General features: G+C 68.9%; 44 protein-coding genes and 2 pseudogenes (1 of these 46 running past the window's edge). 26 read left to right on the top strand and 20 right to left on the bottom strand.

Translation table 11 applies throughout. The features are described from left to right. Positions 1-2,825, bottom strand: the 5' portion of a protein-coding gene (locus ACFP2T_RS36585; RefSeq protein WP_377430167.1) for a phosphatidylinositol-specific phospholipase C domain-containing protein. Its footprint begins 676 nt before the window's first position; the window shows 2,825 of its 3,501 coding nt (coding positions 1-2,825); it begins with the start codon at positions 2,823-2,825; its stop codon lies beyond the left edge, outside the window. An 842-nt stretch (positions 2,826-3,667) separates the two neighbouring features. Here ACFP2T_RS36585 and ACFP2T_RS36580 point away from each other — a divergent pair. From ACFP2T_RS36580 to ACFP2T_RS36550, 7 genes are all read left to right on the top strand, one after another. Continuing rightward, a complete protein-coding gene (locus ACFP2T_RS36580; RefSeq protein WP_377430164.1) occupies positions 3,668-4,141 on the top strand; it encodes a formate dehydrogenase subunit gamma in 474 nt (157 codons plus the stop codon). Continuing rightward, positions 4,141-5,706, top strand: coding sequence for a formate dehydrogenase beta subunit (locus tag ACFP2T_RS36575; protein WP_377430162.1), 1,566 nt, complete (start codon positions 4,141-4,143; stop codon positions 5,704-5,706). The genes ACFP2T_RS36580 and ACFP2T_RS36575 overlap by 1 nt, the downstream gene beginning before the upstream one ends. A 14-nt stretch (positions 5,707-5,720) precedes the next feature. Continuing rightward, positions 5,721-8,534: a formate dehydrogenase subunit alpha gene (fdhF, locus tag ACFP2T_RS36570; RefSeq protein WP_377430159.1), complete on the top strand. Its 2,814-nt coding sequence runs from the start codon at positions 5,721-5,723 to the stop codon at positions 8,532-8,534. A gap of 3 nt (positions 8,535-8,537) precedes the next feature. Continuing rightward, positions 8,538-8,741 carry a formate dehydrogenase subunit delta gene (locus ACFP2T_RS36565; protein WP_377430156.1) on the top strand — a complete coding sequence of 68 codons (204 nt, stop codon included), beginning with the start codon at positions 8,538-8,540 and terminating at the stop codon, positions 8,739-8,741. Between the two features lie 164 nt (positions 8,742-8,905). Continuing rightward, the gene (locus tag ACFP2T_RS36560) at positions 8,906-9,757 is read left to right on the top strand and encodes a hydroxypyruvate isomerase family protein (RefSeq protein ID WP_377430154.1); all 852 of its coding nucleotides are present in this window, start codon (positions 8,906-8,908) and stop codon (positions 9,755-9,757) included. Between the two features lies 1 nt (position 9,758). Further along, positions 9,759-10,643 carry a 2-hydroxy-3-oxopropionate reductase gene (locus ACFP2T_RS36555; protein WP_377430152.1) on the top strand — a complete coding sequence of 295 codons (885 nt, stop codon included), beginning with the start codon at positions 9,759-9,761 and terminating at the stop codon, positions 10,641-10,643. A 32-nt stretch (positions 10,644-10,675) separates the two neighbouring features. Next, on the top strand, positions 10,676-11,860 hold the full coding sequence (locus tag ACFP2T_RS36550) for a glycerate kinase (protein WP_377430149.1): 1,185 nt from the start codon (positions 10,676-10,678) through the stop codon (positions 11,858-11,860). Positions 11,861-12,097: 237 nt separating this feature from the next. Here the strand turns inward: ACFP2T_RS36550 and ACFP2T_RS36545 are convergent. After that, positions 12,098-12,997, bottom strand: a pseudogene (locus tag ACFP2T_RS36545) (molybdopterin molybdotransferase MoeA); the annotation flags it as partial. Continuing rightward, on the bottom strand, positions 12,994-13,239 hold the full coding sequence (locus tag ACFP2T_RS36540) for a DUF6457 domain-containing protein (protein WP_377430147.1): 246 nt from the start codon (positions 13,237-13,239) through the stop codon (positions 12,994-12,996). The gene ACFP2T_RS36540 and the pseudogene ACFP2T_RS36545, both read right to left, overlap by 4 nt. 100 nt (positions 13,240-13,339) lie before the next feature. Here ACFP2T_RS36540 and ACFP2T_RS36535 point away from each other — a divergent pair, with 100 nt between their 5' ends. Beyond that, complete coding sequence (locus ACFP2T_RS36535) at positions 13,340-14,713, top strand: OFA family MFS transporter (protein WP_377430144.1); 1,374 nt, start codon at positions 13,340-13,342, stop codon at positions 14,711-14,713. Between the two features lie 35 nt (positions 14,714-14,748). Beyond that, the gene (gene fdhD, locus ACFP2T_RS36530) at positions 14,749-15,597 is read left to right on the top strand and encodes a formate dehydrogenase accessory sulfurtransferase FdhD (protein ID WP_377430142.1); all 849 of its coding nucleotides are present in this window, start codon (positions 14,749-14,751) and stop codon (positions 15,595-15,597) included. Between the two features lie 211 nt (positions 15,598-15,808). Here the strand turns inward: fdhD and sucD are convergent, their stop codons facing one another. Next, positions 15,809-16,684 (bottom strand): succinate--CoA ligase subunit alpha, encoded by an 876-nt coding sequence (gene sucD, locus ACFP2T_RS36525; protein WP_377430178.1) that lies wholly within the window; start codon positions 16,682-16,684, stop codon positions 15,809-15,811. A 5-nt stretch (positions 16,685-16,689) separates the two neighbouring features. Continuing rightward, the gene (sucC, locus tag ACFP2T_RS36520) at positions 16,690-17,868 is read right to left on the bottom strand and encodes an ADP-forming succinate--CoA ligase subunit beta (RefSeq protein ID WP_377430140.1); all 1,179 of its coding nucleotides are present in this window, start codon (positions 17,866-17,868) and stop codon (positions 16,690-16,692) included. 398 nt (positions 17,869-18,266) lie between these two features. Between sucC and frc the strand changes: the two genes are divergently transcribed. The 5 genes from frc to ACFP2T_RS36495 all read left to right on the top strand — a co-directional run bounded on the left by frc (position 18,267) and on the right by ACFP2T_RS36495 (position 25,098). Next, entirely contained in the window at positions 18,267-19,496 is a 1,230-nt protein-coding gene (gene frc / locus ACFP2T_RS36515) for a formyl-CoA transferase (RefSeq protein ID WP_377430138.1), read from the top strand. Between the two features lie 86 nt (positions 19,497-19,582). Then, the gene (locus tag ACFP2T_RS36510; protein WP_377430136.1) at positions 19,583-21,748 is read left to right on the top strand and encodes an acetate--CoA ligase family protein; all 2,166 of its coding nucleotides are present in this window, start codon (positions 19,583-19,585) and stop codon (positions 21,746-21,748) included. A 298-nt stretch (positions 21,749-22,046) separates the two neighbouring features. Continuing rightward, a complete protein-coding gene (locus ACFP2T_RS36505) occupies positions 22,047-23,453 on the top strand; it encodes an Nramp family divalent metal transporter (RefSeq protein ID WP_377430134.1) in 1,407 nt (468 codons plus the stop codon). Positions 23,454-23,497: 44 nt separating this feature from the next. Next, the gene (locus ACFP2T_RS36500; RefSeq protein WP_377430132.1) at positions 23,498-24,076 is read left to right on the top strand and encodes a hypothetical protein; all 579 of its coding nucleotides are present in this window, start codon (positions 23,498-23,500) and stop codon (positions 24,074-24,076) included. Beyond that, positions 24,073-25,098, top strand: coding sequence for a TerC family protein (locus ACFP2T_RS36495; protein WP_377430130.1), 1,026 nt, complete (start codon positions 24,073-24,075; stop codon positions 25,096-25,098). Before ACFP2T_RS36500 ends, ACFP2T_RS36495 begins: the two co-directional genes overlap by 4 nt. A gap of 7 nt (positions 25,099-25,105) precedes the next feature. On the opposite strand, the gene ACFP2T_RS36490 is transcribed toward ACFP2T_RS36495, so the two are convergent. Next, positions 25,106-25,315 (bottom strand): hypothetical protein, encoded by a 210-nt coding sequence (locus ACFP2T_RS36490; protein ID WP_377430127.1) that lies wholly within the window; start codon positions 25,313-25,315, stop codon positions 25,106-25,108. A gap of 704 nt (positions 25,316-26,019) precedes the next feature. On the opposite strand from ACFP2T_RS36490, the gene oxc reads away from it, so the two are divergent. Both oxc and ACFP2T_RS36480 read left to right on the top strand, forming a co-directional pair. Beyond that, positions 26,020-27,753: an oxalyl-CoA decarboxylase gene (oxc, locus tag ACFP2T_RS36485; RefSeq protein WP_377430125.1), complete on the top strand. Its 1,734-nt coding sequence runs from the start codon at positions 26,020-26,022 to the stop codon at positions 27,751-27,753. Positions 27,754-28,044: 291 nt separating this feature from the next. Then, positions 28,045-29,406 (top strand): NAD-dependent succinate-semialdehyde dehydrogenase, encoded by a 1,362-nt coding sequence (locus tag ACFP2T_RS36480; RefSeq protein ID WP_377430123.1) that lies wholly within the window; start codon positions 28,045-28,047, stop codon positions 29,404-29,406. A 420-nt stretch (positions 29,407-29,826) separates the two neighbouring features. Here ACFP2T_RS36480 and ACFP2T_RS36475 read toward each other — a convergent pair whose 3' ends face one another. From ACFP2T_RS36475 to ACFP2T_RS36450, 6 genes and pseudogenes are all read right to left on the bottom strand, one after another. Beyond that, the gene (locus ACFP2T_RS36475) at positions 29,827-30,588 is read right to left on the bottom strand and encodes a GntR family transcriptional regulator (protein WP_377430121.1); all 762 of its coding nucleotides are present in this window, start codon (positions 30,586-30,588) and stop codon (positions 29,827-29,829) included. 263 nt (positions 30,589-30,851) lie between these two features. Beyond that, positions 30,852-32,576: a glyoxylate carboligase gene (gene gcl / locus ACFP2T_RS36470; protein ID WP_377430116.1), complete on the bottom strand. Its 1,725-nt coding sequence runs from the start codon at positions 32,574-32,576 to the stop codon at positions 30,852-30,854. A 4-nt stretch (positions 32,577-32,580) separates the two neighbouring features. Beyond that, positions 32,581-32,811, bottom strand: a pseudogene (locus ACFP2T_RS36465) (aldehyde dehydrogenase family protein); the annotation flags it as partial. 326 nt (positions 32,812-33,137) lie between these two features. Beyond that, a complete protein-coding gene (locus tag ACFP2T_RS36460) occupies positions 33,138-34,142 on the bottom strand; it encodes a 2-dehydropantoate 2-reductase (RefSeq protein WP_377430114.1) in 1,005 nt (334 codons plus the stop codon). A gap of 318 nt (positions 34,143-34,460) precedes the next feature. After that, positions 34,461-35,429 carry a LysR family transcriptional regulator gene (locus tag ACFP2T_RS36455; protein ID WP_377430112.1) on the bottom strand — a complete coding sequence of 323 codons (969 nt, stop codon included), beginning with the start codon at positions 35,427-35,429 and terminating at the stop codon, positions 34,461-34,463. 684 nt (positions 35,430-36,113) lie between these two features. Further along, entirely contained in the window at positions 36,114-36,938 is an 825-nt protein-coding gene (locus ACFP2T_RS36450) for an SAM-dependent methyltransferase (RefSeq protein WP_377430109.1), read from the bottom strand. A 38-nt stretch (positions 36,939-36,976) separates the two neighbouring features. Between ACFP2T_RS36450 and ACFP2T_RS36445 the strand changes: the two genes are divergently transcribed. Continuing rightward, positions 36,977-37,480 carry a DUF1697 domain-containing protein gene (locus ACFP2T_RS36445; RefSeq protein WP_377430107.1) on the top strand — a complete coding sequence of 168 codons (504 nt, stop codon included), beginning with the start codon at positions 36,977-36,979 and terminating at the stop codon, positions 37,478-37,480. Between the two features lie 181 nt (positions 37,481-37,661). On the opposite strand, the gene ACFP2T_RS36440 is transcribed toward ACFP2T_RS36445, so the two are convergent. Further along, positions 37,662-39,833 (bottom strand): HelD family protein, encoded by a 2,172-nt coding sequence (locus ACFP2T_RS36440; protein WP_377430104.1) that lies wholly within the window; start codon positions 39,831-39,833, stop codon positions 37,662-37,664. 574 nt (positions 39,834-40,407) lie between these two features. Next, positions 40,408-41,454 carry a zinc-dependent alcohol dehydrogenase family protein gene (locus ACFP2T_RS36435; RefSeq protein ID WP_377430102.1) on the bottom strand — a complete coding sequence of 349 codons (1,047 nt, stop codon included), beginning with the start codon at positions 41,452-41,454 and terminating at the stop codon, positions 40,408-40,410. A gap of 143 nt (positions 41,455-41,597) precedes the next feature. On the opposite strand from ACFP2T_RS36435, the gene ACFP2T_RS36430 reads away from it, so the two are divergent. From ACFP2T_RS36430 to ACFP2T_RS36415, 4 genes are all read left to right on the top strand, one after another. Next, positions 41,598-42,518: a helix-turn-helix transcriptional regulator gene (locus ACFP2T_RS36430; RefSeq protein WP_377430099.1), complete on the top strand. Its 921-nt coding sequence runs from the start codon at positions 41,598-41,600 to the stop codon at positions 42,516-42,518. A 513-nt stretch (positions 42,519-43,031) separates the two neighbouring features. Further along, complete coding sequence (locus tag ACFP2T_RS36425; RefSeq protein ID WP_377430097.1) at positions 43,032-43,178, top strand: hypothetical protein; 147 nt, start codon at positions 43,032-43,034, stop codon at positions 43,176-43,178. A 126-nt stretch (positions 43,179-43,304) separates the two neighbouring features. Beyond that, positions 43,305-44,111 (top strand): SAM-dependent methyltransferase, encoded by an 807-nt coding sequence (locus ACFP2T_RS36420; protein ID WP_377430094.1) that lies wholly within the window; start codon positions 43,305-43,307, stop codon positions 44,109-44,111. Continuing rightward, positions 44,108-45,910 carry a putative bifunctional diguanylate cyclase/phosphodiesterase gene (locus ACFP2T_RS36415; RefSeq protein WP_377430092.1) on the top strand — a complete coding sequence of 601 codons (1,803 nt, stop codon included), beginning with the start codon at positions 44,108-44,110 and terminating at the stop codon, positions 45,908-45,910. Before ACFP2T_RS36420 ends, ACFP2T_RS36415 begins: the two co-directional genes overlap by 4 nt. An 82-nt stretch (positions 45,911-45,992) precedes the next feature. Here the strand turns inward: ACFP2T_RS36415 and ACFP2T_RS36410 are convergent, their stop codons facing one another. Together ACFP2T_RS36410 and ACFP2T_RS36405 are read right to left on the bottom strand one after the other, a co-directional pair. Beyond that, positions 45,993-46,619 (bottom strand): hypothetical protein, encoded by a 627-nt coding sequence (locus ACFP2T_RS36410; RefSeq protein WP_377430090.1) that lies wholly within the window; start codon positions 46,617-46,619, stop codon positions 45,993-45,995. Positions 46,620-46,896: 277 nt separating this feature from the next. After that, on the bottom strand, positions 46,897-47,373 hold the full coding sequence (locus ACFP2T_RS36405) for a hypothetical protein (RefSeq protein ID WP_377430089.1): 477 nt from the start codon (positions 47,371-47,373) through the stop codon (positions 46,897-46,899). Positions 47,374-47,468: 95 nt separating this feature from the next. Between ACFP2T_RS36405 and ACFP2T_RS36400 the strand changes: the two genes are divergently transcribed. From ACFP2T_RS36400 to ACFP2T_RS36385, 4 genes are all read left to right on the top strand, one after another. Continuing rightward, positions 47,469-47,669 carry a hypothetical protein gene (locus ACFP2T_RS36400; RefSeq protein WP_377430087.1) on the top strand — a complete coding sequence of 67 codons (201 nt, stop codon included), beginning with the start codon at positions 47,469-47,471 and terminating at the stop codon, positions 47,667-47,669. Positions 47,670-47,747: 78 nt separating this feature from the next. Continuing rightward, positions 47,748-48,194, top strand: a complete 447-nt coding sequence (locus ACFP2T_RS36395; RefSeq protein ID WP_377430084.1) for a hypothetical protein — start codon at positions 47,748-47,750, stop codon at positions 48,192-48,194. Between the two features lie 542 nt (positions 48,195-48,736). After that, on the top strand, positions 48,737-49,471 hold the full coding sequence (locus ACFP2T_RS36390) for an SDR family NAD(P)-dependent oxidoreductase (RefSeq protein WP_377430082.1): 735 nt from the start codon (positions 48,737-48,739) through the stop codon (positions 49,469-49,471). 626 nt (positions 49,472-50,097) lie between these two features. Beyond that, positions 50,098-50,598, top strand: coding sequence for a hypothetical protein (locus ACFP2T_RS36385; protein WP_377430079.1), 501 nt, complete (start codon positions 50,098-50,100; stop codon positions 50,596-50,598). Positions 50,599-50,789: 191 nt separating this feature from the next. Here ACFP2T_RS36385 and ACFP2T_RS36380 read toward each other — a convergent pair whose 3' ends face one another. Then, positions 50,790-51,347 (bottom strand): tyrosine-type recombinase/integrase, encoded by a 558-nt coding sequence (locus tag ACFP2T_RS36380; protein ID WP_377430076.1) that lies wholly within the window; start codon positions 51,345-51,347, stop codon positions 50,790-50,792. 158 nt (positions 51,348-51,505) lie between these two features. On the opposite strand from ACFP2T_RS36380, the gene ACFP2T_RS36375 reads away from it, so the two are divergent. Then, on the top strand, positions 51,506-52,594 hold the full coding sequence (locus ACFP2T_RS36375) for an integrase core domain-containing protein (protein WP_377430073.1): 1,089 nt from the start codon (positions 51,506-51,508) through the stop codon (positions 52,592-52,594). Positions 52,595-53,032: 438 nt separating this feature from the next. Here the strand turns inward: ACFP2T_RS36375 and ACFP2T_RS36370 are convergent, their stop codons facing one another. The 3 genes from ACFP2T_RS36370 to ACFP2T_RS36360 form a co-directional block, all read right to left on the bottom strand. Next, complete coding sequence (locus tag ACFP2T_RS36370; RefSeq protein WP_377430175.1) at positions 53,033-53,719, bottom strand: response regulator; 687 nt, start codon at positions 53,717-53,719, stop codon at positions 53,033-53,035. Positions 53,720-53,754: 35 nt separating this feature from the next. Further along, positions 53,755-54,939, bottom strand: coding sequence for a sensor histidine kinase (locus ACFP2T_RS36365; protein ID WP_377430071.1), 1,185 nt, complete (start codon positions 54,937-54,939; stop codon positions 53,755-53,757). A gap of 73 nt (positions 54,940-55,012) precedes the next feature. Further along, positions 55,013-57,253 carry an MMPL family transporter gene (locus ACFP2T_RS36360; protein WP_377430069.1) on the bottom strand — a complete coding sequence of 747 codons (2,241 nt, stop codon included), beginning with the start codon at positions 57,251-57,253 and terminating at the stop codon, positions 55,013-55,015. Positions 57,254-57,671 lie beyond the last annotated feature (418 nt).

Genomic DNA, 57,671 nt, shown 5'->3' with positions numbered 1-57,671 from the left:
TCGCCGTACGCCCCGGCGCCCTGGAGCCGTTCGTGCAGCCGGCGGGTCAGGGTGTGGCCCATCACGCAAGGATTCGCGCCGGTCGGCTCGGCCGGACACTCGTAGTCGCCGGAGAGCTCCCACATCATCACGCCACCCGCACCCTTGCGGTTGACGTAGTCCACGATCTGGTCCAGGCTCCCGGTGTCCTGGATGGAGAGATAGGTCTTCTTCTCCGGGTTCCACAGCGACGCGGTGCGGGTGGTCGCGTCCCAGTGCCGGTCGTAGCTGCCGGTGCGCCGGTCGTTCGGGTCGGTGTCCGGGGTCAGGCCGACCGCCTTGGCGTACCGGGGGGTGAGGTCGTACTCCAGGTTCTTGGCGTGCCACATCGGGTTGACCCCGGCGCCGATCTCCCGGCCGTCCGGGCCGAGGTCGTGCCAGATGTTGTCGATGCCGACCGCGCCGTTGCCGCAGGGCCGGACCAGTCCGGTGCCCGGCGGGCAGTTGCTGCCGACGGAGCTGCCCCACAGGCCGTTGCTGCCACCGCTGACGTTGCGCCAGCCCCGGGTGTAGTACGGGATGCCTATGTTGATCCGCCCGGCCTGCAACGCGCCACGCAGGTATTGGAACGCCCAGTCGGTGTTGAAGAAACCGATCTTCTGGTACTCCGGGGTGGAGTACAGCTCGCTCAGCTCCGGGTCCTTGCCGTCGTCGTACAGGGCCGCGTTGGGGCCGACCACCTCGTTCCAGGAACCGTGGTAGTCGTACGCCATCAGGTTGGCGAAGTCCTGGTAGCGCAGCGCCTTGTGGTTCTCCATGCCCCGGACCAGGTAGCCGGAGCCCGACGACGCGGAGGTGAGCAGGTAGTAGCGGCCGCTGCTGGCGGCGGCGCGGTCCAGCTTCTCCCGCAGCGTCTTCATCAACGCCGTGTACGACGTCGGCAACCCCTTGCGCCGGGACCGGGCGGTGTCCCAGTCGTTCGGGTTGCCGGTGTCGTCCAGCACGGTCGGGTACTCGAAGTCGATGTCGACACCGTCGAAGCCGTACCGGGCGAGGAACTCGACCACCGAGTCGGCGAAGGTGTTGATCCCGGCCTGGTTGGTGCTGCCGTCGGTGTTGGTGGTCATGCTGTAGAAGCCGCGGCTCTGCGCCCAGCCGCCCACCGAGATCAGCGTCTTCACCCGGGGATGCAGTCGCTTGTACTTGGTCAGCAGATTGAAGTGCCCCCGGTACGGCAGGCTCTGGTCCATCTCGGCGCCGGGTACGGTCCAGGTCATCCCGGTCGCCGGGTTGTCCGGACCGTCCGCGCCGACCGAGATCCGGTTCCCGTCGATCCAGGCGAAGGCGTAGTTGATGTGCGTCAGCCGGGACCATGGCATGTTCTTCACCAGGTAGTACGGCTCGTCGTCCGCGCCGGTACGGCTGCCGTTGAAGTAGCCGATGACCCGCCGGTCCCGGCCCTGGCCGAGCCACTCCCGGCCGTCGCCCTGATAGACCCGGCAGTACGGGGTGGCGGTGCCGGCGGTCGGGATCATCCCGTCCGGGCGGCACTGCGCGTGGTCGCCCGGCACCGCCGGCCGGGTGCCGCCGTTGTCGCCGCCGGGATGCTCCTCCATCGGGTCGCCGGCGCCCCCGTTGAGGCTGCCGCCGGCCTGGCCACGTGGGTTCCGGGCGAGGATCTCGTCGATGAGCTTCCCGCCCGGGAAGTCCATCATCACGATGCCGAGCCGGTCCATGGTCTCCCGGCCGCCGAAGTTGTCCGCACGGTCCGGATAGAACTCCGGGCACCGGCCGTCGCTGTCGCGCAGGCACTGGATGAGGAACTGGTTGACCCCGGTCGCCGTCGGGGTGCCGCCGGCCACGGTGTAGGGCCGTACCCCGCCACCCGTGCCGCTGGTGAAGTTCATATACAGCGAGTCGGGCTCGTGGTCGTGGCTGGTCTGCTCTCCCCGGTTGGCGTCCCACACCCCGTTGGTCCTCCGGAGATGCGTCCGGACCTTCTCCCACTTGTCGCTGATGTGGGTGATCGTGCCTACCCCGTATTCGTCCTGGACGTAGTGGTTGAAGGAGCCCTCTCCCGGGTAGAGCTGACCGATCCCGTAGCCGGGGTAGATGCCGCCGAACGGTCCGCGGAACCCGAGCAGGACGATCTTTCCGCGTACGGCGCCGAGGTCTGGTGTGCTGGCCTGCCGGTTTCCGTCGACCGAGTCCGCCCAGAACAGGTTCCGCCAGGCCCGGCCCGACATCGTCTCGTCGTTATCGCCGGTGTACACCCGGCCGGTGAGGTAGGAATCGAAGACCTTCCGCCGCCACTCGGTGGTGTTGTAGCCCGCCGCGTCGGAACAGCTCGTCAGTCCGCCCTCGCACTCGGCCTTGAGGTTCAGCAGTACCGTCTCGGTCGGGTTCGCCCGGAGGAAGGCTTCGGTCTTCGTCAGTACGTCGGTGAAGTTGGCGTGCTGGTAGTAAACGCCGTGGTGGACGGTGAAGGTCAGGCCGGCGGCGTCACTTTCGTCCACCCGGACCCGGATGTCGATCGACCGGATACCGGCGTCCAGTTGCACGGCCAGGGTCTCCGCGCTGTACCCGTGGGGCTCCTGCGTCTGCGTGTTCTCGGTCGAGCTGAACTCGCAGTCGTCGCCGTTTCCACTGGCCGACAATCCGCACAGCGAGAGCGTGTCGTGGGTGCCGGGAACCGACAGATCGGCCAGGCTGGCGTCGTCCGATACCCGGGACATCCAGTTCCGGTTGGCCTCCGCGGCAGATTCGATGCTGTTGTAGTAGTCGTTGGCATAGGCCGGGGCGGCGGGGCCGAAACCGACCGTCGCGGTCGTGGCGACCAGAGTCATGACGAGCAGGGTGACCAACATCAGTGGCTTCCGGATACGCCTCGGCCGTACCGTCGCAGCCGGCCCCCTGGGCCAACCCGGCGGGGCGTACGGTCGATGTGTCGTCGGCATGGCAGACCTCCGGCAGGCGCGATCGCGCGCACGATCACGCGGAAAGGGGTGGAAGTGAAGATGCTCGAAGTCTCTGCGCGACGAGCCGCCGAGACATCTGTCAGATGACGACGATGTACGCCGGCCTGAGCGCGGTCACCTTGGCGGGCGCCGATCCCCGGGCCGCGTCCGGCGGATCTTCCGTCCGGCGGATTCCTGCGGCCGGTGCCCTGGCTGGGGCCGCCTCGGTCCGGGTGGTGCAGCCAAGCCGGGTCAGGAGCCGCGAGACGTGGTCGCGGTGAGCAGCACCAGTAGACCGAACATTGAGAGCGTTGTCAGGTCGGGGCGGAGGAGGGGTTGCCCACGCAGGGCCTGCCAGGTCAGCAGGGTTACGCCTGCTGGTGCTGCGGCTGGCCCAGGAGAACCCGACCTGGGGCTGCCGGCGGATCCAGGGCGAGCTGGTCGGCCTCGGCTACCGGATCGCAGCCAGCACCGTATGGAAGATCCTCACACGGGCCGGGCTGGATCCCGCACCGCGGCGCAGCGGGCCGACCTGGACGCAGTTCCTGGCCGAGCCAACGCCCACGCCCACGCCGAACGGTGGGTACGCACGGTACGTCGGCGGCGCCGTCGCCCCACACCTTGATAGAGGGCGCCTATTGATCAATTGGAGCTATCGATATTGCATACCGTATCCAACGCGCAGTAGGGTGGAGCCTGATCGATCGGCGTGGAGCGGAGGTGGGATTGTCGTGGTCAGTCCTGGCACGTCGGTAACGGATCGGGTGCGTGCACTGGTCGCGGCGCATCGCGGCGATCGCGGTGCGCTACTGCCGATCCTGCACCGCATCCAGACCGAGTTCGGCTACGTCGACTCCGACGTCGTACCGGTGCTGGCGGCCGAGCTGAACATCTCCCGCGCCGACGTGCACGGCGTGGTCACCTTCTACACAGACTTCCGGTCCGAGCCCGCCGGCCGGACCGTGCTGAAACTCTGCCGGGCCGAGGCCTGCCAGTCGGTGGGCGCGGAACGGCTGGTCGCGCACGCCGAACAGGTGCTGGGAATCAAGGTCGGTCAGACCACCCCGGACGGTTCGGTGACGTTGGAGCAGGTGTTCTGCCTGGGCAACTGCGCGCTCGGCCCGGCCGGCCAGATCAACGAGCGGGTGCAGGGACGACTCAGTCCGGCCCGGCTGGACACCCTTCTCACGGAAGCGGTGAGCTGATGGCAGCGCCGGTGACGACGATCTACGTACCCCGGGATTCCGCCGCGCTCTCCGTCGGTGCCGACCTGGTCGCCGCCGAGCTGGAGCTGGCGGCGACGAAGATCGGCCGGCCGATCCAGGTGGTCCGGAACGGTTCGCACGGCATGCTCTGGCTGGAACCGCTGGTGGAGGTGGTCACCGAGCGCGGACGGATCGGGTACGGGCCGGTCGAGCCCGAGGCGGTCGGTGACCTCGTCGCGGCCGGACTTTTCGACGGTGCCGACCACGAACTGTGCCAGGGTGTGGTGGCGGAGCTGCCGTGGCTGCGGAACCAGACCCGGCTCTGTTTCGCCCGGGTCGGCGTGACCGATCCGCTCTCGCCCGAGGACTACGTCGCGCACGGCGGGCTGACCGGATTGCGCCGCGCGCTGGGTCTGCCCATGGCGGACGTGGTCGCCGAGGTCACCGAGTCCGGACTGCGTGGTCGAGGCGGCGCGGGCTTCCCGGCCGGAATCAAGTGGAAGACCGTGGCCGACACCCCGGGCCCGCTGAAGTTCGTCTGCTGCAACGCCGACGAGGGCGACAGCGGGACGTTCGCGGACCGGATGCTGATGGAGGGCGACCCGTTCACCCTCATCGAGGGGATGACGATCGCCGCGTACGCGGTCGGCGCGACCGAGGGCTACGTCTACATCCGTTCGGAGTATCCGGACGCGGTGCGTACCGTGCGCGAGGCCATCGCCGTGGCCCGCGAGCAGGGCTGGCTGGGCGAGGACGTCCTCGGCTCCGGGCTGCGGTTCGACCTGTTCGTCCGGGTCGGCGCGGGCGCGTACATCTGCGGCGAGGAAACCGCGATGCTGGAGAGCCTGGAGGGCAAGCGCGGCATGGTCCGCGCGAAGCCACCCATCCCGGCGATCACCGGCCTGTTCGGCAAGCCGACCGTGGTGAACAACGTGTTGACGCTGGCCTCGGTTCCGGCGATCCTCGCCGACGGCGCGGCGGCGTACCAGGCGCTCGGCGTCGAGCGGTCGCGCGGCACCCAGGTGTTCCAGTTGGCCGGCAACGTCGCCCGGGGCGGCATCTTCGAGACCGCGTTCGGCATGACACTGCACGAGCTGATCCACACCTACGGCGGCGGTACGCGTACCGGGCGGCCCGTCCGCGCGGTGCAGGTCGGCGGCCCGCTCGGGGCGTACCTCCCGGCGACCGGCCTGGACCTGCCGATGGAGTACGAGGCGTTCGCCGCCGCCGGCGCGATGCTGGGCCATGGCGGCATCGTGGTCTTCGACGACAGCGTGGACATGGCGGCGATGGCGAGATTCGCGATGGAGTTCTGTGCGGAGGAGTCCTGTGGCAAGTGCACGCCCTGCCGCGTCGGCGCGGTGCGGGGCGTGGAGGTGATCGACAAGATCGTCGCCGGGCAGGACCCGGACGGGAACCTGGCTCTGCTGGGCGATCTCTGCGAGCTGATGACCGAGGGGTCGCTGTGTGCGATGGGCGGCCTGACTCCGATGCCCGTACGCAGCGCGTTGCTGCACTTCGCCGACGACTTCACCGCTCGTGACGTGAAGCCCGCCGGCCGATAGAAGGAGGCCACATCATGAGCCTGCTCAAGGAACCCGACCTCGGCACTCCCGCCAAGGCCGGACCGGCGACCGTGACGGTCGAGGTGGACGGCCTGCCGGTCACCGTGCCCGAGGGCACCTCGGTGATGCGTGCGGCGGCGCTGAGCGGGATCGACATCCCGAAGCTCTGCGCCACCGACAGCCTGGAGGCGTTCGGCTCGTGCCGACTCTGCCTCGTGGAGATCGACGGCCGGCGGGGGACCCCGGCCTCCTGCACCACCCCGGTCGCCCCAGGGATGAAGGTGAGCACCCAGACACCCAAGCTGGAGAAGCTCCGCCAGGGCGTGATGGAGCTGTACATCTCCGATCATCCGCTGGACTGCCTCACCTGTTCCGCCAACGGCGACTGCGAGTTGCAGGACATGTCCGGCGCCGTCGGCCTCCGGCAGGTCCGGTACGGCTACGACGGCGCCAACCACCTCGACGAGAAGACCGACTCCAGCAATCCGTACTTCGACTTCGAGGCATCCAAGTGCATCGCCTGCTCCCGCTGCGTGCGGGCGTGTGGCGAGGTCCAGGGCACCTTCGCGTTGACCATCGAGGGCCGTGGCTTCGGCTCGAAGGTCTCCGCCGGTGGGACCGACTTCATGAGTTCCGAGTGCGTCTCCTGTGGTGCCTGCGTACAGGCCTGCCCGACGGCGACGTTGCAGGAGAAGTCGGTGGTCCAGCTCGGCATGCCGAGCCGTAGCGTGATCACCACCTGTGCCTACTGCGGGGTCGGCTGCTCGTTCAAGGCCGAGCTGCGCGGTGCCGAGCTGGTCCGAATGGTGCCCTACAAGGACGGCGGCGCCAACGAGGGGCACTCCTGCGTCAAGGGCCGGTTCGCGTTCGGCTACGCCACCCACCCGGACCGGGTGCTCACCCCGATGATCCGGGAGAAGATCACCGACGAGTGGCGTCCGGTCGACTGGGACACCGTGATCTCGTACACGGCCGCCAGGCTGCGCGACATCCAGGCCCGGCACGGGACCGGCGCGATCGGCGGCATCACCTCCTCGCGTACCACGAACGAAGAGGTCTACGTGGTGCAGAAGATGATCCGGGCCGCGTTCGGCAACAACAACGTGGACACCTGCGCCCGGGTCTGCCACTCGCCGACCGGGTACGGCCTGAAGCAGACCTTCGGCACCTCGGCCGGTACCCAGGACTTCCGCTCGGTGGCCCAGTCCGACGTGATCATGGTGATCGGTGCGAACCCGACCGACGGGCACCCGGTGTTCGCCTCCCGGATGAAGCGCCGGCTGCGCGAGGGCGCCAAACTGATCGTGATCGACCCGCGCCGGATCGACCTGGTCCGTTCGCCGCACATCGAGGCGGCGCACCACCTGCAACTCGCGCCCGGCACCAACGTGGCCGTGGTCAACGCGATGGCGCACGTCGTACTCACCGAGGGGCTGGTCGACCGGGACTTCGTGGCGCAGCGGTGTGAGGACTTCGACGGCTGGGCGGAGTTCATCGCCCGTCCGGAGAACAGCCCGGAGGCGGTCGAGGAACTCACCGGCGTACCGGCCGAGGAGCTGCGGCAGGCCGCCCGGCTGTACGCCACCGGCGGCAACGGCGCGATCTACTACGGTCTCGGCGTCACCGAGCACAGCCAGGGCTCGACCATGGTGATGGGGATGGCGAACCTGGCCATGGCGACCGGCAACATCGGCCGGGAGGGCGTCGGCGTCAACCCGCTGCGTGGGCAGAACAACGTGCAGGGCTCCTGTGACATGGGCTCCTTCCCGCACGAACTCCCCGGCTACCGGCACGTCTCCGACGACGTCGTCCGGGGGGTGTTCGAGAACATGTGGGGGAGCACGTTGCAGGCCGAGCCGGGTCTGCGCATCCCGAACATGTTCGACGCCGCCGTCGAGGGCAGCTTCCGGGCACTCTACGTGCAGGGCGAGGACATTGCCCAGTCCGACCCGAACACCAAGCACGTGCACGCCGCGCTGGCGGCGCTGGAACTGCTCGTGGTGCAGGACCTGTTCCTCAACGAGACGGCGAAGTTCGCCCACGTGTTCCTGCCCGGCACCTCCTTCCTGGAGAAGGACGGCACGTTCACCAACGCCGAGCGCCGGATCAACCGGGTCCGGCCGGTGATGGCGCCGAAGACCGGCAAGCACGAGTGGCAGATCGTCGCGGAGATCGCGCAGGCGATGGGCTACCCGATGCGGTACGACGACCCGAGCGAGATCATGGACGAGATCGCCGCGCTCACGCCGACGTTCTCCGGGGTCTCCTTCGCCAAGCTCGACAAGCTCGGCAGTGTGCAGTGGCCCTGCAACGAGAACGCTCCGGAGGGCACGCCGATCATGCACATGGACGGCTTCGTCCGGGGCAAGGGCCGGTTCGTGCAGACCCCGTTCGTGCCGACCCGGGAGCGCAGCACCCGGAAGTACCCGCTGATCCTGACCACCGGCCGGATCCTCAGCCAGTACAACGTCGGGGCGCAGACCCGGCGTACCGCGAACGTGGCCTGGCACCCGGAGGACGTACTCGAGATCCATCCGCACGACGCGGAGGTCCGGGGCATCAACGACGGTGACGAGGTCACCCTGACCAGCCGGGTCGGTGCCACCTCGCTGCGCGCGGTTCTCGCCGACCGGATGCCGGTCGGCGTGGTCTACACCACCTTCCACCACCCGGTGACCGGCGCGAACGTCGTCACCACGGAGAACTCCGACTGGGCGACCAACTGCCCGGAGTACAAGGTGACGGCGGTCCAGGTTGGTCTCAAGAACCCGCCGAGGTCGGCGGAGGTGGGCTCCGCCGAGGCGTTGCTGCCGGCGATGGCGGACTGAGCGATGTCTCCACAGGTCAGGATGGCCAACGACATCGCCGTCCAGTTTCGGCACCAGGCGCCGGATGCGGCGGCGGCGGCGATCGCCGACCACATCCGGGCGTTCTGGGATCCCCGGATGCGGGCCGAGCTGATGCGGCGGGTCGAGTCCGAGCCAGAGGCGTTGGATCCGCTCGCCCTGGCCGCGACCCGGCTGCTGACGGGCTGAGGCACCGGTCACCCAGGTTCATTCGTGGCCTCGCGCTGAACGCGCGGGGCCACGTCGCCGTTCTCGGTGTGGTACGGATCGGCGCCGCCATGCCTTGACTCTGTTCCATACTGCATACAGAATTCTGTAGATACGAAGGATCGTTAGCTGCTTAGGGAGGGCCCGTGCCCGCACATCGCCTCCGCTTCGACGTGAACTGCTCGATCCTGTTCGCCGACCTGCCCCTGCTGGAGCGGCCGGCGGCGGCGAAGGCGGCCGGATTCGACGCGGTCGAGTTCTGGTGGCCGTTCGCCGCGGCAGTGCCGCGGGCGTCACACGTGGAGGCCTTCATCGAGGCCATCCACGATGCCGGCGTCCAACTCGTCGGCCTCAACTTCTTCGCCGGGGACATGCCCGGCGGCGACCGGGGGGTGGTGTCCTGGCCGGCACACTCCGCCGAGTTCCGGGAGAACGTCGAACTGGTCGCGGTGATCGGCGCCGCCACCGGATGCCGGTCCTTCAACGCCCTGTACGGCAACCGGGTCGCCGACGTCCCCCTGGGTACCCAGGAGGAGACGGCGGTGGCGAACCTGGCCTTCGCGGCGACGGCGATGGCCCGGATCGGCGGCACGGTGCTGGTCGAGGCGGTGAGCGGGCCGCAGCCGTATCTGTTGCGCACCGCCGCCGACGTCGTCGCGGTGCTGGACCGGGTGCGGACCGAACGCGAGGTGCGGAACCTGGCGTTCCTGGCCGATCTCTACCACCTGACCGTGAACGGCGACGACCTGACCAAGGTCATCGCGGAGCACGCCGACCGGATCGGGCACGTACAGATCGCCGACGCACCGGGGCGGCACGAACCGGGTACCGGCGAGATCGACCTCGACGGCCACCTCCACCAGCTCGTGCAGGCCGGCTATCGCGGCTGGGTCGGACTGGAGTACGTCCCGAGCGGGCCGAGCGAACACAGCTTCGACTGGCTGCCCCGGGGCCACCGGGCCGCCGACGCCGACCAGACCAGCGAAGGAGAACGCTGACATGACCAGCATCGGTTTCATCGGCCTCGGCATCATGGGCGGTCCGATGGCAGTCAACCTGGTCAAGGCCGGGCACGACGTCATCGGCTACGACGTCAGCCCGGCCCGGATCGCCGTACTCGCCCAGGCCGGTGGCCAGGCCGCGACCGGCATCGCCGAGGTGGTGCAGAAGACGGACATCATCGTCACGATGGTCCGCGACTCGGCCGACGTCGAGGCGGTCGCCCTCGGCGACGACGGCATCCTGGCCAACGCCCGCCCCGGGCAGCTCTACATCGACACGAGCAGCATCTCGCCCAAGACCTCACGTGAGGTCGCCGAGGCGGCACGGATCCTGGGGGTACGGGTGCTGGACGCCCCGGTCAGCGGCGGCGAGGCCGGCGCTATCGAGGGCAACCTCTCCATCATGGTCGGTGGCGACGCCGAGGACTTCGAGGCGGCGCGGTCGATACTGGAGGTGGTCGGCGCGACCGTGGTACACGTCGGCCCGCACGGCGCCGGCCAGACGGTGAAGGCAGCCAACCAGCTCATCGTGGCCGGCACCATCGAACTCGTCGCCGAGGCGATCGTCTTCCTGGAAGCGTACGGGGTGGACACCGAGGCAGCGGTCCGGGTGCTGGCCGGCGGCCTGGCCGGCAACCGGATCCTGGACCGCAAGGCGGCCGGGATGCTGGCCCGGCGCTTCGAGCCCGGTTTCCGGATCGACCTGCACCACAAGGACATGGGCATCGTCACCTCTGCGGCCAGGGAGGCCGGCGTGGTCATCCCGCTCGGGTCGGCGGTCGCGCAGTTGATTGCCGCGCTGAAGGCGCAGGGCGACGGCGGCCTCGACCACAGCGCACTGCTGAAGCTGGTCGAACAACTTTCCGGCCGGTCCTCGGGTTGACCGGCCGCGAGGCTGCCGCGCGGATCCGCCGCGTGTTGCTGGCGCCCGACAAGTTCAAGGGCAGCCTGACCGCCACCGAGGTCGTCCGGCACCTGACCGCCGGGCTGCGTCGGGCCGTACCCGACATCGAGGTACGCGGTTTTCCGGTCGCCGACGGTGGGGACGGCACCCTCGACGCGGCGGTCTCGGCCGGCTTTCGGCGGATACCGGTCGACGTGACCGGGCCGACCGGTATCCCGGTCCGGACCGCGTTCGGCTACGCCGACGGCGTGGCGGTGGTCGAGCTGGCGGACGCCTGCGGCCTGCGCCGACTGCCGGACGGGGTACCCGATCCGCGGCACGCCAGCAGCCACGGCGCGGGTGAGGTGATCCGGGCGGCCCTCGAACACGGCTGCGCGGAGGTGGTGCTCGGACTCGGCGGCAGCGCGAGTACCGACGGCGGGGCCGGGCTGGTCGGCGCGCTGGGCGTACGCCTGCTCGACGAGCGGGGTGCCGAGCTGCCGCCCGGCGGTGCGGCGCTGCGCCACCTGCACCGGGTGGACCTGACCGGGTTGCATCCGGCGGTCCGGCGTACTCGCTTCGTGGTGGCTGGCGACGTGAACAACCCGCTGCTCGGCCCGACCGGTGCCGCCACCGTGTACGGCCCGCAGAAGGGTGCGACCGACGACGACGTCGCGGTGCTGGAGGCGGGCCTGACCCGCTGGGCCGAGCTCGCCGAGGCGGCGATCCGAGCGGCGGACCTGCCCGGAGCGACCGGGTCCGCTCCGGGCCTTGGCGTCAGCCGGTGGCCCGGGTCCGGTGCGGCCGGTGGGGTCGGGTTCGCCGCGCTCGGCTTCCTCGGGGCGCGTTTCCGGTCAGGCATCGAACTACTGCTTGACCTGCTGGGCTTTCCGGAGGCGTTGGCCGACGCCGACCTGGTGGTCACCGGCGAGGGATCGCTGGACGCGCAGAGCCTGCACGGCAAGGCACCGGTCGGGGTGGCCACGGCGGCGGCGGATGCTGGCGTACCGACGGTCGCCGTCGCCGGTCAGGTCAGCGTCGGCCCGGACGAACTACGGAAGGCCGGCATCCGGGCGGCGTATCCGCTCACCGACCTCGAACCGGATCCGGCGGCCTGTCTCGACCGCGCCGCCGAGCTGGTCGAGAAGGTCGCGGAGACGCTCGCCGCCGACTGGCTGGACCCGTCGGGGCGGGACGGTGCTCTCGGCGGCGGGTAGCGGAAGCAGTTCGATCTCGGCACCGGCCCAGCCCGGCGGCACGATCGCGAGCGCGTCCGCCCCGGCGGCGCCCCAGAGCGAACCGGGACGGTCGTGCCCGACGGGCAGGGCCACCGACCCGACCCGGGCCACCGGCACCAGCCGGGTGTCCCGATCGTGCGGTGCCACCGGTCCCGTTAGCGTGGCGGTCAGCACCGGCGGCTCGACCCGCCCGGCCAACCGGCCGATTAACGGGGCGAGCAGGGTCAGCGCGGCGACCAGCGCCGCGTACGGGTTCCCGGGCAGGCCGACGACGAACCGGCCGTCCGGCAGCACCGCGAAGAGCTGCGGATGACCGGGCCGGCAGGCGACGCCCCGGACCGGCACCCGCGCGGCCAGCGTGTCGAGGGCGCCGCGCAGATGGTCGGCGGCACCCGCCGAGGTGGCCCCACAGACCACCAGTACGTCGACGTCCGGGCGCAGCAACGCGTCGACCAGCGCGGCGGAGTCGTCGGTGACCCGGGTCTCCCAGGCCAGCTCGGCACCGGCGGCCCGGACCAGACCGGGCAGCATCGGCCCGATGGCGTCCCGGACCTGTCCCGCCGTGGGAATCCCGGTGCTGCGCAGTTCGGCTCCGGTGACCACCATGCCGACCCGGGGACGCCGGTGCACTGTCAGCGTGTCGTGTCCGAGACTGGCGGCCAGCCCGAGCACGACGGGGTTGACGACGGTGCCGGCGGGCAGCACCTCCTGGCCGGCCGGGCAGTCCTCGCCCCGTCGGCGTACGTGCCGGCCGGGGGAGAACTCGCCGGTCACCGTACGGCCCGCCCGGGTGGCCCGCTCGTACGGCAGCACGGCGTCGGCGCCGGCCGGTACCAGAGCCCCTGTGCCGATCTCCATCGCGTTCCCGGGCACCAGTGGCGAGGGTGGATCCGGGTCGCCGGCCAGGATCCGCCCGACGATCCGCCACGGGCCGGTGCCCGCGACGGCGTACCCGTCCATGGCGGCGGCGTCGTACGCCGGCAGTGGGGAGAGCGCGACGAGCGGTTCCGCGAGCGCGGAGCCGACCGCCTCGGAGAGTGGTACGTCGACCGGGGGGAGCGGACTGCCCGCCTCCCGGGCGCACCGCCGGGCCTGGTGCCAGCCGGTGGCGTTCACTGCCCGGAACCCCGCCCGGGCCACTGGTGGGCGAGTCTGGTCAGTTGGTCCGCGGCTTCGGCGAGGGTGGCGCCCCGGCCGACGACCACGCCGAGCAGGAAGGTGCCGAGCGGCGCCGCCGGCCGGGTGACCCCGTGCGCCACCTCCCGGGCGACGTCCAGGATCAGCCGCTGGTCGAGTACCGCCGGATCGAGACCGAGTTCGTCGATCGCCTGTCGGGTCCAGTCGTCCAGCACGCTCATGTCCACTCCCAGTCGTCGTCTCGACCTGGACAGTCGCCCGTCCCATGGTGGAGAATATGCATCCCACATACTGTATACGATGGGCAGTTGGAGGCACCAGATGACGGACTCCAGCAACGACACGACGGTACGCGAGGTCAGCGACCTCTACGGCCGCCGCTACCGGGTCGGCGAGAGCGACCGGGCCCTGTTGGGGCGATCGCGATCGTGGATGGTCGGGTTGCCCTGGGCCGCGATGCTGGCGATCAGCCTGTTCCAGTACGGCTTCGGCGCGGCCCTGCCAACCCTCGTCGAGGCGAACGGGTGGAGCCTGTGGCAGGCGTTCGGCGTACTCGGGCTCTGGGTGGTCGCCCAGGCGGCCAGCTCGCCGCTGGGCGGGTGGCTCTACCAACGGCTGCGGGTACGGCTCGCCGTACCGATGCTCGTCGGCGCGGCCTGCTGCCTGACCGCGCTGGTCACCCTGGCGCACAGCGGTGAGCTGGTCACCGTCCTGCTGGGCTACTCGGTGCTGGGCGGCATCGGCGCCGGCCTGGTCTACATGACCTGTATCGCCACGGTCACCGAATGGTTCCCCGAGCGGCTCGCCTCCCGGGTGGCGATGGTGAGCGCCGCGTTCGGCTACGGCGCGATCCCGTTCGTCGTCGTCGCCGGCTACACCCTCGATCCGGCGAACCGGACGGCCGTGCTGGACGGTGCCGCGGTGACCGTCTTCGGCGTGGTGGCGATCTGCGGGCTGCTGATGCGCAAGCCGCCGAGGAACTGGTGGCCGGCGCAGATCGACCCGCAACGTTGGGCCGTCGACCGGCGACTCAACCGGAGCATCCCGCACAACCGTCCCGCCGCCCGGCCCTATCCGCCGCTGGCGGCGGTGCGCAGCGGCATGCTGCCGATGATGTTCGTGGTCGTGGTGCTCACCGCGGCCATGGCACTGTTCGACATCGCCTACCTCGCCGGGACCGCGTACACCCAGGGACTGCCGGCGTTGACCCTGGTCGCCGCGATGAGCGCGCTGGCCGCCTCGAACGGGATCGGGCGGGCGGTGACCAGCTCGGTCGCCGACCGGATCGGCCGGCGCGGGACCCTGGGCCTCTCCCTGCTGGTCGGTGGGGTGGCCCAGTTCGGCCTGCTCGCCGCCGCGACGAACGAGAACCATCCGGCCGCCGTGGTGTGCTTCGCCGCACTGGCCGGCGCCGGCACCGGGGCCGGCTACTCGCTGCTGGTCAGTCTGGTACGGGACTGGTTCGGCGACGACGCGACCGTGCCGAACTACGGGATCGTGTACACCGGAAAGGCGGTCGGCGGGTCGGTCGGGATCGTGCTCGCGGGGCTGGTGGTGACGACCCCGGACTCCGTCGTGCCGTTCGTGGTGGCCGGCTGTCTCGGCCTGCTCGGCGCGGCGTTGACCCGCTGGATGCGCCAGCCCGGGTTGGCCGTGGTGCGGCTGCCGTCGACGCTTCGGGCCGACCGGCTCTAGCCAGGCGTCGGGCAACGAGGATTGGTGGTGGCGGGATGGGACGGGTGACGAGTCGGCGCCGGGTGGTGCGGATCGTCGACGGGGTGGCCAGCGAGCCGGTCGACACCCTGGCGGCCGAGGAACCGCTGGAGATCCGGGTGAACGGACGGCCCCTGGTGGTGACGATGCGGACCCCGGGCGACGACTTCGACCTGGCGGCCGGGTTCCTGGTCAGCGAGGGCGTGGTGCGGCGTGCCCGGGATATCGCCGGTATCCGGTACTGCGCGGGCGCCACGGCGGACGGGGTCAACACGTACAACGTGGTCGACGTGGTCCTGTCCGCCGGAGTGGCGCCACCGGACCCGTCGCTGGAGCGCAACTTCTACACCACCTCGTCGTGCGGGCTCTGCGGCAAGGCGAGCCTGGACGCGGTGCGTACCGTCGCGGCGTGGTCGGTGCGGGACGATCCGATCCGGCTCGACCCCGAGGTGGTCAGCACCCTGCCCGACACGCTACGCACCGCGCAGCGGGTCTTCGACCGCACGGGCGGCCTGCACGCCGCGGGACTCTTCTCCGCCGCCGGGCGGCTGCACTGCCTGCGTGAGGACGTCGGCCGGCACAACGCTGTCGACAAGGTCGTCGGCTGGGCGTTGCGCGACGGGCGGCTGCCGGTGCGCGACACCGTGCTGATGGTCAGCGGGCGGGCCTCGTTCGAGTTGGTGCAGAAGGCGGTGATGGCCGGCATCCCGGCGCTCGCCGCGGTCTCCGCACCGTCCTCGCTCGCCGCGGATCTGGCGGCCGACGCCGGACTCACCCTGATCGGTTTCCTGCGGGGCTCGTCGATGAACGTGTACGCCGGCGCACACCGCCTGCTGCGGCGGGACAGGTCCGAGCTGCCGGCGTGACCGGGGTCCGGGCTGCCGGCGTGACCGGGAGTGCCCGCCGCTGGCCCGGCGGGGCCGCCGTGGGCGGGACCGGGCCGTGGCCGGAGGTTTAGTCGAGCGCGGGGTCCGGGCGGAGGTGTCGGACTCCGCCCGGACCGGCGCTGACCTCGGGTACGGCGGGTACCGGGTGACCCGGCCGGAACGACCGGGCCACCCGACGGCTCGCCGTCGGTCAGCGCGCCAGTAACGTCTCGCGCATCAGTGCGGCGGCCTCGGACGGCGTCCTGCCGACCCTGACTCCGACCGCCTCCAGGGCCTCCTGCTTGGCGGACGCGGTTCCGGACGATCCGGAGACGATCGCGCCGGCATGCCCCATCGTCTTGCCCTCGGGTGCGGTGAAGCCGGCCACGTAGCCGACCACCGGCTTGCTGATGTGGGCCTTGATGTACTCCGCGGCGCGTTCCTCCGCGTCCCCGCCGATCTCGCCGATCATCACGATCGCGTCGGTCTCGGCGTCGTCCTGGAACGCCTGTAGACAGTCGATGTGGGTGGTGCCGACGATCGGGTCGCCGCCGATGCCGACGCAGGTGGAGAAGCCGAAGTCGCGCAGCTCGTACATCATCTGGTACGTCAGGGTGCCGCTCTTGCTGACCAGACCGATCCGCCCTCGCTTGGTGATGTCGGCCGGGATGATGCCCGCGTTGGACTGGCCGGGGCTGATCAGGCCGGGGCAGTTCGGCCCGATGATCCGGGTCGCGTTGCCGGCGTCCTGGGCGTACGCCCAGAACGCCGCGGTGTCGTGCACCGGGATGCCTTCGGTCAGTACCACGGCCAGGCTCAACTCGGCGTCGATCGCCTCGATCACCGCGGCCTTGGCGAACCGGGGCGGCACGAAGACCACCGAGGTGTCGGCGCCGGTCGCCTTGACCGCCTCGGCGGCGCTGTTGAACACCGGGATGCCGTCGACGTCTTGGCCGCCCTTGCCCGGCGTGACTCCGGCGACGATGTTCGTTCCGGCGGCGACCATCCGCCGGGTGTGCCGGGTGCCTTCGATGCCGGTGATGCCCTGGACCAGCACCCTGCTCTTCTCGGTGAGGAAGATTGCCATGACTGTCACGCCCCCTTGCCGGCGAGCTCGGCGGCGAGCCGCGCCGCGCCGTCCATCGTGTCCGCGGTCCGTACGCCGGCGAGCGCGGCCTCGGCGAGGATCCGTCGCCCTTCCGCGGCGTTGTTGCCGTCCAGCCGGACGACAAGTGGTTTGGTGATCGTCTCGCCCCGGCCGGTGAGCAGCCCGACCGCCTGGACGATGCCGTTGGCCACGGCGTCGCAGGCGGTGATCCCGCCGAAGACGTTGACGAAGACGCTCCGCACGTCGGGGTCGCCGAGGATGATCTCCAGCCCGTTCGCCATCACCTCGGCCGAGGCTCCGCCGCCGATGTCGAGGAAATTGGCCGGCTTCACCCCGCCGAACTGCTCGCCCGCGTAGGCGACCACGTCGAGCGTGCTCATAACCAGGCCCGCGCCGTTGCCGATGACTCCGACGGACCCGTCGAGCTTGACGTAGTTGAGGTGTTTCTCGGCGGCCCTGACCTCCAGCGGGTCGGTGGCGCTGACGTCGACGAACTGCGGATGTCCGGGCTGTCGGAACCGGGCGTTGTCGTCGAGGGTCACCTTGCCGTCCAGCGCCCGTACCGTGCCGTCGGCGAGCTTGGCCAGTGGGTTGATCTCGACCAGGGTGGCGTCCTCGGAGCGGAAGACGTTCCAGAGTCGGACCAGGATGCTGGCCACGACGTCGCGTACATCGTCCGGCAGGCCCGCGTCGGCGGCCAGCCGGAGCGCGCTCTCCCAGCCGAGTCCGGCGGCCGGGCTCACCTGGAGCCGGGCCAACGCGTCCGGGTTCTCGGCCGCCACCCGCTCGATCTCGACACCGCCCTGCCGGGAGGCCAGGGCGAGGAACGAGCGGTTGGACCGGTCGAGCAGGACGGAGACGTAGTACTCGTCGACGATGTCGCTGGCCTCGGTGACCAGCACCTTGTGCACGGTGTGGCCCTTGATGTCCATGCCCAGGATCGCGGTCGCGACGTCGCGTGCGGCGTCGGGACCGTCGGCCAGCCTGACCCCGCCGGCCTTGCCCCGGCCACCGGTTTTCACCTGGGCCTTGACCACTACGCGTCCACCGATCTCGGCGGCGGCCGCATAGGCCTCGTCGGGGGTGCTGGCCACGCGGTTACGGCTGACCGGTACGCCGTGCTTGGCGAAGAGTTCCTGTGCCTGGTGCTCCAACAGATCCACCGGGCCTCCCTTCTGTTGACCTTCGGTGGGTTGCTCCCGTTGATGGGGCACATCGGACGGGAGTGGAATCGGGACCGGACGTGGTGGTGGGGCCGGGCGCGGATCCACCGGGAAGGTGGACCGGACCGTCCCCGGATGAACCGGAGGAGTCCGTCCCTGGTCCGCGCCGATGTTCGGGGCCGGTCTGCCGGTCCGCCGAAGGCTTTCGCGGAAAACGTTCCGCTACCCCCTAGACACTCCGCTGTTACATGCGCCACGATATTGCCTACCCCATACGGTATGCAATCCCCGAAGCTGGGCGGAGGGTCGGCAGACCAACCCACAGCAGCGGTAACACCAGCGGAAGTTCAGCTGCACGGTCGGAAGTGCACGGCGTGGCGCGCACAGGAGGTTGGCTCATGGGTAAGGCACTGGAGGGCGTTCGGGTCCTCGACATGACGCATGTACAGTCCGGTCCCTCGTCCACGCAGATCCTCGCGTGGCTGGGTGCGGACGTCATCAAGTTGGAGGCTCCGGGCCACGGTGACATCACCCGTTCCCAACTCCGGGACATCCCCGACGTGGACAGCCTCTACTTCACGATGCTGAACGCCAACAAGCGCAGCATCACCCTCAACATGAAGCACCCGCAGGGCAAGGAGGTCTTCACCAAACTGGTGTCCGGGGTGGACATCCTGGTGGAGAACTTCGGCCCCGGTGTGGTCGAGCGCTTCGGCTTCCCCTGGGAGCGGCTTCAGGAGATCAACCCGGGACTGGTCTACGCCTCCATCAAGGGATTCGGGCCCGGCCGCTACGCCAACTTCAAGGCGTACGAGGTGATCGCCCAGGCGATGGGCGGGGCGATGAGCACCACCGGCTTCGAGGACGGGCCGCCGACCGCGACCGGGGCCCAGATCGGCGACTCCGGTACCGGCATCCACCTGGTCGCCGGCATCCTGGCCGCGCTGTACCAGCGCACCCGGACCGGGCGCGGCCAGCGGGTCCAGGTCGCCATGCAGGACGCGGTGCTCAACCTGTGCCGGGTCAAACTGCGGGACCAGCAGCGGCTGACCCACGGGCCACTGGGGGAGTACCCCAACGAGAGCTTCGGCGACGAGGTGCCCCGATCCGGCAACGCCTCCGGCGGCGGCCAGCCCGGCTGGGCCGTGCGCTGCGCCCCGGGCGGGCCGAACGACTACATCTACGTGATCATCCAACCGGTCGGCTGGAAGCCGATCTGCGAGCTGATCGGCAAGCCGGAGCTGGCCGAGGATCCCGCGTGGAGCACCCCGCAGGTGCGCCTTAACAAACTCGACAAGGCGTTCGCGCTGATCGAGGAGTGGACCGAGCGGCACACCAAGCAGGAAGTCATGGAGCAGCTCAACGCGCACAACATCCCGTGTGGGCCGATCATGTCGACCCGGGAGCTGATCGAGGACGAGACCCTGGCCGCGCTGGGCTCGGTGGTCGAGGTCGACCATCCCGAGCGGGGCCCGTTCAAGACGGTCGGCAACCCGATCAAGCTCTCCGACTCGCACGTCGACATCGAGCGTTCGCCGCTGCTCGGCGAGCACACCAGGCAGGTACTCGGCGAACTGGGCTACACCGAGCAGGGGATCGGCGAGCTACGTGCCGCCGGCGCCATCTGACGACCCGGCCGGCCCGTCCGACCAGTCCCACGATCTGCCGGTCCGCCGGAGCCCGGCGGAGTGCCGTTGACGAAGGAGACGACGAAATGCCGATAGACGACAGCGGCTACGACCGCGAGGCCGTGCGCCGGGTGCTCGACCAGGCCGGTGCGGAGGGACGGAGTTCGCTGACCGCTCCCGAGGGTCGGCTGGTGGTCGAGGCGTACGGGATCGCCACCCCGGGCGAGGGCCTGGCCGGCAGCGCCGACCAGGCGGTGGCGTTGGCCGAGGAGATGGGCCTGCCGGTGGTCCTGAAGATCGTCTCGCCGGACATCCTGCACAAGACCGAAGCCGGCGGAGTACTGGTCGGGCTGGGAACGGCCGCGGAGGTCGCCGCCGGGTACGACACCATCATCGCGAACGCGAAGGCGTACCGGGCCGACGCGAAGATCGTCGGGGTCCAGGTGCAGCAGCAGCTCAGCTCCGGGCACGAGGTGATCGTCGGTACGGTGACGGACCAGACGTTCGGCAAGGTCATCGCCTTCGGCCTCGGCGGCGTACTGGTCGAGGTGCTCAAGGACGTCACCTTCCGGCTCGCCCCGACCGACACCGCCACCGCGCTGTCGATGATCGACGGAATCGCCTCGGCCGAGATCCTGCGCGGCGTACGCGGCGCCGAGCCGGCCAACCGGGAGGTCCTGTCCGACCTCATCGTCCGGCTCTCGGATCTGGTCACCGACTTTCCGGAACTGGCCGAGGTCGACCTCAACCCGGTGCTGGCAACCTCGACCGGAGCGACCGCGGTGGACGTCCGGATCCTGGTCGATCCCAAGGCTGCCGAGCGCCCGGAGCAGTTCACCGACGAGGAGATCCTGGCCAGCATGAACCGGATCATGCGGCCCGCCTCGGTCGCGGTGATCGGCGCCTCCGCCGAGGCCGGCAAGATCGGCAACTCGGTGATGAAGAACCTGGTGAACGGCGGCTACCGGGGCGAGATCTACCCGATCAACCCCAAGGCCACCGAGATCCTGGACCGCAAGGCGTACAAGAGCATCACCGACGTACCCGGACCGGTCGACGTCGCGGTCTTCGCGATCCCGGCCAAGTTCGTCCCGCAGGCGCTGGCCGAGGTCGGCGCCAAGGGAGTGGCCGGAGCCATCCTGATCCCGTCCGGGTTCGGCGAGACCGGCAACCACGAGTTGCAGGCCGAGGTGCTCGCGGTCGCCCGCCAGTACGGGGTACGCATCCTCGGGCCGAACATCTACGGTTACTACTACACCCCGGAGAGCCTGTCCGCGACGTTCTGCACCCCGTACGACGTCAAGGGCGGAGTGGCGCTCTCCTCGCAGAGTGGCGGAATCGGGATGGCCATCCTCGGTTTCAGCCGCTCGGCCCGGATGGGTGTGTCCGCGATCGTCGGCGTGGGCAACAAGGCCGACATCGACGAGGACGACCTGTTGACGTTCTTCGAGAGCGACCCGAACACCCAGCTCATCGCCATGCACCTGGAGGACCTGAAGGACGGCCGGTCGTTCGCCCGGACCGCCAAGCGGGTGTCGGCGACGAAGCCGGTGCTCGTGCTCAAGGCCGGCCGCACCGACCAGGGCGCCAAGGCGGCCAGCTCGCACACGGGCGCGCTGGCCGGCAACGACAAGGTCTACGACGACATCCTGCGGCAGAGCGGTGTGATCCGCGCCCCCGGCCTCAACGACCTGCTGGAGTACGCCCGCGGCATCCCGCTGCTGCCCACCCCGCAGGGCGAGAACGTCGTCATCATCACCGGCGCCGGCGGTTCCGGGGTACTGCTCTCGGACGCCTGTGTGGACAACAAGCTCACCCTGATGGAGATCCCGCCGGACCTCGACGAGGCGTTCCGCAGGTTCATCCCGCCGTTCGGCGCGGCCGGCAACCCGATCGACATCACCGGCGGCGAACCGCCGTCGACCTACCGCAACACGATCGCGCTCGGCCTGTCCGACCCCCGCATCCACGCCCTGATCCTCGGCTACTGGCACACCATCGTCACCCCGCCGATGGTCTTCGCCGAACTGGTGGTGGACGTGGTCGAGGAGTTCCGGGCCAAGGGCATCCACAAGCCCGTGGTCGCCTCGCTCGCCGGAGACGTCGAGGTCGAGGAGGCCAGCGAGCACCTGTACCGGCACGGCATCGTCGCCTATCCGTACACCACGGAGAAGCCCGTCGCCGTGCTCGGTGCGAAGTACCGGTGGGCACGCTCCGCCGGCCTGCTCGGCGGCCAACCGGACGGCCGCTGAGCCATGCACAGTTCCACCACACCGGGCAGTTGGAGGGGCCACTAGCGACACGGCGACCCGCTCCGCGGCCAGGGGTCAAAGGACAGAAACGTCGGATCTGGGCCGTCCTCCAGATCCGCGCGTCGTCGGAATCCCGAGGAGGTCCAGCGTGGACGCTTCGAACAGCCCTTCGCCCAGCCAACCGACAAGTAGTACGGCACCACCCACCGGCGCTCCCCCCGTCCCGGGGCAGCGCACCGGCACCGGCACCACCATCGACACCGAGGACCGGGTATGGCGGGCCGGAAAGCTCGAACCGATGCCGATCAGGGAGCTGCCGAAGGCACCGCCCTCGATCCACCTGCTCGGCCCGACCGTGTTCCTCGTCGCACTCGGCGTGGGCATGGGCGAGTCGTACATGTGGCCCCGACTGGTCCTGATCTTCGGGCCGGAGATCAGGTGGCTCTTCCTGATCGGCGTCACCCTCCAGGCGTTCGTCATGCTGGAGATGGCCCGGTACGCGATGGCCACCGGAGAGAGCATCTTCTTCGGCGCCGCCCGGGTCTTCAAACCGCTGATGTGGTTCTTCTTCAGCGTGGCGATCCTGGTCTACATCTGGCCCGGACACCTCTCCACCGGCGCCGCCGCCTTCGAGGAGGTGACCGGGATACCCTGGACCGTCTCGGCCTGCGTCGGTCTGATCCTGGTCGGCGTGGTGTTCAGCCTGGCAAAGGTGATCTACCCGCTGCTGGAGAGCCTGCTCGGGCTGCTGATCGGCGTACTCGTGGTCGGCACCTCGGTGGTGGCCTCGCTGGTCGGCCGGTGGAGCGACGTCACCTCCACCCTCGGCGGCATGTTCCACTTCGGCTACCTGCCGGACGAGGCGATGTCGGCGGCCTGGTTCCCGGTCATCGTCGGTGCGATCGCCTTCGCCGGTCCGTCCGGCATGCAGCAGATGTGGTACACGCTGCACCTGCGGGACTCGGGTGCCGGCATGGGCGCGCACATCCCGAAGATCCGCGGTCTCCGGCACGCGGGCGAGCAGGAGGTCATGCCGTCGCGTGGCTTCATGTTCGACACCGACAACCCGGAGGAGATGAAGAAGTGGAGGGGGTGGCGGCGCTGGGTGACCTTCGACGCCCTCCTGCTCTTCTGGGGCGTCACGATGCTGGTCACCGTCTCGTTCACCGTGCTGGCCCAGACCGCCGTCCGGGAGAACCCGAACGTCGGCGACCTGATCCGGGACGGTGACCGGGAGGTGGCGCTGACCGCCATGGCGGACGCGTTCGCGTCGGCCGGTGCGCCGGTGCTGCACGGCGTGTTCCTCGGGTTCATCGCGCTGATCGGGCTCAACGCCACGCTGGGTCTGTTCGACTCGTTCTCCCGGGGCCAGGCCGACATGACCTACCACTTCGTACCCGGTGCGAAGCGGTTCAGCATGTCGAAGCTCTACGCCGGCTTCCTCTGGGGCGTCATCACCTTCGGCATCCTGATCCTGAACTTCGGCCCCGCCGACGGTCCGGGCGCCATTCTCGACGTGCTGGCCTTCCTGTCCACCTTCGCGATGGGCGCGTACTGCGTCGTACTGCTGCTGGTGAACAACCGGATGCTGCCCAAGCCGATCCGTCCGGGCATCGTGCAGAACCTGGTGATCGGGTTCGGCGCGGTGTTCTACCTGGGCATGCTGATCTACAGCCTGGTCAGGTTCGGCGTGGTCGTCGACTAGTACGACGGAGGAGTTGTCATGACCAAGCGGAGTGAGGGAAAGCCGTGACCGGCCAGCAGCTACGCCACCTCGGCCAGCTCGCGCTGCCGGGCGCCACCATCGGGGCGATCGCCGGGCTGGCGGCCTTCGGGCTGGCCCTGGTCGCCGGCCAGCCCGTCGACTGGGCGCTGGCCACCGGCCTGGCGCTCGGGCTGCCGCTGGTGTTGCTCGGCGGCGGGTTCGGGCTGCTGCTGGCGGTCGGAACCATCTCGCCGGGGGTCTTCGCCCCGACGGCGCTCTACTGGCTCGTCGGGTTCCCCCTCGCCCGGTTGGCGCACGAGGTGCTGGTCGGCCTGCTTCTCGCAGGCCGACCGGCCGTGCCGCCGGACGTGCTCGGCTTCCTCGCGTACCAGGCGATCGTCAGCCTCGGCTTCGCGATCGGGTTCAGTTGGCTGCACGAGCGGGTCGCGCCGGGCTGGCTGCGCCGGATCCGGCACGGCAACCCGCGGGCCGAGCGGCTGTACCTGTTCTACCTGCGGCACGCCGAGGCGCAGTGGGAGGCGAAAGAGAGTCGACGGCGGGCCCGGGCCGCAGCTCGGGGCACGGGTCGGCCGAACCTGTTCCGATCCAAGGGAGCGTCATGAATCTACCGGTCTGGGTATGGGCCGTAACGATCGTCGGTTTCCTCGTGATGATCGCCTTCGACTTCTACCTGGTCGCCCGGAACCCCCGTGAACCATCCTTCCGGGAGTGTGTCGGCTGGGTGAGCTTCTACGTACTGGCGGCGGTCGCCTTCGGATTCCTCCTGATCGCGACCGCCGGTCCCGGCTACGGAGGCCAGTTCTTCGCCGGCTGGCTCACCGAGTACTCGCTCAGCGTCGACAACCTGTTCGTCTTCATCATCATCATGAGCCGGTTCGCGGTCCCGATCCAGTACCGGCAGAAGGTGCTGCTGATCGGCATCGTGCTGGCGCTGCTGATGCGGGGCATCTTCATCGCGGCGGGTGCCCAGGCCATCGCGCGGTTCGACTGGCTGTTCTACCTCTTCGGCGCGTTCCTGATCTACACCGCCATCAAGCTGGTCGGACCGCAGCAGGAGGACGAGTTCTCCGAGAACGTCGCGCTGCGTACGGCGAAGCGGATCCTGCCGACCACCGAGTCGTACCGGGGTGCCTCGGTGCTGGTCAAGGTGGACGGCCGGACGATGGTGACGCCGATGTTGATCGTCATGGTCGCCATCGGCACCACCGATCTGCTGTTCGCGCTCGACTCCATCCCGGCGATCTTCGGCCTGACCCAGGAGCCGTACCTGGTCTTCACCGCGAACACGTTCGCGCTGATGGGCCTGCGGCAGCTCTACTTCCTGCTCGGCGGCCTGCTGGACCGGCTGGTGTACCTGAGCAAGGGGTTGGCGTTCATCCTGGCCTTCATCGGCGTCAAGCTCGTGCTGGAGGCGCTGCACCACGACGGGGTGTCCTGGGCGCCGGCGGTGCCGATCGCCGTCTCGCTCGGGGTCATCGTCGGCACGTTGCTGGTCACCACCGTTGCCAGCCTGGCGAAGTCCCGGCGGGACCAGCTCGAACGGCCGTCCGCCGCCACGGAGGGGATGGGGGCCGAGGCCCCCGGTGCCCACGACACCGTGACGGCGGACCGGGACGCGGTCTGACCGGTCGTCAGACCTTGACCAGGTCTTCGTCCGCCGTGGAGCCGCGGAGGAAGCGCTTGATCTCCTCGTCGCTCGGCCGGGCGGCCCGGCGCTGGTTCTCCAGCGCAGCAGCCAGGCCGAGCCCGAGGGAACGGCCGTCGGCCGGGAACCCGGTCGGCAGGGCAAGCCGGTCGGAGAGTCGGGTCAGGGAACGTGAGAACGTTCGCCAGGTGGTCATGACAGCATCACTCCTGCTTGTCGGTCTTCCCGGGAAACGACGCTTCCCGGGACTGTGCGCACCGGACCGGGCGACATGAGTCCGTCCGGGACGGTGGTCCGGCAGGACACCCGGGTGTGCCTGGTGGGGCCGGGCACACCTGGGTCGCCGGACCTTCCCGCCGTCACGCCTCGTCGCGTGGCGGCCGGATATGTGTCTGTCGCCGGAGCGATGACCGGTGGGGGCGGCCGCGGCCGTGCGGGCCCTCGGCCCCGCGGTCCGGACACTGTATGAACGGTATGCCGGCATCTCTTGTGGACCTACCCGATGCCGTGCCACCACAAACCCTCGTGCTCGTCCTGTCCGGCGACAGGTCCTTGTTCGACAGTCCCAGGATACCGGCTTCGGTATACAAAAAACGATCCAGTGACCAAGGCCACCCGCGTCGCCGACCCGTCCACGACCACCAGTGTGGCGCCGGTGCGGGCCAGCCTGCCCGGAAAACGTCTCTGCTACCCCCTAGACACCCCGCTGTCACATGGTCCACGATTATTGCCTACCCCATACGGTATGCACTTCTAGATCAGGGAGGGGAAAGAGCCTCGTTTCCGTGCGCGCTCCGCGCAGTGCCCGTCGCCGTCGCCGACCAGGCCAACCCGGACGATCGGGAGCTAAACCACATACAGTACGCAGAAGTCGCACGACCATGATGGAGGACCCTGATCATGACCATCGCTTCCCTCCGGGAATCAGAAGCTGGCGACGTCGTAGGCGCGAAGAAACTCACCGACGGGATCCATCTGGTCGTCGATGCGCTCAAACTCAACGAGGTTGACGCCATCTACGGCGTCGTCGGCATCCCGATCACCGACCTGGCCCGCCTGGCGCAGGCGTCTGGCATCCGCTTCATCGGCTTCCGGCACGAGAGTGCTGCCGGGCACGCGGCGGCGGCGGCCGGGTTCCTGACGAAAAAGCCGGGAATCTGCCTGACGGTGTCCGCTCCCGGATTCCTCAACGGCCTGGTGGCCCTGGCCAACGCCACCGTGAACTGCTTCCCGATGGTGCAGATCTCCGGATCCAGCGAGCGGCACCTCGTCGACCTCCAGCGGGGCGACTACGAGGAGATGGACCAGCTGGCAGCGGCCCGACAGTTTGCCAAAGCGGCATACCGCGTACACCGGGCGGAAGACATCGGCCGCGGCGTGGCCCGCGCGATCCGCACTGCCGTGTCCGGACGACCGGGAGGCGTCTACCTCGACATCCCGGCCGCGGTCCTCGGCGAGGTCATCGACGCGGATCTGGGCGCGGCGTCACTGTGGCGGGTCGTCGACCCGGCACCGCGTCAGGTGCCCGAACCCGCGGCCCTGGACCGCGCGATCGAACTGCTCGCGAGCGCCCAGCGCCCGCTCGTCGTGCTCGGCAAGGGCGCTGCGTACGCGCAGGCGGACGACCAGATCCGCCAATTCGTCGAGCTCACCGGTGTGCCCTACCTGCCGATGTCGATGGCGAAGGGCCTGCTGCCCGACGACCACGCGCAGTCGGTAGCCAGTGCCAGATCGCTGGCCCTACGCCGGGCCGACGTCGTGATGCTCGTCGGTGCGCGCCTGAACTGGCTGCTCGGGCACGGCGATGCGCCGCAGTGGAACTCGGACGCCAAGTTCATCCAGGTGGACATCGCCAGCACCGAGTTGGACAGCAATCAGCCTATTGCGGCGCCGCTCGTCGGTGACGTCGGTTCGGTGATGCAGGCCCTGATCGAGCGGACCGGACCCGGCCAGATCGCGGTACCGGCCCAGTGGCGGGACGAGCTTTCGGCTCGCTCCGCGGAGAACGTCGGCAAGATGGCCAGGCGCCTCAAGGCCGCCGAAACGGCCCACCCGATGAAGTTCCTGGGCGGGCTGCAGGCCATCCGCGATGTCCTGCGGGAGAACCCGCAGGCATATGTCGTCAACGAGGGCGCGAACGCGCTGGACCTGGCGCGTAACACGATCGGTATGCAGGTGCCGCGACACCGCCTGGACAGCGGCACCTGGGGCGTGATGGGCATCGGCATGGGGTACGCGATCGCCGCCGCGGTCGAGACCGGAGAACCGGTCGTCGCCATCGAGGGCGACAGTGCGTTCGGGTTCAGCGGCATGGAGATAGAGACGATCTGCCGCTACAACCTGCCCGTCGTCACGGTCGTGCTGAACAACAGTGGCGTCTACCGTGGCGACGCTGTGTCAACCTCCGGGGACCCGGCACCGACCGCCCTCAGGGCCCGGCACGATCTCATGATCGCCGCATTCGGAGGTAGGGGCTATCGGGCGACGACGCCGGTGGAGGTCGCCGCCGCCCTGCGCGAGGCCCTGACGCTGCGCCAGCCCGCGCTCATCGACTGCGTCATCGACCCCGCCGACGGGACCGAGAGCGGCAACATCGCCCACCTCAACCCCAAGGGCATCACGGTGCAGCGGTGAGGACGGTCGGCTCTCCCCGTACCCCACGGCACGCATCGATGACCGGGCCGTACCGCACCGTCCGGGTCGGCGAGGAGGGCGTCGAACATCTCGCTCGGGCGCCTCGGTCGGCTCGCGCGTCCTGAGTAACGCCAGCCGCCGCTCCGGGCCGCCCGGCGACCTGCCGCCCGGGGTGTCGACCGCCCGTGAGGATCCGCCGGGCGGCGGACGGATGCGATCTGTAGACAGTATGCAGAGCGATGACAGAGTATCCCGGCGCAGTGTTGGTAGAGAACGGAGGCTCGGACCCCTATGTACACAGTTACCGACCCAGCGACAGGTGAACTGATCGAGAAGATCGAGAACGCGACCGAGGCGGAGGTCCGTGAAGCGATCGATCGCGTGCACCACGGGTACTTGTCGTGGCGGCGTCGGCCGGTCGCCGAGCGGGCCAGGATCGTGTCACGCGCGGCGGACCTGTTCGCCGAGCACGCCGACGAACTGGCGGCGACGATGACGTTGGAGATGGGCAAGCGGATCAACGAGGGCCGCGGTGAGGTCGGCGTGGTCGTCGACATCTTCAGGTACTACGCCGACAACGGTCCTTCGCTGCTGGCCGACGAGCCGCTGGAGATCAGGGGCGGCAAGGCCGTCATCACCAAGAACCCCATCGGGCCGCTGCTCGGCGTCATGCCGTGGAACTTCCCCTGCTACCAGATCGCCAGGTTCGTGGCGCCGAACCTGGTGCTCGGCAACACGATCCTGCTGAAACATGCCTCGATCTGCCCCCGGTCGGCAGCCTCGATCGAGCGGATACTGCACGACGCCGGGGTGCCTGAGGACGTGTACGTGAACATCTTCGCGTCCAGCGCGCAGGTCCCCCGGATGCTCGCGGACCCCCGCATCCAGGGGGTTTCCCTGACCGGCAGCGAACGGGCGGGCATCTCGGTCGCCGCCGAGGCCGGAAGGAATCTGAAGCGGGTCGTCCTGGAACTGGGCGGTTCCGACCCGCTGATCCTGCTGGACACCGACGACATGGACAAGACCGTGAAGGCCACCGCGACCGCCCGGATGCGCAACTGCGGCCAGTCGTGCAACTCGCCCAAGCGGATGATCGTGCTCGCCGACATCTACGAGGAGTTCGTCGACCGGCTGACCACGCATGTGGCCGAGACCTTCGTGCCCGGCGACCCCGGCGATCCCGCGACGAAGTTGCCGCCGCTCGCGTCGGTCGCGGCGGCTGACGAGGTGGCCGGTCAGGTCGAGAAGGCGGTCCGGCAGGGCGCGACGCTACGCACCGGCGGGCGTCGCATCGACCGGCCCGGCGCCTATCTCGAAGCCACTGTGCTCACGGACGTGACCCCCGAGATGGACGCCTACTACGAGGAGATCTTCGGCCCTGTCGTGCTGGTCTTTCGCGCGGAGACCGAGGAGGAGGCGGTCGCGATCGCGAACGACTCGCCGTTCGGGCTCGGCGCGAGTGTATGGGGCACGGATCCGAACCGGTTGCGCCGGGTTGCCGGGCAGATCGAGTCCGGCATGGTGTATCTGAACAGCGCCGGTGGGTCGCAGGCCGACCTCCCGTTCGGCGGGATCAAGCGCTCCGGGATGGGCAGGGAACTCGGCGCGGCCGGCATCGAGGAGTTCATGAACAAGAAGTCCATCCGCCTGTAAAGGAGTGTCGACCGAGCGGGATGGACCCGGGCCCGCTCGGCGCCCTCGGCGTCGGGGTGCCGCTCGCGCTCGCGGCGAACTACGCACGGCCCGACAAGGGGGTCGTCTGCCTCTCTCAGCCGTCGCACCAGGTACGCGCCCCGGACCGGGTAGCCGGTCGCACCGGGCGTGGCCCACCGAGGTGCCCGTTCCGCGAGGTCGGGATGCGCTCGTCGCACCGCATCCGGCACGACACCTCCGCGGGCGGGCACCTTCGGTGTGCCGATCCCCGTTCGACGCCGCGCGAGCGGCGGGCCGGTCAGACCGGATACGTCAAGGGCCCGGCCAGGTCATACCCGGCCGGGCCGAGGAACGTCGTCCGGTGTCGTCCCCGCCGGACCGCCGGTGGACGACGGGCGGTCCGGGGGAGGGGCCGGCCGGTCAGCCCAGGGCTTCCCGCTCGGCGGCCTCCTTGCGCCGCTGGTGGTAGCTCTCCCGGGTGCGTTCGGTGTGTCGGCGCATTATCTCGCCGGCCCGCCTGCTGTTCCGGCCGGCGATCACGTCGATCAGTGCCGCGTGCTCGTCCCAGGCCTCCCGGCCACGGGTGCGGGCGATCGGCGAGTAGTACCACCGCACCCGGCGGTCCACCATCGCGATCAGCTGGGCGAGGACCTTGTTGCCGGACATCGCGACCACGTGCGCGTGCAGGGCCGCATTCGCGTCGACCAGGGCCACCTGGTCGTCGTCGCTGAGCGCCTTCTCCCCGGCGCGCTGCAACTCCCTGAGCCGCTCGACCTGTTCCGGCGTGGCCTGCTTGGCGGCCAGCCGCGCGGACTCCGTCTCGAGCAGGGTCCGGGTGGTGAGAAGCTGGTCGGCTTCCTCCTCGGTGGGCACGTGTACGAAGGCGCCGAGTGCGGGACGCAGGTCGACCCAGCCCTCGCTCTGCAGCCTTTGCAGGGCCTCCCGGACGGGCTGCCGACTCACACCGAGCTGGGCGGCGAGTTCGTTCTCGACAAGATGCTCGCCGGGCTGCAGCTCACGATTGATGATCATCTCGGCGATGACGTCGTAGACCGCCTGGCGCAACGGCGCGGGCCGCTCCAGAGGCTGACGCGCGGCCCGGGGTTCGCCACGGGCCGCGGCGAGTCGTCGTCGCCCACCGTTGGCACCGGCTGGCGAGGTCCCGCCCCCCCATTCGGTCATGGACTACCTCCGGCTGCGAGAAAACGATCGGGCACTGCACCCGAATTGGGTTATAGCATACAGTCGGCGAGATGCAATCGATGAGCCTGGTGGCGGGTGTCCTCGGCACGCATTCTCCGCAAAGGCCGGATACACCACGCGGCGCCGGGCGCACCGTTCCTGGCAGCGCCGCTGGGGCGGGCGGCTTGGCCGCCCACCCCTGAGCGATTCGATGTGCGGGATATGCGTGGTAGCCGACCTCTGGTGCCGGGTAACCACGCTAATCAGCCCGAGACCGGGTCCCGGTACTCGATTTCCGGTGCCGGCTCGAACTCGTTGACCTTGGCGATGGAGAGGCCGTGCGCGGTGTTCGCCTCGCGCTCGATCATCACCTCGACCAGCACCGGCCGGCTGGTACGCCTCGCTTCCTTGCTGGCCCAGGCCAGCGCGTCAGCGATCTCGCCCGGCTGGAGCACCCGACGCCCGGAACAGCCGTACGCCTCCATGATCTTGACATTGTCGGTGCCGTACTCGTCGTAGTGGATGTCCACCTCGTAGTTCATGTCGTAGCCGATCTCGGCCTGGCGGATCAGGCCGAGATACTCGTTGTTCAACATGATCAGTACGAAGGGGATGTTGTACTGCGCGGCGACGGCCAGCTCCTCGACCAGGAACTGGAAGGAATAGTCGCCGACCACACCCACCACTTCGGCGTCGGGTTTGGCGGACTTGACCCCGATCGCCGCCGGTATCTCCCAACCCAACGGGCCGGCCTGACCGCAGACCTGGTAGTGCCGGGGCTTGAACACCTTCTGGAACTGCCCGGACCAGATCTGGTACAGGCCGATGGCGGTGACGAAATAGGTGTCCGGGCCGAAGAATTCGTTGATCTCCTTGAACACCCGGGGCGCCTTGATCGGTACCGCGTCGAAATCGTCCCGGCGACGAAGCGTCTCGCGCAGTTTGCGGACCAGCGAGATCCACTCACCCCGGTCCCGCCGTACGCCGCGCCGCCGGACCGCGTCGAGCAGCGCCGCGAGGAACGGCCCGGCGTCGGACACCACACCGAGGTCCGGACCGAACACCTTGCCGAGCTGGGTCGGCTCGATGTCGACGTGGATGAACTTCCGATCGCCCCGGTAGGTCTCCAGGTCACCGGTGTGCCGGTCGCCGAAGCGGGCGCCGAGCGCGAGGACCAGGTCGGACTCCAGAAAGGAGGCGTTGCCCCACCGCTGGGTGGTCTGGATGCCGGTCATCCCGGCGAACAGATCGTGGTCCTCCGGCAACGCGCCCTTGCCCATCAGGGTCACCTGGACCGGGATGTCCAGGGTCTCGGCGACCTCCCGCAGCAGTTCGGTGGCCTCGCCGATGATGACCCCGCCGCCGGCCAGGATCAACGGACGCTCGGCGGCCAGTAGCATGTCGAGGGCCCGTTCCACCCGGGGCTGGTGCGGCTCGACCCGAGGCACCGGCAGCGGCGCGTCGATCGAGGCGTCCCACTCGATCTCCTGCCGCGCCACGTCGATCGGCAGGTCGATCAGCACCGGGCCCGGCCGTCCGGAGCGCGCGATCCGGAACGCCTCCCGGAAGATCCAGGGCGCCTGGGCGGCCTCCTTCACCTGCACCGCCCACTTCGTCACCGGCTTGGCGATTTCGACGATGTCCACCGCCTGGAACGCCTCCTGGTGCAGCTTGCCGGTGGGCGCCTGGCCGGTGATACAGATCATCGGAATGGAGTCAGCCTGCGCGGTGTACAACCCCGTGATCATGTTGGTGCCGGCCGGTCCGGACGTGCCGATGGCCACCCCGACCCGGCCGTTGGTCCGGGCCCAGCCGTCCGCCATGTGGGTGGCACCCTCTTCGTGCCGGACGATCAGGTGTCTGATCTCGCTGCGCCGCAGCGCGGCGTAGAGCGGCAGGATGGCCGCGCCCGGACAGCCGAACGCGATGTCCACGCCCTCCGACGCGAGCACCGAGACGACCGCGTCCATGCAGGGAATCTTGGCCATGGGTTCAGACCTCCGGGTGGTGGATATGGGTCGGGAAGTTGCCGTACCGGCGCTCGTCGGCCGGACCCTCGGTCGCCGCGTGCACCAGCAGCGCGCCGCCGACGAAGTCGCCCCGCCGGGACGCACCCCGGCCGCCGAACACCTCCTGCCGGTCGCCCCGGGACCGGGGCCGGTTGACGCCGATCTTGAACGCCTGCGACTCGCCGCCGAGCCGCGGCGCGGTCGCCTCGTCGTCGGAGCGCTCGTCGTGGAAAGCCTCGGGGGCGACCCTCCGGCGGCGGGTGTTGACGTCGGGCCAGGCGGTGGACCTGTGGATCAGCGGCACGGGAGCCTCCAGGGCGTCGGGTGTCCTGCGGATGTGGGGCTCGCCGGCCGGGGGACGGGGGAGTGGGGTGCCCGGTGCGTCGGCGTGGATGTCAATGGCCGACCGACACCGGATCCCGGTGTCGGTGGCACAGACCAGCTAACGATCTAGCATACTGTATACAATCGCCGTGACGATTCACGGTGCGGTCACCGTCGGCGTTGTGGCCACCGTCGACGGCTCCGGCCACGGTGGACTCAGGCCGGGCTCGGCGTGGCGGTCGTGGGCACCCGCCGGGCCATCGTCCTGGCCAACAGGTCGGTCGCGGCGTAGACGGTCCGCAACGTCGGAGCCGGCGCCCCGGTGATGTCGGCCATCTCCACCACGGCCGCCACGACGGCGTCGAGTTCCATCTCCTTGCCGGCCTCGAGGTCCTGCAGCATCGAGGTCTTGTGGTGGCCGACCCGCTGGGCGCCGTCGATCCGTTTCTTGATGGAGATCTCCGGCGTACTTCCCACCCGGGTGGCGATGTCGAGCGTCTCCTCCATCATCTGCTCGACCACCCGCCGCGTGCCGATGTTCTCGCAGATCTCCACCATGGTGGCCCGGGTGAGCGCGCTGATCGGGTTCAGCGAGACGTTGCCCATCAACTTGATCCAGATGTCGTCCCGCAGCCGCGGCTCGACCGGACACTTCAGGCCGCCGGCGATCATCGCCTCGCTGAACCGGAGACACCGCTGCGACACCGTCCCATCCGGCTCGCCGATGGAGAACCGGGTCCCCTCCAGGTGCCGGATCACCCCCGGTGACTCGATGACGGTCGCCGGGTACACCACGCAGCCGATCGCCCGTTCCGGTGCCATCACCGCCGAGGTCTCGCCATTCGGGTCCACCGCCTCGATCCGGTGGTCCTCGTACGGTCCCGGGAGCTTGTGGAAGTACCACCACGGGATGCCGTTCTGCCCGGCGACGAGGGCGGTCTCGGGGCCGAGCAGCGGACCGAGCAACGGCCCCGCCGAGGCGTACGAATGTGCTTTGAGGCCGAGGAACACGTAGTCCACCGGCCCGACCTCCGTCGGATCGTCGGTGGCATGCGGATGTGCGGAAAAATCACCCCGGGGGCTGAGTACCCGTACCCCGTGTACCCGTAGTGCGGCCAGGTGCGCCCCGCGGGCGATCAGATGGACGTCGACTCCGGACCGGCACAGCGAGGCGCCGACGTAGGCGCCGATGGCGCCGGCTCCGAGCACTGCAACTCGCACGGGCTACTCCCTTCTCGCACGCGAATGTGTATGCGTTATGGGGAGTACAGTATGCAATACGGGTGGAGGGCTGACAAGGCTCTGAGCCGTCAGCTACTCGTCACCGCGCCCGTGGACGGACCTCCCGCCAGAGGCTCCGGGCCGACGACCGACCGCGCCGGCGGTCTCCGCGCCCCGGCGGCGCGCCCATCTCATGTCCTCCGGGCGCCGCCCGACGCCCTGTCCCACGTTGTACGGAGACCGTGCCGGCGCCGCTGTCCCGTGCCGTACGGGTGCCGACCCGGGCCGGCCAACCGGCCGCGACCCGATCGACGTGGTCTATCGTCGCTCGACCGCCGGCCCCGACTGCGGGGGCGGCGGTGCGAACGCCCCGAGCGGTACCAGATCGTCGATTCCGCGTTGCAGGTCGAGACCTTCCACCACGTGGATGAGCGCACTGGTCACCAGCGGCTGCGGGTCGCTGTCCAGCACCAGCAGACCGACGGTGCTGGTCGCGGTCGGCTCGACGAGCGGGAGTACCCGGGTGCCCGGTGGCACTCCCAACAGTCCCAGCCAGGCTTGCGGGATCACACTGGCCCACCTCCCGCCCCGGACGTGCGAGCAGAGCGTGGAGACCGAGTTCGTCTCCATCCGTGGAATGACCGTCACGCCCGCCCGCTGGAACAGGCCGTCCAGAATCCGCCGGTGCTGCATGTCGGTGGTGAGCAGACACAGCGGAAGTTCGGCCACCTCCGCCCAGCTCACCTCGGTACGGTCGGCGAACTCACCGTCCTGCCTGGTCAGTAGTACGTAGCGCTCGTCGTACAGCGGCATGGTCCGGAAGCCGGTCATCGGCTCGCCGGAGAGATAGGTCAGCCCGGCGTCCAGTTCGAAGTCGATCAAACGCCGCTGGATCTCGGCCGAGGTGAGCGACAGCACGGTGAGACTGGTGCCCGGGTGGAGTTCGCAGAACGGGACGGTGAGCAGCGAGACCGGCGGTAACGAGGCGGGCACCGCGCCGAGGCGCAACCGTCCGGTCAGGCCCTGGTGGCTGGTCCGGCCGAACTCGGCCACCAGTTGGTCCCGGTCGGCGAGCAGCCGCCGGGCCCAGGCGAGCAGTCGTTCCCCCTCCGGGGTGAAGCCCTCGAAACGGTGACCACGGCGTACCACCGAGACCCCGAACTCCGCCTCCAGCTTACGGATCCCGTCCGAAAGCGTGGGTTGGCTCACCCAGCAGGCCGCCGCGGCCCGGCCGAAGTGTTCCTCCCGGGCCAGCGCGGTGAGATATTCCAACTGCCGCAGGAGCATCCTGGCCACCTCTTCCACTGCGCCGCCCGGCTACCACTTCCCGGGCAAGCATCGCATCACCGCTGGCCCGGAGCGCACGGCGCGGGGTCGCGACCAGGTCGGCCGGAGCCTCCGCTGACGCTGCTCGCCGCGCCGCCCGTCCGGGCCGCCGTGCCGGCGTTCCGCCGCGACCTCGTCGGCGACGCCGGCCCCGTCAGCCGTGCGCGTTGGCATTCGGCCGCGGCCGCGCCGTGGTCGTAGGTCGCCATTCCCGGCACGATTCCCGGCCAGCGGGGTCAGAGTCGGGGCACGGACAAAGGTTGCTGTTACAGCGCGTGAGGGACGGTCGAGACAGCCAGCGGCGCACCGCCCGCGACTTCCATGCCTCGGCCGACCGCCGAGCGGGATGCTCCACCAGCAGGACGAGTCCTGACGCTATCGACGGCAGGTGGGAGTCGGAGTTCCCCACCGATTGCCGGAGGCCGAGACCGTGGCATCGGCGTGGGCGGGACTACCAGTGGCCCCGGTTGGGCGTACCGGGGAGGTGGGCCGGTCCGGGTCGACGAATCAGCAGCGGGCGTGTCGGGACTGCGTCTTGTCCGTGCTGGTGTTGACTTCCGGCGCGACCGTTACCCTGGTGGCTTGCTACTCGACCATGAGTACCGGGGGTCCCGGCCAAGGCCAAGTCATCGAATACCAGACGAGCTACGGTTTGCGTACGATCCCGCACCACTGGTCGACCTCGACCGGCAGGCTGCCGTCGTCCTGCGGCTCGGGGCGCCACCGTGAGCACGAGACCCAGCCCGGCTCTACGACCTCAAGGCCGGTGAAGAACTCGGCGATCCGCTCCGGGGTCCGCAGTTTTAGTTTCGGCTGGGCATCGATGTTCCACACGCGGACCGCTTCGGCGGTGGCCTCGCCGTTGACCGCCGTGGTGGTGTTGGCCGCGACCACGTAGCTTCCAGGCGGCACCGCGGCCAGCAGCCGGTCGATGATCTGCTGCAGTTCGTCATCGTCGTTGATGAAGTGCATGACACCGAGCAGCATGATCGCCACCGGCTCGGAGAAGTTCAGCGTGTTGGCCGCCCTCCGCAGGATCGTGTCCGGGTCGCGCAGGTCGGCGTCGATGTAGTCGGTGGCGCCCTGTGCGGAACTGGTCAGCAACGCACGCGCGTGCACCAGCACCAGTGGATCGTTGTCGACGTAGACGATCCGCGCCTCGGGGGCCACCCGCTGCGCGACCTCATGAGTGTTGTCCTGAGTGGGCAGCCCGGTGCCGATGTCGAGGAACTGCCGGATCCCCGCCTCGGCAACCAGGTAGTGGACAGCCCGCCCCAGGAACAGCCGGTCGGCGCGTGCCAGCTCGATCACGACGGGAAAGATGCCCCTGACCCGTTCCCCGACCTCCCGATCCACAGCAAAGTTGTCCTTACCCCCGAGCCAGTAATTCCAGACCCGTGCCGTGTGCGGCACGTTGGTGTCGAGCCTGGGGTTCACGGGCTGTTGGTCGACTGCGGATGAGTCGGACATATGTGCTCCATGGGCCTAGCCGGGCACGGCGCGGACAAATGCACGAGCAGCATAGTAGGACTACGCCTCCTCAGCCGACCCAGTCTGAGCAGAGTGAGCTGGCCACGATCCGGGTACACCGAGCCATTTGCATCGTGGGTAGCGATCGTCTTCGTAGTGCGGGCAGCGCGGGCGAGGCCCACACGAGTCGGCCGATCGAGCAGCTGATCGAGAAGCGGTTCGGACTCGCCGTCAACACGATCCTGCGCGGCCACGACGAGATGACGCGCATCGTGGCGAAGAACCCCCTCGGCGACGTGGCGACCGACGGCTCGAAGTACGTCGTGGCATTCATGGCGGAGCCCCCGCAAACACCCGTCGGCGCCGTGCTGGATGGCGCCGACATCGGCGACGACCGCTACATCGTCGACGGCACCGAGATGTACGTCTGGTGCCCGGGCGGCCTGCGCGACAGCCCGCTGATGACCATCCTCGGCAAGGCGAAGAGCGGGCCGTCGACCACGTGCGCAACTGGAACACGGTGGAGAAGCTGCTCACGATGATGGGATAAGGCGTACAGCCGGTTTGAAAGCCCCGTCCTATCTCAAGCTATCGACACGAAGCATTGACCAGCCCGTCCGTGTACCCCAAGCCACGATGAAAATGGCTCACCGACGGACATGATCCTCACGTCCCGAGGGCGCGCCCAACATCCGGAAATTCTGGCCATGGGTGTGGCGATTGCTACGTGAGTACCAGCTGTCCGAGTTCCTGGGTGCATCGGGTGAGCGCGACGTAGAGGCCGTTCCAGCCGCGCGGTTCAGCGGCGATGCCCTGGGGGTCAATGAGTAGCGTCGCATCCCATTCCAGACCCTTGGACTGGGTCGCGGTGAGCACCGACACATCGCTCAGCACGGCTAGGAGTTCGGCGATGCGGTCGGCGGGGGCGATGACGCCAACCGTACCGCCGTGCCACCGTTGCTGCAGCTGTCGCACAGCTTGGGCGGCGGCGCCGGCAAGCTCGGCGGGCGTGATCGTGAGCACCCAGGGGGCGATGCCGGAGGAGCGTACCGCCCGTGGCGGCGCGTTGTGGCTGCCAGCTTTTTTCAAGACGGGTTCGGTGAGGTCCATAACCTCACGCGGGGTCCGGTAGCAGATGGTCAGTTCCGCAGCGGCCCAGCGGTCTCTGAAAACAGCCTGCACCGCTTGCGCCCAGCTGGTGTGCCGATGTGCTGCCTCCGCCTGGTCGATGTCGCCGACCGCGGTGATGGAGCGACTGGGACAACGCCGTACGACCATTTGCCACTGCATCTCGGACAGCTCTTGCGCCTCGTCGATGACGACGTGGCCGTACACCCAGTCGCGCTGCCGGCGAGCGTGGTCGGCGACGAACTCGCCCTGTGGTTGCGGGGCTTCGATCTCGCCTAACAGGTCGGCGAGGGCGTCGAGCAGGGGGATGTCGCTCGATGCCCACAGTGCGGGCTCGGCCGAGACGGCGGTGATCTCCTCCGTGGACAACTGCGGAGCAAACCGGGCTAGCAGGGTGCGGTCGGTCAGGAGATCACACAGTAGGGTTTCGGCGTCGAGGGTGGGCCACCATGCCTCGACGAACCGGGCGATGGTGGCGTTCTCGGCGATACGATAACGAAGATTCTCTATCTCTTCCTCGGAGAGCAACCCGTCGACGTCACTGCCGGTGGACCTCCTGCCGAAGTGGTGGTCATGCTGCATACCCTTGTCGAAGCGGGCGAGGATGTCCTCGAAGCCCTCCTCCATCTCGTTCATCAGCGCCTCGCGCTGCTCGACGACGGCTTCGGCAAGGATGTGGTGCAGCTGCTCGGCGAACGCCTGGCGGGCGCGGTGGTACGAGCGTCCCTGCACCGCCGAGGCGAGTGCCTGTGCCACTGTTGCGGCTGTGATGACGTAGAACTCGCCCTCCCAGCGCAGCTTCAGCTCACGGGGCCGGGGGAGCAGCGAGGTGATGTAGTTTTCGAGCGCGGGTTGCCAGAGGGCGCGGCCCTTGACTTCGGCGAGAAGCCGGCTCTCGTCGCGTCCCACGCGGATCTCGGTCAGCAGAGTGTCGCAGGTCGCCGAGACGACGGCGGTCTCACCGAGCGCGGGCAGCACCTGGGCGATGTACTGGAGGAACCGCGGCGAGGGGCCGAGGACCAGGACCGCTTGGTCGGCCATCTTTGGGTGGGCGAACAGCAGGTAGGCGACGCGGTGCAGGGCAACCACGGTCTTGCCGGTGCCGGGACCGCCCTGAACGATCAACGGGCCGGTCGCCTCGGCCCGGATGATGTCGTCCTGCTCGCGTTGCAGCGTGGAGATCGCCGTCGACATGCGGCCGGTGCGCCGCTGGTCCAGGGCGGCCAGTAGAGCGCCTTCACCGACTAGTTCCGCCGTTATGGTCCCATCCAGTGGCTCGTCGTCCACGCCGACAACGGCCGATCCCGTCGTGCGTATGTGACGGCGCCGTGCCTGACCTTGTGGGTCGACAGCCGTCGCGGTGTAGAACGGCCGAGCTGCGGGAGCGCGCCAGTCCACCAGCAGCGGCTCACTGTCCTCGCCGTCGTTGCGGAGACCGACACGGCCTATGTGTCGCACGGTGCCATCAAGGCCGTCGAGGCGGCCGAAGACCAGCCCTTCCCGTGCTCGCCGTAGCTCCTCGTACTGCTGGCGGAGCATGCGCCGCCGCGCCCGTTCCAACGCGTCCAGGGCGTCTGACGAAAGCTCGGCCTGTAGGTGGTCGGCAAGCCTGTCGCGCCGGGCCGTGGCCAAGTCGAGAAACTCTTGTTCCTCGGCAACCGCGGATCGGCGCGCGACGCCCTCTGCGGTAGAGGTTGGCGGCTCGCCGTTTGGTGTTATTTCGCTGACGCCAGCAGTGCCGTTGTTCAGAGCAGAATTCCGGCGCATTCGCAAATCCTTGTATTGGTGCTTTCCCTCGGCCCGGATTGGCCGCAGGTATTCCGGTGGCAAGCATAGAGTTGGTTTCTCCTCGTCGGCCAGGAACCCTGTCGGCGGAGATGGGAATCTCAATGCCTTGCAGTTCGGGGCCACTTGTGGCCTCACCCAATCTTGATTCGCCTATTGAGAGTTCGGTCCTTGTCTGATCTGCATCTCGACGGCGGCTCGCGGGCGGAGGCGTCCGCGAACGCGGCACGAGCATGATGGTGGGCTTGGTGCGGTGCGAGCCGGACGCGGCGGACGCCGCGCATCGACGCGGCCTACGCCGCGACAGTGGCGGCGACCATCCCATCGTGCGCGATCCACACGGGCCGGGACGTCACGCCTCGATCTGGACGTCTGACCTTCCCGCCACTTACGCCGACAGAGGCATTTGGACGAATGAGTATCCGACTGTGCCGGTAATCTGTCCGGACCAGGCCGCCGGTCGCAGCGGCGGCCACGGATGCCGACCACCGAGTTCGACGGGCGCGACCGCTGCGGCGATCTCACGGCGCGCCCGCCACGGAGTCGGTGCCTTTGGTCACGGCCTGATGAGGACTTTGAGATTGGTGCGGTCGGCCATGTGCTGGTAGCCGGCCGGGATGCCGCTGAGGTCGGTAGTGGTGTCGAAGACCTTTCCCGGGTCGATGGTGCCGTCGAGGATGTCGGGCATGAGTTCCTCGATGTAGGCGCGGACGGGCGCGGGGCCGCCGGCCAGGCGGATGTTGTGGCGGAACAGGCTGCCGAAGCCGATCGGGGCCTGTTCGTACTGGGGGACGCCGACGCGGCTGATGATGCCGCCGGGGCGGACGACGCCGAAGGCCTGTACGTAGGCGGGCATGGTGCCGACGCATTCGAGGACCACGTGGGTGCCGTGTCCGCCGGTCAGTTCGCGGATCTGGGTGATGCCCTCGTCACCCCGGGTGGAGACGACGTCGGTGGCGCCGAACTCCCTGCCGAGGTCGGTGCGGGTCTTGTGGCGGCCCATCAGGATGATCTGTTCGGCGCCGAGGCGCTTGGCCGAGAGCACGGCCAGCAGGCCGACGGCGCCGTCACCGACGACGGTGACGCGGGTGCGCTCGTTGACGCCGCCCGCGACGGCGGCGTGGTAGCCGGTGCCGAAGACGTCGGAGAGGGTCAGCAGGGACGGTATGAGAGCCGAGTCCGCCGCGACGGGCAGCTTGACGAGGGTGCCATCGGCGAGCGGGACGCGGACGGCTTCGGCCTGGCCACCCTCGTCGGGCACGTCGTGCCCCCAGAAGCCGGCCTGGGCGTGGGCGCAGGACGTGTGCTGGCCGTCCCGGCAGAACTCACAGGTGCCGTCGGAGGTGGCGAACGGGGTGACAACCAGGTCGCCCCTCTTGACGGTGCTCACCTCGGGGCCGGTGTCCTCGACGACGCCGATGAACTCGTGCCCCATCCGGGCGGGGGCGCTGGTCGGCGACATCGAGGCGTACGGCCACAGGTCGCTGCCGCAGATGCAGGAGGCGGTGACGCGGACGAGTGCGTCGGTGGGGTGCTTGATGACGGAGTCCGGGACGTTCTCGATCCGGACGTCGCCGGCGCCGTACATGAGGGTGGCACGCATGTGATGTGCTCCAAAGGACTGGGATCGTGTCGGAAGGTTCGACCCCCAGCAGACCGGGATCGCCGCCACCGGAGAAGGTCGCGTTTATCGGGGGTACAACCTCAACCCCCCTCGCGCCGTGAGCAGCGGCTACCGTGAATGACATGGACCAGCGGCCCGGAAACCGCAGCGAAATCCGGGACTTCCTTGCCAGCCGACGCGCCAAAATCACCCCGGCGCAGGCCGGACTGCCGACCAGCGTCCGTCGCCGGGTCGCCGGGCTGCGGCGCGAGGAGGTCGCCGTCCTTGCCGGCGTGAGCACGGAGTGGTACACGCGGCTGGAGAAGGGTCACATCGGCGGCGTGTCCGAGGGCGTCCTTGACGCGGTCGCTCGCGCCCTGCAACTGGACGACGACGAACGCACCTACCTGTTCGACCTGGCCCGGTCATCGCGGCCCGACAGTCGCACGCCGTCGCGTCGCAGGGATGTCGAGGTCCCGCCCCGGGTCCAGTGGCTGCTGGACTCCATGACGATGTCCTCGGCGTTCGTACGCAACGGCCGCATGGACGTCGTCGCCAGCAACCCCCTGGCCCGAGCCCTGCTCGCGCCGATGTTCGACAGCGCCACCGTCGACAAGCGCGGCCGCCCCAACATCGCCCGCTACATCTTCCTCGACCCCGGTGCACACCACTTCTTCGTCGACTGGGACGCCGCCAGCATCGCCACCGCCGCCCTGCTACGCGCCGAAGCCGGCCGCGAGCCCCGCGACCGGGCACTACGCGAACTCGTCGGCGAGTTGTCCACGCTCAGCCCGGAGTTCCGCAGCCAATGGGCGGCCCACGACGTCCTGATCCGCCACGACGGCATCAAACGGCTCCAGCACCCCGACGTCGGCCACCTGGAACTGACCTTCCAGTCCCTCGACCTACCCCTGTCCGGCCGAGCCGTGCACGACCTGATCATCTACACCGCCGAACCCGGCACCGCATCCGAAGACCGGCTCAAACTCCTCGCCAGCTGGGCAGCTACGCAATCTCGGGCGGCAGAGCCCACCCACCACTCTCCTCGGCCCGGGCCGCTCTGATCCGTCGCGGTTCGCCCGGCCGGGAGGCCGGGGTGCGAACCCGACGGGCCGCGCGAGGTTCCCGTAAGTCAGGGAGGTGCTGGTAAAGCGTGCCGGGATTGACGCCGACTAGCTTCGCGATCGCGGTGATGCTGGCGTCAGGGTTGGGCAGCATGTCACGCGCAGCGTGGACGATCTCCGGCGTGATGACGGTGGGTCGGCCAACCGAGGCGCCCGCGAGCCCGGGCGGCGGCGAGGCCTTCGAATACCGGAAACGAAGAGCTCGCGGATGAACTCGGCAAAGGCGGCAGCCGGTCGGCCCGCGGGAACCGGACCCTCTCGCCGCGCGGCTACCGCTGCAGGACGGTGATCTGCTGGCGCAGCACGAGGATCTCGGCGTCTTTGTCATGCTCGCTCGTCGGCAGCAGCCGCAGCAGCAGCAGCACGAGAGCGTTGGTCACACCGAGGTCGGTTCGGGTAGCGGTTGCAGGGGGCGGGCGTTGGCGGAGCAGCTTCCTCACCGACATCCCGGTTGTGCTGATCTTGGCGCTTGGGGTCTACCTGTGGCGGCCGGACCGCCGGTCGGGCACGGTGACGCAACCTCTCATCGGCTACCTGTCGGTGCTGCCCGCGGGTGTGGCGGTGGTCGTGTCCGTCGTCGGGATGGGTATCGATTGGTGAGTCAGTTAGGGTTGGGTCCGCGATCACGGTCCGATGGGCGTACGCGGGGCACGTTTGTTGTTGCTCGCGGCCCTGGTCCGGGCGCGGTTTTGGCGGAAAGCGCGGGGCTAGACGGGAAGGGCAGCGATGGAGCGGCCGGACTGGGCACCCGAAGGTATAGACCTCAGCAAGGCGAGCGTCGCGCGCGCCTACGACTACTGGTTGGGTGGCTCCCACAACTTCGCGATCGACCGGGAGTTCGCCCGGCAGGCAATCGCGGCGGTGCCGGACCTGCGACTGGTGGCGCGGGCGAACCGGGAGTTCCTGCACCGCGCCGTTCGTTTTATGATCGACATGGGGATCCGTCAGTTCCTGGACATCGGCTCGGGCATCCCGACCGTGGGTAATGTGCACGAGATCGCCCAGAGGGTCGTGCCGGACGCGCGGGTGGTCTATGTGGACATCGATCCGGTGGCGGTGGCACACAGCGAGCAGATCCTGTCCGACAACGAGTTCGCCACGGCGATCCACGAGGATCTGCGCCGGCCGGAGGTCATCCTCGACCATCCAGCGACGCGGGCCCTGTTGGACCTGGACCAGCCGGTGGGACTGCTGCTGGCGTCGGTCGTGCACGCGATTCCCGACGAGGACGATCCGTACGGGATCCTGAACCGGTTGCGTGCGGCGCTATGCCCGGGCAGCTACCTGGCCATCAGCCACGTCACGACCGACAGCCGCCCCCAGGAGATGGGCGAGGGGGCGCGGCTGAGTGGTCGGACCACCACACCGGTCACGGCCCGTACCCGCGCCCAGGTCGAGCGGTTCTTCGACGGGCTCGAACTGATGGAACCCGGCGTCGTGTGGTCACCGCTGTGGCGTCCGGAATCTCCCGAGGATGTCGGGGAGCATCCGGAACGGATGAGTTTCTATGTAGGAGTTGGGCGTACGGCGTGAGCCGCCACCCCGATCCCGGTTCGTTCGGCGACCGGCGCCGTCACGGCCTGGACATGTTCGCGAAGGCGTGGGCGAAGGCGCTGCACCGGGCGCACTACGTGCCGATCAGTGCCGCCGAGCGGTACCGGATCGTCAGCGCGCTCGCCGAACGGCTCGTCGGCGGCCTATTCGCCGAGCCGCCCGACCCCACCTGCGGGCTCGGCGTCGGGGAGGATCTCGTCGCCGCCGGGTTCGCGTCTCCAGACGCGTTGGGCCGTACCATCGCAGTCCTGAATACCCGGCTCGCGGCTGACCTCGGGTTGCCCGCCGATGCCGCGATGCGCGTACGGCTGACTGCGCTGCTGGAAGGACTGGCGGCCGGGTTCACGGCCGCGGTGCACGACCGGAGCCTGGACGCCCAGGATGCCGTCCGCCTGGCCGCCCTGGCCGCGCAGGCACGCGCCGAGCAGGCACTACGGGCCAACGAGGTCCGCTTCCGGCATCTCGCCACCCACGATGCGTGGACCGACCTACCCAACCGGACGCTGTTCGTCGAACGGCTGGACCGCATCTTCGCCACCGGGCCACCATCGAGGCGGGTGGGCATGTGCTGCATCAACCTGGACGAGTTCGCCACGATCAACGACATCCTCGGTCACGGCGTGGGCGACCGGCTGCTGTCGGCGACCGCCGACCGTCTGCGGGCCCTCGCCGAACCCTCGGGCCACCTGGTCGCCCGCTTCGACAGCGACCAGTTCGCGATCCTGATCGAGGACACCACCTGCGCCGAGGACGCCGTCAAGGTTGCCGACCGGGCGCTGACCGCGCTCGCCGAACCGTTCCACATCGACAACACCGAGATACCCGTCACCGCCAGTGCCGGAGTCGCGGAACAGTCCATCGGGTCCGGCGACACCGCCGAGCTGATCCGCGCCACACAGATCGCGCTGCACTGGGCGAAGGCGGACGGCAAGGCCAGGTGGATGCTGTTCGAGCACGAACGTAGCGCCGCCGACGCCGAGCGTTACCGACTGTCCGCGGCCATGCCGGCGGCTCTGCGCCACGGTGAGTTCGCCCTCGCGTACCAGCCGCTGGTCGACCTGCACGACGGACATATTGCCGGCGTCGAGGCGCTGGCCCGCTGGCACCACCCGCGCCTTGGCATGCTGGGCGCCGGGCAGTTCATCGAACTGGCGGAGCACACCGGGCTGATCGTGCCGATCGGGCGTCGCCTGCTGGAGCAGGCCTGCCGGCAGGCAAGCGCCTGGCAGCAGGACGGGTACGGCCTCTACGTCAACGTCAACATCGCGGTCCGGCAACTCAACCAGACCGGGCTGGTGGCATCCGTCGCCCAGATCCTCGACCGCACCGGCCTGGCGCCGTACCGGCTCCAACTAGAGGTCACCGAGCACGCGGTCATCGAACTGACAGACCAGACCCGGGCCACCCTCGCCGCCCTGGTCGAACTCGGTGTGCGAATCGTGATCGACGACTTCGGCACCGGGTACGCCAACCTTGCCAACTTGCGCGCCCTGCCGTTGCACGGGCTCAAGCTCGATGCCAGCTTCGCCCGACCCGCGCCACGGATCGAAAAACCGCCACTGCCGGCCGTGCGCCAGCCGGACGACACGGCCTTCCTGGCCACCGTCATCGCCTTGGGCCACACCCTCGGGCTCACCGTCACCGCCGAAGGCATCGAGACCGCCAGCCAGGCCCGGCGCATGCGCGACGCCGGCTGCGACACCGGCCAGGGCTGGCACTTCGGCCGGCCCGTACCGCCAGGCGAGATCACCCGACGCGTCGCCGGCCAACGACGCTGACCGCCCTCGCGCGGGGCGAGGATCGCAACAAGGACGTCCGTTGGTCCCTCATCAGAGTCGATGCCGGCGGCATGAGCGAGCACTAACGTTCGATGCTGTGGCGGGCGGACAGAAGGTCGGAGACGGTTCGTAGCTCGGCCGACGGTAACGCGGCCCGGCCGTCGGGGTTGCGGGAACTGCTTTCGTCGTCACAGACGTTGACGCCGTCAGCCGTACTCCTCCACTCGGCGGGCGCGGTCGCCACAATGGCCTCGGCGATCTCCACGACCTGGCCGGCGATACCGACGGTCCGCAGTGCGTCGGCGAGCCGGGCTGTTGCGGAGCGCGACTCTGCGGCCACGTCGCCGAGCATCGGCGCGAGCAGTAGCAGCGTTCTGGCCCGCGCGATGGCGGTCGGCTGACGGTCGGCGACCGCGACAAGTTCGGGCCAGGAGATGCCAGGCCCGTCCACCGCCCCTTCCACGGTGGCGATGTTCATGGCGTTGTCGCCGGCCCCGGGCAGCAGCAGGTAGTCAACCCCTTCGTCCTCGACGAAGTTGCGGTAGACGACCGCGAGGCGGGCGCCACCCCCCAGCTCGACGAAGAGCACCGGCCAGGCGGCAGGGTCGGTCAGCCGGTGATACGCGGCCCGGATGACATCGACCTCGTCGCCGAACAGCCGAGCCAGGTCCTCGTCTAGGTCTGCTTCGAGAATTCCGATGAGGTGCACGGGCCAGAAACCCGGTAGATCCAGAAGCTCCGCTCCGTCATAAGCAAGCCCTGGCCCATCGTCAGGACCCCGGTCGTCGTAGCCAGGCAACATCGTCACGGCACCTTTTTACACCGGCCTGCGATTGGACAAGCCGCCACAGTCTGAGGCGATCAAGGCACCCGGACATCGGCATGACGGTGCGCCGCACGCCGGCCGAAGCCGTCACCCTGCGTAGCTCGTAGGCGACCTGTCGCCGCGCGTACCCGGCGGCATGAGCGGATGCGGCAGGGAACTGTCAGCGGCGTGAGTTGATCCGCTCGAAGACTTGGCCAGCGCACCAGTCCGGGCAACGGCACGCGCCCTGCTGCACGAGGCGGTGCCGCAGTTCGGTCGACGCGTTTGGATGGTGGGCAACGAGGCTGCGGTGGTGAAAGGTACGGCTGCCGTATGTCGCTGCTTCGTCATCAGCGAGACGCTCCAGGGCAGTGCCGGGTGTGTCCAGGTGCAGCAACGCGTTCCATTGAACCCAGCTGTCCGAATCGTGCAGCAGCCGGTCTAGCGCGTCCGGTGGCGTCCTCGGGTTCCGAGCCACCCACAGCCGAACCGGGCGGATCGGGTCGTCGGCCAGCCCTCGCAAGCGCTCCGGGATCGTTACTGCTGAACGCGCCTCGAGTACCCGGCGATAGCCATCCAAACGGTCGCGGTATGACGGGACGTCCCGAGCAGCCTCTGCCATAAGGTTCATGATCGCAGGGTTGACCTCGTAGTCCATCGGGTCAGCAGGCCGGAGACGCTGAGGCCCCGTGGGCCTGTGAGCGGCACGAGCTTGGATGGGTCGCGTCACTCGCTGCTATGGCATGCGGTGGCGTGCTGGAGTTCCTGCGCGGGGAGATCGACTCAGTCCGTTTCGGCAACGACGTGCGACGGGCTCTTACCGATACCGGCGGCGTTTACCCCGTGCGAAGCCCCGACCTGGATTCCGACGAGCCAGCAGCGGATCCGGTCCGTTCGACTGCCGGCGTCTGCGACACGTCCGGTGTGGCGCGGGCCGCGAAACCCGGCTATTGACCATCGTGGATTGACTGCCACAATGTTTGGAAAGCGCTTTCCAGGCTCGCTTCGTCCTAGGTAACGAGAGGGGACCACGTGAGACGCAAACTGTTGTCGGTCGTGACCGCAGCGCTGATCGGCGTCCTGGCCACGGTTGCCGGTGCCGCGAGTCCGGCGTCGGCCAGCACCAGCACCCAGACGGCCGGCGCGTACGACTGGGTCAACGAGCTTCCATGGCCCGCCGTACCCCCGCCCGGCTACGTTGCCCCCGACGGTTTCACCACGGTCGCGCCGACCAACTGCTACTTCAGCTACGTGGGGACTAGAGACTACCTCACCGGCGGATACACCGAGTGCATGCGGCAGGTCGGCGTACACCGGGCGGCGGCACTCTGCGCCGACGGCACGATCGAGTACAGCCTGAGCGAGGAGATGGACTACGGGCTGCAGTCCCGTATCGAGTGCGGCAGGATCTGGGCATGGCCTCCCGTATACGAGCGGGCCGTCGCGGCGTGGGGTGAGTACATCCTCGCGGATTGGTGACATCCTCGACCAGCTCCTCCAGGCCGGTACCCAAGCCTGCGCGCGGTGCGAGCGTCCGGTCCGGACGCTCGCACCAGTTCGTGGTCTCCATCGATAAGGAGCCACGGGTTGGCCGCTCAGTGACTGACCACGACGGACAGGCGCCGCGAGACCGTCGAGGGCTGGTACCGGCGCACGTCCCGCTCGATGTCCACCCGTGCCAAGGTCTTGCTCGGTGCACCAGCGCAGGAAGATTCGCAGGTCGGACTCGGCATGGACGCGAGTCTGGCCACGGTAGCGGCCGAGGAAAGCCGACACCGCGGCGCGCAAGACGAGCTGATCGGCAGGTACGACACCGGAAGCAGGAACAGGTAAGGCAGCCATCCATCACCGTGCGTCACCAGCCGCGATGAACGCCAGCACACGCGGAGCGGCAGATCAGGATGCTCAACCGGCCACCTGTGCGGGCCGCCGGCGTCGGTCATCTCCGCATGCGTCTCGGGCGGCACGTGTGCGGGTAGGAAGAGACGATCGCAGTGAGATGACGTCAAGGGAGTGTGATCATGCCTCGCACCGCGATCGTTACTGGCGGCGGGAGTGGATTGGGGCGCGAGATCGCGCTCGGCTTGGGGCACGCCGGTTACGGCGTCGTCGTCGCCGACCTCGATGCGTCAGCTGCGCAGGCGTGTGCGAGCTTGATCGAGGAGCGTGGAGTGCCGGCTCGAGGGTTGTGCGTCGACGTCCGACGGCATGACGACTTGACCCTTGTCGTGGCGGCCGCGCAGGACCTCGGCGGTCCTCATGTGCTTTTCAACAATGCCGGCGGCTGGACCCCGCAGCGACAGTATCCGCAGGCGAAGGCCGAGGAGTGGGCCGCGACGATCAACCTCAACCTCATCGCCCCGATGTTGCTCAGTCAGCTCGTTCTCGAACCGATGAGGCAACAAGGTGGTGGTGCCATCATCAACATCGCATCCAGCGGTGGCATCGGTTTCGAATCCTACGGCTCGCCCGAATACGGCGCAGCCAAGGCTGGTCTGATTCGGTTCACCGCCAGTCTGGCCAGCTTGGCGAGCAGCCATGGGGTCCGAATGATGTGCGTGGTGCCGGACTGGATCGGGCTGAGCCGGGCCCGAGCGCGATGGGAGCGCATGGATGCCGACGAGCGGGCAGCATCTCGGCCGTTGATTCCTCCGGCCGACGTTGTCGCGGTCGTTCTGGATCTCGTCCGAGCGGGAGTCGGTGGAACCGTGGTGGAGATGTGGGGAGGCGATCAGCCGATCGTGCATGCGCCGTAGGACCCCTGCCGGGGCATCCGCACATCGGCAGTGTCGACCCACCATGTGCGTACTTCGGCGGAGGCGAACCGCTCGAAGCGCCGCAGCACGAACCCGCCCACGAAGTCGTCCTCGCGCAGTTCTGGGTTGAAGGCGTCCGTGTATGCGGTACTGGCCAAACAAGGCCAGCGCCCGCGCGTCTCGGATCTCTTCGGCGTCGCCGGCCGGCTGACACCGAAGCACCGTGAGTCCGGCACCGTCGTACGACGCGGACCGATCACCAGACAAGGCTCGACTCTGGCGTGGTGGGCCGCAGTCCAAGCCGCCCAGGACGCCCGCACTGAGCGGGCTCGGACGTGACCGGACGCGGTCGTTCTGGGTCTGACCCCTGTCGGCCGGCGGCGTGGTCGCCCTCTTGATTGACCCCGTCCGGTCACGGTCGTAAATCACCATGCCCCCAGTTGGGGGAACCAACTTGGCGGACATGATCTTCGCGCGTTCGAGGAGCGCCTGCAAGCCGGCGTCGAGCAAGGGGCGGCTTGATCGATACGGACGGCATTGACAGTGATCGTTTGCGATGCCATGATCGAAGTTGGCGCCAGGGCTGAACCAGGCATTCTCGGAAGACCTCTTGTTGCGGAGGGTAGATGAAGTACAAGGGCTTCAGGAATTCCGTCAGAATCAGGAGCATTCTCGTCAGGCTCGTGGTGGCGGTCATTGCCACGTTTGGGGCGATAGTCGCGCTTCCGTCTCCCGCACAGGCAATACCGGGTGCTGAATGGCGGCCGTACACAAAGACGTCCGACTGGCACTGTACCGCACGCAACAACATGGCTTCCGGGGTCGCTGGCGAGGCATGCGTCGTGGTGCGGGGAAGGCTCGCGCAAGGCGTTGTGATCCTTCGTAATACGAGTGGCAATACGATTGAAATCTCGGGTACGGCCAGCCTCTACCTCAATGGTGACTTATTGACCAACTGGTGGTGTAACGATACGTTTTTGAGTAACGGTTACGCCAGAGCTTGTTACACGGATACCGCATCCCTTCTATGTTCCGATTACGTCAGCGGGCAGGCTGATCTCTGGACCAACCTGAGCGGGAGGCACATCTGGTTCTCCGACGAGCCACCCCGACCGATGTGCCAATGAGACGAGAGCCGGGGTACGCGGGCGACTGGGACCAGCGGGGGTTCAAGGGGTCGTCGGTTCGAATCCGGCCGTCCCGACAGACAAAAAGCCCTGACCAGCAGAAACGCTGGTCAGGGCTTTAATCTTTGTCTATGGAGTTTTGAACCTCCCCCCGAAAACCCCCCATTTATGGGTCTCGGCAACCAGGTTCGTCATCCGTGTGCATCGTTGTGCCCCACAGATGTGGGGCGGCCATCAGGGTCGGTGCCGAGGCGTTCAAGGATCTCGGAGACGTCGGGGGCTTGGACGGGCTTGGCGACGTAGTAGGTGTCGGTGACCTCCTCGCTGGAGTGTCCAAGCTGCGCCGATGCGCTCTTGGTGTCCGCCTCGTCCTTGATGAGGGTGGCGACGGTCTTGCGGAAGGTGTGTGGGGTGACCCAGGCGAGGTCGGTGTCGGCACGGGCTTGGCGCCACTGACGACGGACGTTGTTGGGTGAGAGCCATGTGCCGCGTCGGGAGGCGAAAATCGCATCGTGGGGGTTGTCGGCAGCGACGAGCCTGCGGGCCAGCAGCATGCCGACCGCGAACCGGGGCAACACGACCATCCGATAACCGGCGTCGCTCTTGGTCCAGGGCTGTCGGAACAATCCCTTGCCCTTAACGAAGACCAGCGTGCCGCAGATCGTCAGCGTGGGACGTTCGGCGGCGAGGTCAAGGTCCTCCCAGCGCAGGGCGAGGATCTCACCGATGCGGGCGCCGGTGGCGAGCATGAGGTCAACAATGTCGGCCAGGTCGCCAGTGTGCCGAGGACCTGGCTTGCCGGGGACCGGTCGCTGCCAGTCGCGGATCGCCGTACGGACCTGTACCGTTCGAAAACTCGGTCGCGGGGCCTTGACGTGTGGGTTTGTGCGACGCCGGGTGTGGGTTGATGGCCAGGCTGGCGACCGTGATCCTTTCGTGTGGGTACCTGTTCCTGTGCCAGGTGTTGCAGTTGATCGTGCTCGGTCTGCGTGGCGAGGGGTCCAAAGAAGTCGAGATCCTCGTGCTGCGTCACCAGGTCGCGGTCCTGCGCCGGCAGGTCAGCCGTCCGGATCTTGAACCAGGGGACCGGGCGGTGTTGTCGGCGTTGTCGCGGCTGCTGCCCCGCCCGCGGTGGGCGGGTTTCTTCGTCACGCCGGCAACGCTGCTGCGGTGGCACCGCAACCTGGTCGCCCGTCGGTGGACGTACCCGAGACAACCGGGTCGCCCATCAACTCGAGCAGAGTTGCGAACACTGGTTCTGCGGCTGGTGCAGGAGAACCCGACCTGGGGCTGCCGGCGGATCCAGGGCGAGCTGATCGGCCTCGGCTACGGGATCGCGGCCAGCACCGTATGGAAGATCCTCACTCAGGCCGGGCTGGATCCGGCACCGCGGCGCAGCGGGCCGACCTGGGCCCAGTTCCTCACCGCCCAGGCCAAAGGGATCCTGGCCTGCGACTTCCTGCACGTCGACACGATCGGCCTGACCCGCGTCTACGTGCTGTTCCTGATCGAGATCGCCACCCGGCGGGTCCGCATCCTCGGCGCGACCACGAATCCGACCGGGGCGTGGGTGGCCCAGCAGGCCCGCAACCTCATGATGGATCTCGGGGAGCGGGTGGGCCGGTTCAGGTTCCTGATCCGGGACCGCGACAGCAAGTACACCGTCGCGTTCGACCAAGTGTTCACTACTGAAGGGATCGAAGTCCTGCGTAGCCCGCCCGGCGCGCCCAGGGCCAACGCCCACGCCGAACGGTGGGTACGCACGGTACGCCGGGAGTGCCTGGACCGGATGCTTATCTACAACCCGCGGCACCTGCATGTCGTGTTGGACGAGTACGTCAGGCACTACAACGAACATCGGCCCCATCAAGGCCGGTCGCAACGCCCTCCGAACCGCGACGCACCCCCTCCACTGGTGGCCGACCTGACCACGATCCGGGTACGCCGACGGAAGATCATCCACGGCATGATCAGCGAATACTCGCAGGCAGCGTAGCCAGAACCGGGTTTTCGAACGGCACAGGGTGCAACGCCAGTATTCTGGCACTGCGGGGCGGACGGAGAACTGCCAGCTCGGCGTGTTCCTCGCCTACGCCACCCCCACCGGACGCAACCCGATCGACCGGGAGTGCTAGACAAAGGCTAAGCAGGGGTTTCAACGGCACCGTCGGCGTCGTCACCGCCCTGTCTTACTATGAGCGACTACGGAGAACTCGACGAGCTGGCCCACGCCTACGCGATGAGGATCCACCGCTCGCAGGGATCGGAGTACCCGGCAACCGGCGAACCCCGTCCGGGCGAACGGCCCGTGTCGCCGCGGCCGGATCTGCTCCCGCCGATCGGCGCGCCGCAACCGCTGCACCGGCCCGTCCCGCACCGCCGCCTCGGCGATCGACCAACCCTCCCGTTCATCGCGTCCTGGATAGTTTGTTTGTCAACCGGGGGCGTGTGGTCGTGGCCGTACGACCCCAGTTTGGTAGGCGATGACGATGAGTTGGGTGCGGTCCCGGGCGTTGAGTTTCGTCATAGCGCGTTGGACGTGGGTGCGGATGGTGAGTGGGCTGAGGGTGAGTTGGTGGGCGATCTCGCTGTTGGATCTGCCCTGGGCGGCGAGGATCATGACTTCGCGTTCTCGGGCGGTGAGGGTCGCGAGTTGTTTGAGGGCTGGGGTGGGGACATCCGGTTCCTCTGCGGTGGCGAGGTATCGGGCGATGAGGGCCTGGGTGGCGGTGGGGGACAGGAGTGCGTCGCCTGCGGCGACGGTGCGGATGGCGTCGAGGAGCGCGGTGGCGGTGACGTCCTTGCCGAGGAATCCGGTGGCGCCGGCGCGAAGGGCCTGGGCGACGTACTCGTCCGTTTCGAAGGTGGTGAGGATGAGGACACGGGTGGTGGTGAGCGTGGGATCGGCGCAGATGGTGCTGGTGGCGGCGAGGCCGTTCGTGTGGGGCATGCGGATGTCCATCAGGACGACGGTGGGGTGATGAGCGCGGGCGAGGGTGATGGCTTCGTCGCCGTCGGCGGCTTCGGCGACCACTTCCATGTCGGGAGTGGCGTCAATGAGCATCCGGAAGGTTTCGCGTAGGAGCGCTTGGTCGTCGGCGAGCAGAATACGGATGGTCACGGTGTCCGTCTTGTCCTCGGAGGTGAATGGTCGGGTCACTGTCGGATGGGTAGTTCGGTGGTGACGGTGAACCCGCCGTCGGGATGGGGTTGGGCCCGGAACTGGCCGCCAGCAGTGTGGGCGCGTTCGCGCATGCCGAGGAGGCCGTAGCCCACGCCGGGTTTCGCCAGGGTGGATGCCGCTGGGCCGCTGTCATTGTTGGCGATGGTGATGGTGAGCCGGTCCTCGTGGTAGGTCAGTCGTACGGAGGCGGTGGTCGTGGCGGCGTGTTTGGTGACGTTGGTGAGTGCTTCCTGGACGATGCGGTAGGCAGTCAGGTCCACGCCGGGGGAGAGCGGTTGATCCTCGCCTTCGACGAGGACGTTGACGTGGAGCCCGGCGGTGGCGAAAGCGGCGACGAGTTCGGGGAGCTGATCGAGGCCGGGGGCGGGTTCCAGTGGCGAGGCGGTGTCGTGGGGGTGCCGTAGCAGGCCGACAGTGGTCTTGAGTTCGCGGAGCGCGGCGGAGGTGGTGGTGGTGAGTTCGGTGAGGATCCGGTTGGTCTGATCGGGGCGAGTACCTGCCAGGTAGGCGGCGGTGCCCGCTTGGGCGTTGGCCAGAGCCAGGTAGTGGGCGACGACGTCGTGGAGTTCGCGGGCGATGCGGACGCGCTCTTCCGCGACGCGGTGGCGGGCTTCGTTCTCGCGGTTGCGCTCGGCGTACTCGGCGCGTGCTTTGACGGCGCTCAGATAGTCGTGCCGGATACGGGTGGACTCGGCTAGGGCGAGCGTCAGCAGGAGGAATAGGACGGGGTTGAGGATCGTGAGGAGCCAGGGATAGCCAGAGTCGCGGCCGAGCAGTGCCGACACGGCGATCGACGCCGTGGCTGCGAGGTAACACACTCGGGTGGTCCGGCCGGGAACCCGCACGGCCAGCTCGTACAGCGCGACCATGACCGGGGCGAGCAGCACCGGCGTTATGAGGTAACCGATCACGCACGCGACGCTGGCGCACACCGCTGTGAGCGCGACCACCGTGCGCGGATGGCTGCGGCGCCACAGCAGCGCCAGGGCGCCGACCACAGCGGGTGGGAGAGCGGACCACCAGCTCAGGTTGTCGGTGTGGGACAGGTCGCTGTTGAGTACCGCAGGGCCGGATGTCGCGAGGAGCAGCAGGGCGGCGAGGCCCACGTCGACGACGCGCGGATGGTTCTTCGCGTACTGGCGCCAGCTGATCGACATAGCACGCTCCGGCCGAGGTGATCTGGGTCCATGATCGTTGATTCCCACACTAGGAGCTACCCGAGGCGCCAGGTCAGCCGTTCCTCGACTCGTGGCCGGGCGCGGTGGACACCGGCGCGCCGGCCATCAGGCGGCGGAGGGACTTTCCTTCCACGTCGACGTGCGGCAACAGCCGGTCCAACCACGGAGGCAGCCACCAGGCCCGCTCGCCGAGCAGGGTCAGGAGGGCGGGCACCAGGGCCATGCGGACGACGAAGGCGTCGAACAGGACGGCGGTGGCCAGACTGAATCCGATCATCTTGATCATGGCCAGGTCGCCTCCGACGAACCCGGCGAACACGGCGATCATGATCAGCGCGGCGGCCGCCACGACCCGGGCGCTGTGCCGAAAGCCGGTGCTGATCGCCATCCGGGCGGACTCCCCGTGGGCGTGCGCCTCCCGCATCCGGGATACGAGGAACACCTCGTAGTCCATCGCCAGGCCGAAGATCATGCCCACCAGTACGATTGGCATCAGGCTGATGATCGGGCCGGTCTGCAGCAGGCCGATCAGGTCGGCGCCCCAGCCCCACTGGAAGACCGCCACGACCACACCCAGCGCGGCCAGCAGGGACAGTAGGAAGCCGAAGACGGCCTTGAACGCCACGATCAGGGACCGGAAGATCGTCAGCAGGAGCAGGAAGGCCAAGCCGAGCACGACCGTGAGATACGGGACGAGGGCGCCCTGCACCTTCTGGGCAACATCGATGTTCACCGCCGTGGTCCCGCTGACCAGGAAGGTGGCGCCGGTGCCGGACTCGGTGGCCGGCCGGTCCGCACGGATGCGGCGGACGAGGCCCTCAGTCTGCTCGCTGGTGGGGGCGGTGGACGGGGTGGCCGCGAACATCGCGGTGTCGCGCGCGGGGTTGAACTTGACCGGAGAGACGAACACTACGCCCGGTGTGTCGGCGATCTTCGCGGAGATGGTCCGCACCGCCACCTGCGGGTCATCCGAGCCACGGGTGTCGACCACTATGGTCAGCGGGCCGTTGAACCCGGGGCCGAAGCCCTTGGCGAGCGCGTCGTACGCCCGGCGCTCGGTGGTCGCCGTGGGCTTGGCCTCGTCGCCGGGCATGCCCAGTTGCAACTGCGCCACCGGCATGGCCAGCACGGCCAGGCCAACGACCGAGACGACCGCCACAAGGATGGGGCGGCGTAGGACGAACCGCGCCCACCGGGTGCCGGCGTTGTCTCGTGAGCGGAGCGAGCCGGTCGTCTCGCCCCCTGCCACGCCGGTCACCCCGCTCTTGCGGACTCGCCGGGCGAGGACGGCGTTCGGGAAGAAACCCAGCAGCGCGGGAACCAGGGTCAGCGCGATGAGCACCGCGACCGCGACGGCCCCGGCGGAGGTCAGTCCCATCGTGCCCGCAGCGGGGATACCGACTATCGCGAGCCCGGCCAGCGCGACCATGACGGTAAGCCCTGCGAATACCACGGCCGAGCCGGCGGTGCCCACGGCCACACCGGCGGCCTCCCGGGGCGAGTGCCCGTTGGCCCGTTCCTCGCGGTAACGGGAGACCACGAACAGGGCGTAGTCAATGCCGACCGCGAGCCCCAGCATGGTGGCTAGGATGCTGCTGGCCTCGGACAGCCCGAGGACGGTGCCGAGCGCGAAGATCGTGAACGTGCTGACGCCGACGCCGAGCACGGCGGTCACCAAAGGCAGCCCGGCTGCCACCAGCGAGCCAAACGTGATCAGCAGCACGACCGCGGCCAGCCCGACACCGACAAGTTCGCTCACCCCACCAATCGACGGCTCGCTGGCCAGCACCTCCCCGCCGACCTCCACCGTCAGACCCGCCGCCCGCGCCCGGTCGACGGCGGCCCCCAGCTGGTCCCTGGCAGCGGCGCTGATGTCGTCGTACGTCGCCGTGTATGTGATGGTCGCATACGCCGTGGATCCGTCTGGGCTCACCGCCTGCGCCTCGAACGGGCTCACGACGCCGGCGACCTGGCTTCCCTGAGATACCTCGTTGACAAGGCTGTCGATGAGCACGCGGTTGCCGACATCGGTCAGCTTTTCTCCGGCTTGGGCGACGAACACGACCTGGGCGGTCGCGGTGTCGGCCTCAGCCGAGGTGCCGGGGAACCGCCGCTGCATCAGGTCGAACGCCGCCTGCGCCTCGATGCCGGGCATCGACCCGCTGTCGGGAGGCAGTTCGGACGCGGTGCTCGAGGCGACGCCCATGCCGCCCAGTACGGCCACCCAGACCATGACGACATACCAGCGCCGCCGGAAGGCCACGCGGCCAAGCCGGTAGAGAAACGTAGCCACGGGACTGATGCCTCCCTGTCGGGGAATCGGTTGCCTAGCCAGACTCGCCCTGGCGCCTCGTCCTGTCGTCGTGCGGTTGCAGACACCTCCCTACTGAGATTGCAGTACGTCGCCGGCTCCTCGACGGCCGCGTGCTCAGCGCCGGCGCGAGGACCTCGATCCGCTCTGCCGAGGAACCATTCGGTCACTCCAACCTGACCGTGGGCTGCCGAGGTCCAGCCAGATGAAGACATACAGGAGCCTCTCCGTCAGACCCACCGACGTATACCGACACTGGGTCAACGAGGATTACCTGCATATCAAGCAGATCCGGACGTCGGCAGACGCGATAGGCAGCCCACACGGCGCGACGGTCCCGGCCTAGGGCGTGTCCTGTCGATCATGCATCGGCAGTCCTGCTCATGACATGCTTCGGTCG

The organism is Plantactinospora solaniradicis, assembly GCF_042658085.1.
GTDB lineage: Bacteria > Actinomycetota > Actinomycetes > Mycobacteriales > Micromonosporaceae > Plantactinospora > Plantactinospora solaniradicis.
The sequence above is the reverse complement of the archived record's forward strand: the minus strand, read 5'-3'. Positions and strand labels throughout refer to the sequence as shown.

Excerpts from the sequence above, each read along its gene's own strand:
- ACFP2T_RS36430 (WP_377430099.1), top strand. The coding sequence starts at position 41,598 with ATGGACCAGCGGCCCGGAAACCGCAGCGAAATCCGGGACTTCCTTGCC.
- ACFP2T_RS36540 (WP_377430147.1), bottom strand. The coding sequence starts at position 13,239 with ATGAGCGTGCTGGACGACTGGACCCGACAGGCGATCGACGAACTCGGT.
- ACFP2T_RS36505 (WP_377430134.1), top strand. The coding sequence starts at position 22,047 with ATGCCGATCAGGGAGCTGCCGAAGGCACCGCCCTCGATCCACCTGCTC.
- ACFP2T_RS36565 (WP_377430156.1), top strand. The coding sequence starts at position 8,538 with ATGTCTCCACAGGTCAGGATGGCCAACGACATCGCCGTCCAGTTTCGG.
- ACFP2T_RS36450 (WP_377430109.1), bottom strand. The coding sequence starts at position 36,938 with ATGTCCGACTCATCCGCAGTCGACCAACAGCCCGTGAACCCCAGGCTC.
- ACFP2T_RS36535 (WP_377430144.1), top strand. The coding sequence starts at position 13,340 with ATGACGGACTCCAGCAACGACACGACGGTACGCGAGGTCAGCGACCTC.
- ACFP2T_RS36405 (WP_377430089.1), bottom strand. The coding sequence starts at position 47,373 with ATGGACTACGAGGTCAACCCTGCGATCATGAACCTTATGGCAGAGGCT.
- ACFP2T_RS36365 (WP_377430071.1), bottom strand. The coding sequence starts at position 54,939 with ATGTCGATCAGCTGGCGCCAGTACGCGAAGAACCATCCGCGCGTCGTC.
- ACFP2T_RS36440 (WP_377430104.1), bottom strand. The coding sequence starts at position 39,833 with ATGCGCCGGAATTCTGCTCTGAACAACGGCACTGCTGGCGTCAGCGAA.
- ACFP2T_RS36375 (WP_377430073.1), top strand. The coding sequence starts at position 51,506 with ATGGCCAGGCTGGCGACCGTGATCCTTTCGTGTGGGTACCTGTTCCTG.
- ACFP2T_RS36435 (WP_377430102.1), bottom strand. The coding sequence starts at position 41,454 with ATGCGTGCCACCCTCATGTACGGCGCCGGCGACGTCCGGATCGAGAAC.
- frc (WP_377430138.1), top strand. The coding sequence starts at position 18,267 with ATGGGTAAGGCACTGGAGGGCGTTCGGGTCCTCGACATGACGCATGTA.
- ACFP2T_RS36445 (WP_377430107.1), top strand. The coding sequence starts at position 36,977 with ATGCACGAGCAGCATAGTAGGACTACGCCTCCTCAGCCGACCCAGTCT.
- ACFP2T_RS36495 (WP_377430130.1), top strand. The coding sequence starts at position 24,073 with ATGAATCTACCGGTCTGGGTATGGGCCGTAACGATCGTCGGTTTCCTC.
- ACFP2T_RS36420 (WP_377430094.1), top strand. The coding sequence starts at position 43,305 with ATGGAGCGGCCGGACTGGGCACCCGAAGGTATAGACCTCAGCAAGGCG.
- ACFP2T_RS36490 (WP_377430127.1), bottom strand. The coding sequence starts at position 25,315 with ATGACCACCTGGCGAACGTTCTCACGTTCCCTGACCCGACTCTCCGAC.
- fdhF (WP_377430159.1), top strand. The coding sequence starts at position 5,721 with ATGAGCCTGCTCAAGGAACCCGACCTCGGCACTCCCGCCAAGGCCGGA.
- sucD (WP_377430178.1), bottom strand. The coding sequence starts at position 16,684 with ATGGCAATCTTCCTCACCGAGAAGAGCAGGGTGCTGGTCCAGGGCATC.
- oxc (WP_377430125.1), top strand. The coding sequence starts at position 26,020 with ATGACCATCGCTTCCCTCCGGGAATCAGAAGCTGGCGACGTCGTAGGC.
- ACFP2T_RS36480 (WP_377430123.1), top strand. The coding sequence starts at position 28,045 with ATGTACACAGTTACCGACCCAGCGACAGGTGAACTGATCGAGAAGATC.
- ACFP2T_RS36510 (WP_377430136.1), top strand. The coding sequence starts at position 19,583 with ATGCCGATAGACGACAGCGGCTACGACCGCGAGGCCGTGCGCCGGGTG.
- fdhD (WP_377430142.1), top strand. The coding sequence starts at position 14,749 with ATGGGACGGGTGACGAGTCGGCGCCGGGTGGTGCGGATCGTCGACGGG.
- ACFP2T_RS36385 (WP_377430079.1), top strand. The coding sequence starts at position 50,098 with ATGAAGTACAAGGGCTTCAGGAATTCCGTCAGAATCAGGAGCATTCTC.
- ACFP2T_RS36390 (WP_377430082.1), top strand. The coding sequence starts at position 48,737 with ATGCCTCGCACCGCGATCGTTACTGGCGGCGGGAGTGGATTGGGGCGC.
- ACFP2T_RS36455 (WP_377430112.1), bottom strand. The coding sequence starts at position 35,429 with ATGCTCCTGCGGCAGTTGGAATATCTCACCGCGCTGGCCCGGGAGGAA.
- ACFP2T_RS36575 (WP_377430162.1), top strand. The coding sequence starts at position 4,141 with ATGGCAGCGCCGGTGACGACGATCTACGTACCCCGGGATTCCGCCGCG.
- ACFP2T_RS36475 (WP_377430121.1), bottom strand. The coding sequence starts at position 30,588 with ATGACCGAATGGGGGGGCGGGACCTCGCCAGCCGGTGCCAACGGTGGG.
- ACFP2T_RS36380 (WP_377430076.1), bottom strand. The coding sequence starts at position 51,347 with ATGCTCGCCACCGGCGCCCGCATCGGTGAGATCCTCGCCCTGCGCTGG.
- ACFP2T_RS36555 (WP_377430152.1), top strand. The coding sequence starts at position 9,759 with ATGACCAGCATCGGTTTCATCGGCCTCGGCATCATGGGCGGTCCGATG.
- gcl (WP_377430116.1), bottom strand. The coding sequence starts at position 32,576 with ATGGCCAAGATTCCCTGCATGGACGCGGTCGTCTCGGTGCTCGCGTCG.